General features: G+C 33.8%; 47 protein-coding genes (1 of these 47 running past the window's edge). 23 read left to right on the forward strand and 24 right to left on the reverse strand.

The window, feature by feature from the left end; translation table 11 throughout:
- Nucleotides 1-92: 92 nt before the first annotated feature.
- The 6 genes from PKK00_01445 to PKK00_01470 form a co-directional block, all read right to left on the reverse strand.
- Nucleotides 93-707 carry a hypothetical protein gene (locus PKK00_01445; GenBank protein HNW97058.1) on the reverse strand — a complete coding sequence of 205 codons (615 nt, stop codon included), beginning with the start codon at nucleotides 705-707 and terminating at the stop codon, nucleotides 93-95.
- An 11-nt stretch (nucleotides 708-718) separates the two neighbouring features.
- Nucleotides 719-1210, reverse strand: a complete 492-nt coding sequence (locus PKK00_01450) for a hypothetical protein (protein ID HNW97059.1) — start codon at nucleotides 1208-1210, stop codon at nucleotides 719-721.
- 128 nt (nucleotides 1211-1338) lie between these two features.
- Nucleotides 1339-2061 (reverse strand): head GIN domain-containing protein, encoded by a 723-nt coding sequence (locus tag PKK00_01455; GenBank protein HNW97060.1) that lies wholly within the window; start codon nucleotides 2059-2061, stop codon nucleotides 1339-1341.
- 204 nt (nucleotides 2062-2265) lie between these two features.
- Entirely contained in the window at nucleotides 2266-3363 is a 1098-nt protein-coding gene (locus PKK00_01460) for a hypothetical protein (protein HNW97061.1), read from the reverse strand.
- On the reverse strand, nucleotides 3353-4033 hold the full coding sequence (locus PKK00_01465) for a hypothetical protein (GenBank protein HNW97062.1): 681 nt from the start codon (nucleotides 4031-4033) through the stop codon (nucleotides 3353-3355). The genes PKK00_01460 and PKK00_01465 overlap by 11 nt, the downstream gene beginning before the upstream one ends.
- Entirely contained in the window at nucleotides 4020-4595 is a 576-nt protein-coding gene (locus tag PKK00_01470; protein ID HNW97063.1) for a sigma-70 family RNA polymerase sigma factor, read from the reverse strand. Before PKK00_01470 ends, PKK00_01465 begins: the two co-directional genes overlap by 14 nt.
- A gap of 523 nt (nucleotides 4596-5118) precedes the next feature.
- Between PKK00_01470 and PKK00_01475 the strand changes: the two genes are divergently transcribed.
- Nucleotides 5119-5700 carry a hypothetical protein gene (locus PKK00_01475; protein ID HNW97064.1) on the forward strand — a complete coding sequence of 194 codons (582 nt, stop codon included), beginning with the start codon at nucleotides 5119-5121 and terminating at the stop codon, nucleotides 5698-5700.
- A 259-nt stretch (nucleotides 5701-5959) separates the two neighbouring features.
- Here PKK00_01475 and groL read toward each other — a convergent pair whose 3' ends face one another.
- The 6 genes from groL to PKK00_01505 form a co-directional block, all read right to left on the reverse strand.
- Complete coding sequence (groL, locus tag PKK00_01480; GenBank protein ID HNW97065.1) at nucleotides 5960-7600, reverse strand: chaperonin GroEL; 1641 nt, start codon at nucleotides 7598-7600, stop codon at nucleotides 5960-5962.
- 35 nt (nucleotides 7601-7635) lie between these two features.
- Complete coding sequence (locus tag PKK00_01485; GenBank protein HNW97066.1) at nucleotides 7636-7914, reverse strand: co-chaperone GroES; 279 nt, start codon at nucleotides 7912-7914, stop codon at nucleotides 7636-7638.
- 193 nt (nucleotides 7915-8107) lie between these two features.
- Nucleotides 8108-8431, reverse strand: coding sequence for a preprotein translocase subunit SecG (secG, locus tag PKK00_01490; GenBank protein ID HNW97067.1), 324 nt, complete (start codon nucleotides 8429-8431; stop codon nucleotides 8108-8110).
- 14 nt (nucleotides 8432-8445) lie between these two features.
- Complete coding sequence (locus PKK00_01495; GenBank protein HNW97068.1) at nucleotides 8446-8973, reverse strand: hypothetical protein; 528 nt, start codon at nucleotides 8971-8973, stop codon at nucleotides 8446-8448.
- Between the two features lie 35 nt (nucleotides 8974-9008).
- Complete coding sequence (locus PKK00_01500) at nucleotides 9009-9518, reverse strand: LptE family protein (protein HNW97069.1); 510 nt, start codon at nucleotides 9516-9518, stop codon at nucleotides 9009-9011.
- A complete protein-coding gene (locus tag PKK00_01505) occupies nucleotides 9515-10747 on the reverse strand; it encodes a sigma-54 dependent transcriptional regulator (protein ID HNW97070.1) in 1233 nt (410 codons plus the stop codon). The genes PKK00_01500 and PKK00_01505 overlap by 4 nt, the downstream gene beginning before the upstream one ends.
- A 182-nt stretch (nucleotides 10748-10929) precedes the next feature.
- Between PKK00_01505 and PKK00_01510 the strand changes: the two genes are divergently transcribed.
- Nucleotides 10930-12744 carry a glycosyl hydrolase family 18 protein gene (locus tag PKK00_01510; GenBank protein ID HNW97071.1) on the forward strand — a complete coding sequence of 605 codons (1815 nt, stop codon included), beginning with the start codon at nucleotides 10930-10932 and terminating at the stop codon, nucleotides 12742-12744.
- 287 nt (nucleotides 12745-13031) lie between these two features.
- On the opposite strand, the gene PKK00_01515 is transcribed toward PKK00_01510, so the two are convergent.
- Nucleotides 13032-15467, reverse strand: coding sequence for a Smr/MutS family protein (locus tag PKK00_01515; protein HNW97072.1), 2436 nt, complete (start codon nucleotides 15465-15467; stop codon nucleotides 13032-13034).
- Nucleotides 15468-15775: 308 nt separating this feature from the next.
- Here PKK00_01515 and PKK00_01520 point away from each other — a divergent pair, with 308 nt between their 5' ends.
- Nucleotides 15776-16276, forward strand: a complete 501-nt coding sequence (locus PKK00_01520; protein ID HNW97073.1) for a cytidine/deoxycytidylate deaminase family protein — start codon at nucleotides 15776-15778, stop codon at nucleotides 16274-16276.
- A gap of 72 nt (nucleotides 16277-16348) precedes the next feature.
- Here the strand turns inward: PKK00_01520 and PKK00_01525 are convergent, their stop codons facing one another.
- A complete protein-coding gene (locus PKK00_01525; GenBank protein HNW97074.1) occupies nucleotides 16349-18037 on the reverse strand; it encodes a carboxylase in 1689 nt (562 codons plus the stop codon).
- Between the two features lie 321 nt (nucleotides 18038-18358).
- Here PKK00_01525 and PKK00_01530 point away from each other — a divergent pair, with 321 nt between their 5' ends.
- The 7 genes from PKK00_01530 (at nucleotide 18359) to PKK00_01560 (ending at nucleotide 29535) form a co-directional block, all read left to right on the forward strand.
- Nucleotides 18359-19624 (forward strand): T9SS type A sorting domain-containing protein, encoded by a 1266-nt coding sequence (locus PKK00_01530; protein ID HNW97075.1) that lies wholly within the window; start codon nucleotides 18359-18361, stop codon nucleotides 19622-19624.
- A gap of 173 nt (nucleotides 19625-19797) precedes the next feature.
- The gene (locus PKK00_01535; GenBank protein HNW97076.1) at nucleotides 19798-21459 is read left to right on the forward strand and encodes a Zn-dependent hydrolase; all 1662 of its coding nucleotides are present in this window, start codon (nucleotides 19798-19800) and stop codon (nucleotides 21457-21459) included.
- Nucleotides 21460-21741: 282 nt separating this feature from the next.
- A complete protein-coding gene (locus tag PKK00_01540) occupies nucleotides 21742-23154 on the forward strand; it encodes a M28 family peptidase (GenBank protein HNW97077.1) in 1413 nt (470 codons plus the stop codon).
- A 23-nt stretch (nucleotides 23155-23177) separates the two neighbouring features.
- Nucleotides 23178-24545 carry a M28 family peptidase gene (locus PKK00_01545; protein ID HNW97078.1) on the forward strand — a complete coding sequence of 456 codons (1368 nt, stop codon included), beginning with the start codon at nucleotides 23178-23180 and terminating at the stop codon, nucleotides 24543-24545.
- A 19-nt stretch (nucleotides 24546-24564) separates the two neighbouring features.
- Nucleotides 24565-26262 (forward strand): M20/M25/M40 family metallo-hydrolase, encoded by a 1698-nt coding sequence (locus PKK00_01550; GenBank protein HNW97079.1) that lies wholly within the window; start codon nucleotides 24565-24567, stop codon nucleotides 26260-26262.
- 10 nt (nucleotides 26263-26272) lie between these two features.
- The gene (locus PKK00_01555) at nucleotides 26273-27271 is read left to right on the forward strand and encodes an NAD(P)H-dependent glycerol-3-phosphate dehydrogenase (protein ID HNW97080.1); all 999 of its coding nucleotides are present in this window, start codon (nucleotides 26273-26275) and stop codon (nucleotides 27269-27271) included.
- A 98-nt stretch (nucleotides 27272-27369) separates the two neighbouring features.
- Nucleotides 27370-29535 carry a S46 family peptidase gene (locus tag PKK00_01560; GenBank protein ID HNW97081.1) on the forward strand — a complete coding sequence of 722 codons (2166 nt, stop codon included), beginning with the start codon at nucleotides 27370-27372 and terminating at the stop codon, nucleotides 29533-29535.
- A gap of 527 nt (nucleotides 29536-30062) precedes the next feature.
- Here the strand turns inward: PKK00_01560 and PKK00_01565 are convergent.
- From PKK00_01565 to PKK00_01580, 4 genes are read right to left on the reverse strand one after another with little or no spacing between them, the layout of a single operon-like run.
- A complete protein-coding gene (locus PKK00_01565) occupies nucleotides 30063-30641 on the reverse strand; it encodes a hypothetical protein (protein HNW97082.1) in 579 nt (192 codons plus the stop codon).
- Nucleotides 30622-30837 (reverse strand): hypothetical protein, encoded by a 216-nt coding sequence (locus PKK00_01570; GenBank protein ID HNW97083.1) that lies wholly within the window; start codon nucleotides 30835-30837, stop codon nucleotides 30622-30624. Before PKK00_01570 ends, PKK00_01565 begins: the two co-directional genes overlap by 20 nt.
- A gap of 8 nt (nucleotides 30838-30845) precedes the next feature.
- Complete coding sequence (locus PKK00_01575) at nucleotides 30846-31103, reverse strand: hypothetical protein (GenBank protein HNW97084.1); 258 nt, start codon at nucleotides 31101-31103, stop codon at nucleotides 30846-30848.
- A gap of 12 nt (nucleotides 31104-31115) precedes the next feature.
- On the reverse strand, nucleotides 31116-31412 hold the full coding sequence (locus PKK00_01580) for a transposase (protein HNW97085.1): 297 nt from the start codon (nucleotides 31410-31412) through the stop codon (nucleotides 31116-31118).
- A gap of 246 nt (nucleotides 31413-31658) precedes the next feature.
- Here PKK00_01580 and PKK00_01585 point away from each other — a divergent pair, with 246 nt between their 5' ends.
- From PKK00_01585 to PKK00_01595, 3 genes are all read left to right on the forward strand, one after another.
- Nucleotides 31659-32759 (forward strand): OmpA family protein, encoded by a 1101-nt coding sequence (locus tag PKK00_01585; protein ID HNW97086.1) that lies wholly within the window; start codon nucleotides 31659-31661, stop codon nucleotides 32757-32759.
- A 273-nt stretch (nucleotides 32760-33032) separates the two neighbouring features.
- Entirely contained in the window at nucleotides 33033-33707 is a 675-nt protein-coding gene (locus tag PKK00_01590; protein HNW97087.1) for a restriction endonuclease, read from the forward strand.
- Entirely contained in the window at nucleotides 33704-35500 is a 1797-nt protein-coding gene (locus PKK00_01595; protein ID HNW97088.1) for an SAM-dependent methyltransferase, read from the forward strand. The genes PKK00_01590 and PKK00_01595 overlap by 4 nt, the downstream gene beginning before the upstream one ends.
- 70 nt (nucleotides 35501-35570) lie before the next feature.
- On the opposite strand, the gene PKK00_01600 is transcribed toward PKK00_01595, so the two are convergent.
- Genes PKK00_01600 through PKK00_01610 form a run of 3 tightly spaced genes read right to left on the reverse strand, consistent with a single transcriptional unit; the run spans nucleotide 35571 to nucleotide 40649 of the window.
- Nucleotides 35571-38057, reverse strand: a complete 2487-nt coding sequence (locus PKK00_01600) for a bifunctional UDP-N-acetylmuramoyl-tripeptide:D-alanyl-D-alanine ligase/alanine racemase (GenBank protein HNW97089.1) — start codon at nucleotides 38055-38057, stop codon at nucleotides 35571-35573.
- A gap of 7 nt (nucleotides 38058-38064) precedes the next feature.
- On the reverse strand, nucleotides 38065-39159 hold the full coding sequence (pdxA, locus tag PKK00_01605; GenBank protein HNW97090.1) for a 4-hydroxythreonine-4-phosphate dehydrogenase PdxA: 1095 nt from the start codon (nucleotides 39157-39159) through the stop codon (nucleotides 38065-38067).
- 41 nt (nucleotides 39160-39200) lie between these two features.
- Nucleotides 39201-40649 carry a leucyl aminopeptidase gene (locus PKK00_01610; protein HNW97091.1) on the reverse strand — a complete coding sequence of 483 codons (1449 nt, stop codon included), beginning with the start codon at nucleotides 40647-40649 and terminating at the stop codon, nucleotides 39201-39203.
- A 90-nt stretch (nucleotides 40650-40739) separates the two neighbouring features.
- Here PKK00_01610 and mqnC point away from each other — a divergent pair, with 90 nt between their 5' ends.
- From mqnC to lepA, 4 genes are all read left to right on the forward strand, one after another.
- Nucleotides 40740-41843: a cyclic dehypoxanthinyl futalosine synthase gene (gene mqnC, locus PKK00_01615; protein HNW97092.1), complete on the forward strand. Its 1104-nt coding sequence runs from the start codon at nucleotides 40740-40742 to the stop codon at nucleotides 41841-41843.
- 181 nt (nucleotides 41844-42024) lie between these two features.
- On the forward strand, nucleotides 42025-44544 hold the full coding sequence (locus PKK00_01620; protein ID HNW97093.1) for a gliding motility-associated C-terminal domain-containing protein: 2520 nt from the start codon (nucleotides 42025-42027) through the stop codon (nucleotides 44542-44544).
- A 7-nt stretch (nucleotides 44545-44551) separates the two neighbouring features.
- A complete protein-coding gene (locus tag PKK00_01625) occupies nucleotides 44552-45166 on the forward strand; it encodes a riboflavin synthase (protein ID HNW97094.1) in 615 nt (204 codons plus the stop codon).
- 130 nt (nucleotides 45167-45296) lie between these two features.
- Nucleotides 45297-47087 (forward strand): translation elongation factor 4, encoded by a 1791-nt coding sequence (gene lepA, locus PKK00_01630; protein ID HNW97095.1) that lies wholly within the window; start codon nucleotides 45297-45299, stop codon nucleotides 47085-47087.
- A 7-nt stretch (nucleotides 47088-47094) separates the two neighbouring features.
- On the opposite strand, the gene PKK00_01635 is transcribed toward lepA, so the two are convergent.
- Nucleotides 47095-47835 (reverse strand): polyprenol monophosphomannose synthase, encoded by a 741-nt coding sequence (locus tag PKK00_01635; protein ID HNW97096.1) that lies wholly within the window; start codon nucleotides 47833-47835, stop codon nucleotides 47095-47097.
- Nucleotides 47836-48009: 174 nt separating this feature from the next.
- Entirely contained in the window at nucleotides 48010-49056 is a 1047-nt protein-coding gene (locus PKK00_01640; GenBank protein HNW97097.1) for a deoxyhypusine synthase, read from the reverse strand.
- A 338-nt stretch (nucleotides 49057-49394) separates the two neighbouring features.
- On the opposite strand from PKK00_01640, the gene PKK00_01645 reads away from it, so the two are divergent.
- The 5 genes from PKK00_01645 to PKK00_01665 all read left to right on the forward strand — a co-directional run bounded on the left by PKK00_01645 (nucleotide 49395) and on the right by PKK00_01665 (nucleotide 54425).
- On the forward strand, nucleotides 49395-50912 hold the full coding sequence (locus PKK00_01645; protein ID HNW97098.1) for a DUF5723 family protein: 1518 nt from the start codon (nucleotides 49395-49397) through the stop codon (nucleotides 50910-50912).
- A gap of 136 nt (nucleotides 50913-51048) precedes the next feature.
- The gene (locus tag PKK00_01650; GenBank protein HNW97099.1) at nucleotides 51049-52389 is read left to right on the forward strand and encodes a T9SS type A sorting domain-containing protein; all 1341 of its coding nucleotides are present in this window, start codon (nucleotides 51049-51051) and stop codon (nucleotides 52387-52389) included.
- 176 nt (nucleotides 52390-52565) lie between these two features.
- Nucleotides 52566-53219: an RHS repeat-associated core domain-containing protein gene (locus PKK00_01655; GenBank protein ID HNW97100.1), complete on the forward strand. Its 654-nt coding sequence runs from the start codon at nucleotides 52566-52568 to the stop codon at nucleotides 53217-53219.
- Nucleotides 53179-53598 carry a hypothetical protein gene (locus tag PKK00_01660; GenBank protein ID HNW97101.1) on the forward strand — a complete coding sequence of 140 codons (420 nt, stop codon included), beginning with the start codon at nucleotides 53179-53181 and terminating at the stop codon, nucleotides 53596-53598. Before PKK00_01655 ends, PKK00_01660 begins: the two co-directional genes overlap by 41 nt.
- A gap of 17 nt (nucleotides 53599-53615) precedes the next feature.
- Nucleotides 53616-54425, forward strand: a complete 810-nt coding sequence (locus PKK00_01665; GenBank protein ID HNW97102.1) for a hypothetical protein — start codon at nucleotides 53616-53618, stop codon at nucleotides 54423-54425.
- A gap of 304 nt (nucleotides 54426-54729) precedes the next feature.
- Here PKK00_01665 and PKK00_01670 read toward each other — a convergent pair whose 3' ends face one another.
- Complete coding sequence (locus PKK00_01670; protein HNW97103.1) at nucleotides 54730-55776, reverse strand: endonuclease/exonuclease/phosphatase family protein; 1047 nt, start codon at nucleotides 55774-55776, stop codon at nucleotides 54730-54732.
- Between the two features lie 141 nt (nucleotides 55777-55917).
- Here PKK00_01670 and PKK00_01675 point away from each other — a divergent pair, with 141 nt between their 5' ends.
- A protein-coding gene (locus PKK00_01675) for a TonB-dependent receptor (protein ID HNW97104.1) crosses the window boundary here: on the forward strand, nucleotides 55918-57671 show its 5' portion. 976 nt of this gene lie beyond the right edge of the window; the window shows 1754 of its 2730 coding nt (coding positions 1-1754); it begins with the start codon at nucleotides 55918-55920; its stop codon lies beyond the right edge, outside the window.

The following is a 57671-nucleotide window of genomic DNA, read 5'->3' on the forward strand; positions in this document are numbered from 1 at the left end:
CACTATTAAAGCGTTTTGATTTTTCCCTGCTTTTTTCCTGAGGAAACTCCAAAGTTAATAAAAAATAACATAATGGGATAAGATTATGTTTTTTAAAATTTCCCGAATTTCAGATTCACCATGGTATTAAAGCCATTCAGCACATCATGACTTTCATTATTAAGATAAATATCGGAAGTAAAACGATAGCTTGCTCCAACACTTATCCTTATAAATTTTATAAGATTCATTTCCAGCTCAACTCCTGGTTCAGCAATAACGAAAGCATCAGCATCATCCAAAAAATATTCTTCATCCCAGTTATCACTTATATTCATTTTCCCAACACCGCCCGCAGCAAGCAATACCGGAAACGAAAGATGTACAGGCGACTTAGGTAACAATATCGGTTCAAACATTAAACCACCATACCCCCCTTGCAAACTGAAACCTGAATTTTCATGAAAATTACTTGCAAACCCACTTCCTGCCAAACCCCATGCAAAGTTGTGATTTATAACCCACATCAAACGCCCGCCAGATGTGAATGCATCTTTATCATCAATTAAACTATAGCCAACTGAAAATCCAAAGTACGCGCCGTGTGAAATCTTTTTATTTCCGAAAATAGTTTTTATGTCATTACTATTTTTCGTTGAATCTTTCTGTGCATTTACTGAAAATGCAATAACAGAAAATAACAATGTAGCTAGAAAAATTTTTTTCATATAATTGAATTTTATTTGTTAAACATATAATGAATTGTTACTCCGAAATCCCACAGGTTTAGCCTGAAAACATTATGAAAGCTCAGCTCGGCAAAAGGTTTGTATTCCAATCCGAATTTCAGCGGACATTTAAATAAACGGTATTCAAGTCCTACTACACCTTCAATTCCGGCGAGTGGCGCAGAGCGCATGTGATAATCATAAGGCCATTCATCATCTTTCCAGTTATACCAACGCTCAAACCCAATATGACCGCCATAACCCTGGTATAAAAAAATATGATCCGAATAATTTAATAATACAGGCATATACTTTTCTTTCAAAACAGTAAACTGCATTCCGTTTTTTCGGAAACTTAACAAAGCCTGTGCTGCATTGCTTTCATCACTGAACAGCTGCAATGAAATTCCTGCACTCTCGCCTCCTCTTATTCCTATAGCTCCTTTGTAATCCTGGGCATTAATTACAAGTGGGAAAAAAAGTAAAATCAAAAGTTTTTTCATATTTAAAATATTTGTCATTTAATTGTCATTAATAGTTATTTGCTGCTTCGCAGCGTAATCTTATTTTAATTATTTTCTAATAATTTCAATTTAATTCTCAATTCATAATTCTGCTTTCTGAATTATTTTTATTCATGAAGAACCATTCCCGAACCTGTAATATCGGTATTCACCACAGGATTTCCATAATAATGAACCTTCCCGCTTCCCGAAATATGCACATCTAAAAATTTATTTACATTCACGTACATACTTCCCGAACCTGATATGTCGGCAAAGCAAGTATCCTGAACAAGACTTTGTGAATATATATCGCCCGAACCGCTGATATCAAAATCGGTTTCGTTTGCATTGCCCGCTAATTCTACTTTTCCCGAACCTGAAATTTTGGTTTTTATTTTATTACATGTTGCATTGCTCAATAAAATATCACCAGAACCATCAAGATGAATCGAAAAATAATTTGCGCTTATACTGTCGCAATCAATTTTTCCGCTTCCTTCCAAAGTAATAGAATTTACATAAGGAGCATGAATATATATTCTCATTGCACTGTGGTTTCTGAGGTTCCTGTGATCATGAGTTTTTATTACAAGTTCTTCACCTGAAATTTCTGTCATGATGTATGGAATCAGGTTTTCTTCAGCAACTACCTGTGCGTAAAAAACGGAATCGTGAACTAAATAAACATCATATGAACCCTCGGAGCGAAGTTCAGTGAATGAAGCAATGTTGCGGGTTTCGGTTACCACATTGTGGTTCCCGTCTATTGCATGAAAATTTGTACACGAAGTAAGATACATCAAACAAATAAATGCTGATGAAAATAAAAGTATGGCAGTGGTTTTCATAAAATATATTTTAGATTTACGATTTATTTTCTGTCTTCTGAATTAAAAGACAATTAAATTTTTGAAGGGTTGCAGAATTTGAAAAAATATTTTAAAAAAAATTTCTCGCAGATGTACGCAAATAATAAAACGCTGATCAACGCAGATATATTCAGCGTTCATTTGCGAATTTTTCGGCGAAAATCAGCGAGAAATAAAAAACATTTACTTCGTGATGATGGTAAAACTTCCGCCGCTTGTGTTCAGCAAAATATTTTTTGTAACAGCAGTGTCGCTCCCTATTGAACCTTTCAATTTATAAGTTCCCGAACTATCGTTTAGCGTATCTTTTTGTAATCCGGTTAATGTTTGCGGATAAGATAAATCTGTTTTTTTGTATGTAACATCAACTAAAGATGAAAGTGATGATGGAACGGTTAATGAAATATCAGTATAGCTTGAAACAATATTCATACTTTTGAAATCGGTTGAAAGCCCTTGCAAAAGAAGGTTTCCAAATGATGTATTCAGGTTTAGCTGCGACTTTAAAATGCCGGCATTGAAATATGTGAAATCTGTTTCACCACTTAAATATGATAAAGTATCAACATAAAATTTATCGCGCTTCGAATCCAATTCCAAACTTTCGGCACTAGCAAAATTAAACTTTGATGAACGACCAACAATATTCAATTTCCCGGCTTTCTTTATTTCAAATTCAGCGTATGACGCTTCAATCTTCCCTTTCGCTATTTCGTTAATTGCAGCATTACCAAACGACACATTGATTTTACTATCACCTGTTAAATTATTCGCTTTGAAATCGCCGTTGGAAAGTGTAAGCTGAAAAGCATTGCTGTGATTGGTTGTATAAACATTTCCATATTTGTTTTCAATAGACAAACTAATTGACGAAGGAATGGAAACAACATAAGTTATATTCACATAATTCCCTGAATTGATAAGCGAACTTGCCATGTCGCCTAAATCAGTCATAAGGCTGTTCTTACTGTCGAGAAAAACAGTTTTTGCAATTACATAATAAGGTGTTGATGTGAAATTGAAATCGATGTTATTGATTTTTTTGTTAGCATCATCTTCTTTTTTATTTGCTACTTTCACATTTATTTCAAACTTCACGGAATCCTTGTCCCATGCCACTACCTGCACATCGCCATATTTATTAGAAATCTGCACCGAACAATCTTTTGTAACAGGAAAAGTTTTCACCTGCGATTTTGTTCGCTCGTATGGTTGTGAATGCAATGTAAAATTCATTGCAAACAAAACGATCATGAATAATATTCCGGATTTATATTTCATATTGTTTCTTTTTTTCATCTTTATTAACGATTGATTTTAACTGTTCAAGGATATTCTCTAAAATTTCCAAACGCATGCGATAGTTGAGTATCATGGCCTCTACAACTTCACTGTTATTGATATTATCTTTCAAATCATTTCGCAACGATTTATATACAGTATCCAGTTTTGCAAATTCAACATTCACCTGCTTGTCGATATCAGGACTGTAGCTTGCATAATGAATCATCATGTTGCGTGTTTGATTTATCTGAATAGTGTAATATTGCGTAGCTTCGAGCAATTCAGCCGGAAGTACATCATCATGCTGTGGTTTTGCAACAACATTATTTTTTGTTTCAGCAATATAATTATTTGTAGTTTGAACTTGTTGAAGCGGAGTTTCAACCGGTTTCACAATTTTAATGACAGGATGTAATTTAATGTTGCTGCGCATAGCCGTAGCGTTAGCCGTAGAGCTGCTTTGCGTGAGATCTTTCAGGTACCATGCCGTGAAGAAAATAATTACCGCAGCGGCAACCTGCCATGCAATGCGAATCCAGAAAATATTTTTTCTTTTTTTAATTTCAATATCATTTGAAATCTTATCCCACAACGCATCGGACGGCTCGTCGGCATCGAACTGCGAACGATTATCACGAATAAATTTTTCCAGTTTATCTTCTTTCATAATTCATTTGCGTTAAAATTTCTTTTACTTTTTGTCGTGCACGCATGTATTGCGATTTTGATGTTGATTCGGTGATATGCAGTATTTGCGCTATTTCCACATGGTCGTAACCTTCAAGCAGGTAAAGCGAAAAAATTGTTTTGCTTCCATCGGGCAACTGGTTCATTGCTTTCTTCACATTTTCAACACTCATTGCCAATTCATATTCCGATGGACGGTCATCATTTTCTTCAGGAATGTCGAGCGTTTCCATATCATCCAAATAATCAAGTTCTGCTTTTTTACGTTTCATCTCGTTAATGCAATGGTTCACTACAATTTGTTTAAGCCATGCGCCGAAGGTCGATTCAAAGCGGAATGTTTTGAGTCGTTGAAAAGCTTCGGCAAAACATTCCTGTAACATATCCTCGGCTTCCTCGCGTGTATTCAACATGCGAAGACAAATATTGAACATACCTTTTGCATACATCTTGTAAAGCTGATGCTGTGCACTGCGCTCACCTCGCAAGCATTGTTCAATTAAAGCCCTGTTGATATCAACTACGTTTTCGGCCAAATGCATTTACCTTTCATGAATAAAAGACAGAATAAAATATTAAGGGTTGCAAAATCACCAATAATTATTTCAAAGATAAGAAGAAGAAGGGAAAAGTTAAAAGGCATAAGTTGACAAGGCATAAGGCATAAGGAAATATTTATTGCAAATTAATGATGCCCGCCTAACTGGCGAGGTTGAGAAAATGTAAAATGATAAATGTTTAATTTTAAATTTGTTTTACAATTTGATATATTTACAAAGAAATTTAAATATAGTTACTTACTAAAGAAGAAATAGTTTTAAAAGAGAAACAGAAACATTATAGCCAATGCCAAAATTTAATGACAGGCAAAATTATTATTACAAACTATGACAAATTATCTGACAGTTTTTCGCAAACTGTTTACGACTAACTCAGACAGACAAGAAAGAAAATATGATCTGCCCACGCTTCGCATTTTTAAAAATTTCGAGCAATGGCAAATTGAAGAAACTGCAAATTATTTAAAAGAGTATTGAAAATAAAAAGAAACTTAAATATAAAACCATGAAAAAATTAATTGCAATTTTGTCAATCATTCTAATATTAGGAGGGGCTGCCTGCAAACACAAAAATCCTGTTGATAAATTTAATGAAGATATTGCTAAAATAGGGGTAGAAGGATGCAGTGAATTCAATAAATCAATGAGTGAAGTTGATGCAAAAATGACAAAATTGACCGATAAGTATCGTGTATTAAAAAACAAAAATAATTATGATACTCTTTTCTCAATATCAACAACTGAACACTTTTTTATTCCAAATATTAGAAAATCTTTAAAAGATAAGAAAGAACAAATAAAAATTATTAATTTATATAAGGACTCTGCAACTATAATAAACAATTCAACAAAACCTATTAGTCTTGTAAAATTTCAACTCACATACTATAAACGCATTTCTTTAGATGGCAAATTAATGTATTCAGTAATTAAGGGTTATGAAACTTATGCAATTAATGATAATAGTGGAGATGGATTAAGTGGAGATGAAGTATTATTACCAGGTGCAAAAAAAACATTTAATTTATATATTCCACCATGTAGTAGCTATGACAAAGTAACAATTGACTTAATTCACTATTGGTAAAGCATGTAAAATCATAATAATTAATAAAATAATTAACTATGGAATGGATTACAAAAATAACCTATTTGATGCGCATATCTTGACACGTATAAAAGAACTAAAATAATTTAAAGAAACCTCAAAAGACTCTACCCTCAAGCCATCGCAGGCTTTTGAGGTTTTTCAAACACACAAAAAAAAGAAGCGGCTTTAAATTTAAAGCCGCTTCTTTTATTTATTTCATGATAAAAGATTTTCTCATTTATCATTTAAAATTATTTTAATAATCCATTCCACCCATACCGCCCATTCCACCTGGCATTGGAGGCATAGCAGGAGTTTTTTCTTTCACTTCAGAAATCACACATTCGGTAGTTAATAACATACCTGCAATTGATGCTGCATTTTCCAAAGCAATACGTGTAACCTTGGTTGGGTCGATAACGCCTGATTTGTATAGGTTTTCATATTTGTCAGTTCTTGCATTGTAACCAAAGTCTTCTTTTCCTTCTTTTACTTTCTGAACAACGATTGAACCTTCGATCCCAGCATTCTCAACAATCATGCGCAATGGTTCTTCCAATGCTCTGCGGATAATCTGGATACCTGTATTTTCATCTTCATTATCACCTTTTAATTTATCAAGAGCAGAAATAGCCCTGATAAAAGCAACACCACCACCGGGAACTATACCTTCTTCAATAGCTGCGCGGGTTGCATGTAATGCGTCATCAAAACGGTCTTTCTTTTCTTTCATTTCAACTTCACTTGCTGCACCAACATATAATACAGCTACGCCACCTGATAATTTTGCAAGACGTTCCTGTAATTTTTCTTTATCGTAATCAGAAGTTGTTTTTTCGATCTGGGCTTTAATCTGGTTAACGCGGGCAGTAATGTTTTCTTTCTTACCTTTCCCGTTAACAATAGTTGTGTTGTCTTTATCAACAACAATTTTTTCAGCCTGGCCTAAATAAGATAAATCAGCGTTTTCCAGTTTATATCCTTGTTCTTCACTGATGACAACACCACCGGTAAGCACTGCGATATCCTGTAACATTTCTTTTCTTCTGTCGCCAAAGCCCGGAGCTTTAACAGCACATATTTTCAGCGAACCGCGAATCTTATTTACAACTAAAGTAGCTAAAGCTTCGCCTTCAACTTCTTCAGAAATGATGATCAAAGGACGACCAGTCTGAACGGTCTTTTCAAGAATTGGAAGAAAATCTTTCATTCCTGAAATCTTCTTATCATAAATTAAGATATAAGGTTCTTCCATTACTGATTCCATTTTTTCAGGATCGGTAACAAAATAAGGAGAGATGTAACCGCGGTCGAATTGCATACCTTCAACAACTTTCACAGTTGTATCGGTTCCTTTTGCTTCTTCAATTGTGATAACACCTTCTTTTTTCACCTGGCGCATTGCATCGGCAATATGTTTTCCAATTACAGAATCATTATTTGCAGAAATAGTAGCAACCTGTTCAATTTTTTCGAAACTGTCGCCAACTTCTTTTGATTGTGATTTTAAATGTGCAACAATAGTTTCAACAGCTTTGTCGATACCGCGTTTCAAATCCATAGGATTTGCACCTGCTGTTACATTTTTTAAACCTGTGTTGATAATTGATTGAGCAAGAACTGTAGCAGTAGTAGTTCCATCACCGGCAATATCAGCAGTTTTAGAAGCAACTTCTTTTACAAGTTGTGCACCGATATTTTCGATTGCATCTTTCAGTTCAATTTCTTTAGCAACAGTAACGCCGTCTTTAGTCATTTGTGGCGCACCGAATTTTTTTTCAATAATTACATTTCTTCCTTTAGGTCCTAATGTAACTTTTACTGCATTTGACATTGCATCAACACCTTTTTTTAACTGGTCGCGTGCTTCTATGTTGTATTTAATTTCTTTTGCCATGATTTATGGATTTTAATTGTTTGTTATTTGTTAAATTATACTATTGCATAGATATCTGATTCTTTCATGATAAGGTAATCCTTACCATCAACAGTAATCTCAGTACCTGCGTACTTTCCGTACAGAACGCTATCGCCTACTTTTACAGTAACAGGCTCATCTTTTTTACCGGGACCAACTGCTACGATTGTACCTTTCTGTGGTTTTTCTTTTGCTGTATCAGGAATGATGATACCGCCAGCAGTTTTTGATTCAGCAGCAGCAGGTTCTACCAATACTCTGTCTGCTAATGGTTTGATGTTAACTTTTGCCATGATTTTTTTATTTTTTGTTAAACAATTATTTTTAATGTGAAAGGATATTTCGAGGGCACTATTGTCATTTTCTATGCCAAAGCAAATATTAATTTTTTTATAGACAATTTTTCATAGTTCCTGAATAAGTATAAAAAAAATGTCAGAATCTTAATGACATTCTGACATTTCATATATGAGTAATTTCAATATATTATTCAGTTTTTTCAGGTGTAGCCTGATAATCGTCAATAGGAGAAGTATTTTCGATTTTCTCCTGGAGTGTACTTCCTTTTGTTGCTGCTGTTTCCTTAGGAATAATTATTGCCGTAAGTAAACTAAGAACAAGCAGCGCTATAGCTAAAGTCCAGGTAGCTTTTTCAAGGAAATCGGCAGTTTTTCTAACACCCATTATCTGGTTTGATGAACTAAAATTTGATGCCAGTCCGCCACCCTTTGAATTCTGAACGACAACAACAAGTATAAGTAAAACGCAAACTATAAGAATAATTGCTAATACAAAATTAAATGTTCCCATAATCAACTAATTTTTTATGATTCTTTTAATATTTTTTCAATTCGGGCTGCAAAGTAACTGCTTTTTTCCGGAAATTTCAAACATAATTTTTCATAAGTACTTATTGCCATACTTGTTTTACCTTGTTTATGATATATCTCGGCTAGTGTTTCCGATACTATTTCCGGGTCACAGGCAGTTTCTTCCGGTTCAAAATCATTATTATTTTTTATTAAGAAAAAAGGTTTTTTATCTAAAAATTTATTTATAAGGTCGGTCTGAGGATTTGAAACTTCGGGAAATTCTTCTTCAATGGATTCCAATTTATATTCGGGAACATGTTGTTGTACCACAACCTCATCAGGAATATCATTGATATAACGGTATAATTTTTTCCTGTCATTGATATATACTGCCGCTGTTTCGATATACTTTTCAAATTCAGGGTTTGCCGAATCTTTAAGCAATTTAATATAAAGCATATGCAAGGATGCCACAAAAGGATACTTTTTCAGTAAATCTTTTATTGCTGGAACAACCGAAACATCAGTTGTATTGTGCATATTAAAACATTTTATAAACTGTGTTGCATCCATTTTTACCAGTTTATCACTGTTTTATTAAAAATATCATCAACAAATTGATCATTAATTTCTTTTATAAGAGATTCTTCAACGGCGGAAAGATTTAATGAACTTAGGTAATCGGCATAACGGGTAAAAGTTTGTTCGAAATTTTGCTTCTCGTCAATGTTGTTTGTAAACTTAACACTGATTACAATAGTAAGCCTGTTCATTGCAGCTGTTTCGTTTCCCTGGATGGCTATAGGTTGCGTGGAATAATTAACTATAGAGCCTTCGATATTCAAATCTCCGCCACGGCTAACCGTAGTAAGTTTTGTCTGCTGTGAAAATTTTTCGCGCAATGCTTCAGTTAATAACTGGCTTAATGCCGGCTGTACCAAAGGAGCATTATTAGGAAAATATTGTATTGATATGGTTTTAATTTTCGGGTCAATACTTCCGCCAACAAAAGAATAATTTACAAATCTACAGCCTGAAAGAAGTGTAACAATTATAACTACGAAAATTATTCCTGAATTTTTCATAATTCAATTCCGTATTCTTTGATTTTACGGTATAAAGTACGTTCCGAGATTCCCAAATCATTAGCAGCATTTTTTCTGCGTCCGCGATGCTTTTCCAATGCACGGCGAATCATATCCTCTTCTTTTTTCTGAAGTGAAAACGATTCTTCAATAATTTCTGAGTCTTCAATAGGTTCGTTAATATGCTCGTTTACCTTTGTATGAATGGTTATACCTGAATCATTACTAACAATAGGTTTGAAATCATCATAAATCTTTTTATTGTTCGATGTTTCACTTTTCTTTTCAGAAGCAGTATCTACAGGGTTTTCAATAACATTATAAACTACTTTTTTCAGTTCATTAATGTCTTTTTTCATATCGAAAAGAATCTTATATAGAATGTCTCTTTCTGACATATCGGAAGAAAAGCTCTCCGGTTTAAAAAGAACAGGTAAATCAGTTGAATTCTGTCGTGGTAAATATTTTTCTAAAGTTGGCGCATTTATATTGCGATTGTTTTCAATAATTGAAATTTGTTCGGTAACATTTTTAAGTTGACGGATATTCCCGGGCCAGCGATAGTTTTCAAGAGAGCGAAGCGCTTCATTATCGAGCTGCATAGCAGGCATACGATAGTTTTCAGCAAAGTCGGATGCAAATTTTCTAAACAATAAAGCGATATCTTCTTTTCTATCTCTTAAAGGCGGAATATGAATAGGAACTGTATTCAATCGATAATACAAGTCTTCCCTGAACTTCCCGCGACTGATTGCATCAGGGATGCTAACATTGGTTGCAGCAACAACACGAACATTTGTTTTCAAAACTTTTGATGAACCCACTTTCATGAATTCACCTGTTTCGAGTACACGCAACAGTCGAACCTGCGTAGATAAAGGCAATTCGGCTACTTCATCCAAAAAAATTGTTCCTTTATTTACTTCTTCAAAATATCCTTTACGTGCTTCATGTGCACCGGTAAATGAGCCTTTCTCATGACCGAAAAGTTCAGAATCTATTGTGCCTTCAGGAATAGCGCCACAGTTTACTGCGATGAAAGGCCCGTGTTTCCGGGAACTCAGATGATGAATAATTTTTGGGAACACTTCTTTTCCTGTTCCGCTTTCACCATAAATGAGAACAGTAAGCTCGGTAGGCGCCACCTGCTTAGCAATATCGATAGCCCTGTCGAGCAAAGGCGAGCTGCCAATAATTCCGAAACGTTGTTTAATGGATAGTATATCCATGATACTTTATACTTGTATGAATTGAACTGCAAAGATAAACTAAATTATATTTTAGAAATAGTTCTTATAAAAAACATGACATTTTTTCTAACATTTATAAAAAACTATTGTATTTAAATCAAACATGATACTTCTTTTTAAAAATAAATTTCACAACTTTAAAACTGTTGTAATTTTGTTGCATGAATTATAAAAAAACAATTCTAATTTTTTTCATCAGTATTATTTCAAATTTTGTAATCGCACAAAATGAACATAAATCTATTTTACAGGAACAATCGGAATTCTATTCAAAATATAAATTCACTTCCGATCATCAATGGGACAGCCTGAATGCAATGTTAAATCCGGGAAGTTCACAAAATATTTTATTAAAAGAAAAATCAAGCTGTTCATTAACCAAAATTGTATATGGCTGGCACCCTTACTGGATGGGAAGCACATATATGAATTATCAGTGGAATTTATTATCGCATCTTTGTTATTTTTCATACGAACTGGATTATAGTACAGGTAATGCAACAACCACGAACAGTTGGAGTACCGCTGATGCCGTTGATTCTGCACTTGCAAACGGAGTAAAAGTTGACTTATGCGTAACACTGATGAACCAGGCTAATCTTACTTCATTTTTATCAAACGCAACAGCAAGGCAAACACTTATAACAAATTTAAAAAGCCTTATTCAATCGCGTGGAGCAAATGGCGTTAATATTGATTTTGAAGGAATGGCAAGTTCCGATTCGGCAAACTTTAAAACATTCATGATCGACCTTTGCAATCAAATGCATACTTCAATCCCGGGTTCAGAAATAAGCATTTGTCTGCCGGCAGTTGAGTGGACTTCAAATAAATATTCTGTTGCAGCATTACGTTCATACGTTGATATGTTCATTATCATGGGATATGATTATTATTATGGAGGCAGCGATTTTGCAGGACCAACAGATCCTTTATATAATTTTCAGACAAGCTATAATTATACCTTAACAAAATCAATTACGTATTATTTAAAACAAGGAGTACCTCTTTCAAAATTAATATTAGGATTACCTTATTACGGAAAACAATGGGCAACTAAAAGTTCTTCCGTGCCTGATTCTACAACCACTACAGGAACATCGCCTTTATATAAAACAGTTCGTGCAAACACAAGTGGAAACTATTCCAATAAGCTTTGGAATGAGGTTTCTTATACTCCTTATTACACTTTTCAAACATCCGGACAATGGTATCAATGCTGGATTAATGATGCTTTCAGCATGGGTAAACGTTTCGAAATGGTTAACCAGAGAGGAATTGGAGGAATCGGCATATGGGCTTTAGGATATGATGATGGTTATGATGACTACTGGAATTTGATTTCAGATAAATTTTCGGATTGCGCTACTTTCGCATGTTCCGATACATTATTTGATATGGGTGGACCATTAAGAAATTATTATAATAGCGAAAATTATACATTTACTCTAGCTCCTACAGGAGCTTCAAATGTTTCTCTCACATTCTACTCTTTCAACACCGAAGCAAATTATGATACATTAAAAATTTACGACGGACCAAATACTTCATCAACACTGATAGGCGCATTTCACGGAACAAACAGTCCGGGAACTATTAATTCTACCGGGCCTTCGCTTACTCTGAAATTTAAATCGGATGGAGCAACAGTTAGTTCAGGATGGAAAGCCGTTTGGAATTGTAATACTTATGTGAATTTACCGGAACCATCAATAAATTTCAATGCTACAATTCAACCTAATCCTTTTTCGGAATATGCAACACTAATAATTACAACAGATAAAACAGAAAATTTAAAAATTAATTTATTTGATATCTCCGGGAAAATTATTGGAGAATTTTCAAATTGTATCTTAAACAAAGGTGAACATAAATTTATACTTGACCGGAATAAATATAATTTGAAAAATGGATTTTATTTCTTACAAATCAATAGCAGTAAGGGAAATCAATATTTAAAAATTATTGTTGAATAGTTTTTCATTTGAAATTCTTTTGCTTTAAGAAAAAGAATAATGAAAACTCTTTTATTTCTTCTTACTTTTTGCTTGACCAAAAAGTAACAAAAAGTCAAGACGAATCGTTCGCCGCGGCGAACTTCCACGCTCTCTTTATAATTTCAGAATTCTTAACAAAGTGAGTAAACTTCTTTGTAAGAATTCTAGGTAATTATAAATTCACAGCCCTCCCTGTCCTCGCCGCCCCGATTTATCGGGACGTCAGCCCCTCACACTTTAAAAATAAAAAATTATCAGATAATGTTTTATCTAAAATATACCACGGTTATTCCGTGTCCGCCTTTTTCCAGGATTTCATCTTCAAGATGTTTTACTTCTTTCACTTTTCGTAAATAGTCGCGTGTAATTTTCCTGAGTATGCCATCGCCTTTGCCATGCAGTATGCGGACTTCGGGAACTGAAAGTAAAACAGCATCATCAATATAATTTTGTAAAGCAGAAAGAGCCTCATCAACACGCATTCCACGAATATCAATAGAAATTTTAAAGTTTTTTATTTTCTCGTTAATATCAAATAAAACTTTTTTCCCGCTTGATTTGTATCGTCCTGATTGACTTTTGAAATCCTCGTGGCTTACTTTTTCAAGCTTATCGATTTTTGTTTTTATTTGCGTTGTTCCAAAAACAATAAGTGCTTCTTTGTTATCAATACCTATAACTTCACCTATCAGCTCCTGTCCCGAAATCCTTACGTAATCGCCTTTTTCAATAGGTGTTTGCAAAATCTTAACAGGCACTTTTTTATTTTTATCTTTTATTCTTCTTATTGATGAACCGTCCTCATCGGTATTTTTTTTTGCAATTAATTTTTCTTTAAAGTCATCGAGTTTTTTTCTTGCTATCGACGTTTTCTCTTTCTCCGCCTGCGTTTCCTTAATTTCTTTAATTGTATTTTCAATTATCTTATTGGTATCATCAAGCATGTTTGCAGCTTCTTCGCGCGCTTTTGAAATGATTTCCTTTTTTCTTTTTTCCAGCTCATCATAAAGGTTCTGGTATTTATCAATCATCTCCGCGAGAAAATCATCGGCAACTTTTAATTGTTCTTCTTTCTGGTCAAGATTTTTTTTCTGAACATCCAGGTTTTGTAATTGCCTGTCGAAACTGATTTGTTTTATCCCCGCTTTTTCTTTTGCTTTTTTCATCACATCTTTCTGAAGACCGATGGTTTCGGCAATCTCGAAAGCAAAGCTGCTGCCGGGTTTGCCAATGCTAAGTTCATACCTCGGTTTCATTTTATCGGTATCAAAAAGCATAGCTCCATTTATGATTCCCGGATTTTTTTCGGCAAGTAATTTTAAATTTGCGTAATGTGTTGTTACAACACCGAATGATTTTTTTTCATTTAGCTTCTCAAGTGTTGATTCGGCAATTGCCCCGCCAATATTGGGTTCGGTACCTGTCCCAAATTCATCAATCAAAAATAAGGTTTTTTCATCAGCATGATTCATGAAATGTTTCATGTTTAGCAAATGCGAAGAATATGTACTGAGGTCATTTTCGAGCGATTGCTCATCGCCAATGTCAATAAATATTTTTGAAAAAATTCCAGCTTCACTATATGATTCCATTGGCACCAGCATGCCGCATTGCAGCATGTATTGAAGTAACCCGACAGTTTTTAAACATACCGATTTTCCTCCAGCATTCGGTCCGGAGATAACCAAAATATGACTTTCTTTATCTAACTTTATATTTAAAGGAACGATTTCTTTTTTCTGTGATTTATGATTCAAAAAAAGTAGCGGATGTTTTGCCTTTACCCAATTGATAAGTGTTTCAGAAACAACATCCGGTTTCTGCGAATTGGTTTGAAGTGCATATAAAGCTTTAGCACGAATAAAATCAATGACCCCAAGAAAATGATAACATTTGATTAGATCATCAATTTCAGGGCGAATGAAATCGGCAAACTGAATCAAAATTTTTATAATCTCGCGTTTTTCGGCATTTTCAAGCTCACGAATTTCATTATTCATTTCGAAAGCTTCTTCAGGCTCAATAAAAACTGTTTGTCCGGTTGCCGATTCATCATGAATAAAACCGTGGATATTTCTTTTATAAGCAGCAGTCATGGGAATAACCGTTCTGCCATTTCTTACTGTAAGTTCAATATCATCGGGAGCCCATCCCTGCTTACGAACTTGATTAATTATCTGTTGAAGTTTTTTATTTACCGAAACTTGTTTCCGGGTTATTTCTTTTCTTATCTCAAATAATTCGGGCGAAGCATCATCTTTAATATTTCCTTTATAATCAAGTATTCTGTCGAGTTGTTTTAAAATGGAAGTATCAATTTCTATAGCAGCAGTCAGTTCATTTAATTTCGGAAATCTGTTTTCTTTATCTTTTCGGAAAAAGGTAATGCATTCATAAATGGTAGTCAACGAACGCTTCATATCAAAAAGCGTTTCTTTTTCAAGGTACGTTCCTTCTATTGATATTGTTGAAAGTTCAGGTGTAATATCAAAATAATTTTCTGTCGGAAATTTTTCGCTTAATAATAAAATCTGGCGGAATTCTTCGGTTTGTTCAAGTAATTTTACAATCTGATTTTTGTTATCAGAAAATTTCATTTTATCAACAAACGAAGCACCAATCCGGCACAGGCAAAGCTTTTTCAGCGATTGACGAATGGTATCGAAACCCGTTTTCTGTTCAAAGTTGTAAGGATAAATCACTTTAGTTATTTCAAAATTTTTGTAAAGATATAAAACAGATATACAAAAACATCTTTAATTTATTTATTTTGGCTAAAGCCAAACAATATTTAAAAAATTATCCACGACCTAAAGGTTGTGGCAATTTTATGAAGACAATAGAATTAATATTTTTAAATTAAACTCGAATTCTTATTTTAGCATGAACACAAATTGCCCAGACCTTAAGGTCAGGGACAAATAAAAAAATGATATTGGCTTTAGCCTAAATAATTTTACGATTATCAAACCAAAATTATATTTTTGCATTAATACCAAATCATAAAAAATTGAAAGAAGAAAAAAAAGAAAAGTATATCCGCCCTTCATGGGATGAATACTTTATGGAAATAGCCAATACTGTTGCAAAGCGCGCCACATGCGACCGCGGCCGCAGCGGATGTGTGATTGCACGTGACAAACAATTACTGGTAAGTGGATATGTTGGTTCGCCGGTGGGCATGCCTCATTGCGATGATGTAGGTCATCAATTTAAAAAAATGATCCATGAAGATGATTCGGTTACGCAACACTGTGTTCGCACTGTTCATGCCGAACAGAATGCCATTTGCCAGGCTGCAAAACTCGGGATTTCATTGCAAGGTGCAACACTTTATTGTCGCATGACACCATGCAGAACATGCGCTATGTTAATAATCAATTGTGGAATTGTTCGTGTGGTTTGCGAAAAAAAATATCATGCCGGAGCTGAATCGGAAGAAATGTTTAAGGCAGCAGGAATAAAGCTGGAGTATGTGAATGATGAAGTTTTAAAATATGATAAACAATAAAATTGCTTAACTGTTCAAATCATTACAACAATTACAATTTGATATTATCCTTTTAACATCATCCATTCAACATTAATAATTATATAGTCCTTCCTGTAATCTTTTTTGTTTTTCTTCAGCAGTGAGGGCCTCGTATAATTCTTTTTCTTTCTGAATCTTCTTTCTCTTCTCTTCTTCTACGCGGAAAATATCAGCCCAGAATTTTTCTTCAGCTTTTTGCAGTAAAAATGAAGAAGCAACAGCAGGGAAAAGTTCAAGCAATAATTCATCTTTTTCATTCTGTGCAAGCCTTACTCCGCCAAACTCATTCAACCTGGGATTGGGTTGTTTTTTATATTTCGATGTATCGTAAGGAACTTCATTTTTTACTCCGGCAATTTTTTTACGAAATTCAGGATCAACAGGTATAGGTGTCTTTCCGTAAGACCCTTTTACTAAATTTACATACTGAATTGATTTATTGGTATAGAAAGGAACTCCTTTATTTTCATCAATTACACAATTTACAGCCTGAACGCCTACAATCTGGCTTGTTGGCGTAACCAGCGGCGGACAACCCGATGCAACACGAACCACAGGAACCAATTCAAGAGTACGTGGCAGCAATGCTTCCAGTTTTAATTGTTTTAATTGGGCAAGCATATTGGAATACATACCGCCGGGTATTTCTGCTTTTTTAACGTTTTCATCGGGTTCGGGATAATTGAAATATTTTTCAATTTCCTGTACTGTTTCAAGAAGTTCATTTTCCTTGTCTTCCTTAGCTTCTATTATTGCCAGGTCAAACAGCTTGTCAATTTCTTTTGGAAGTTTATATGATGAAATATCAAATTCTATTGGAAATTTATAATTATCAAATTTGGAAAGTTCTGTACGAATGCTTCTGAGTTCAGCATTAATTTTTGCAACAGCTTTAAGATTGACACCTGTATCAATACCCAGTTTATCGCAGAAAATCTGTATGATCTCAAAAGCGGGAGCAGCAGTACCACCGGCAAATGAACCAATAGCTGTATCAACAATATCAACCCCGTTTAAAATTGCTGTTAGTGTTGCAGCAGTTCCAAAACCAGGTGTACAATGTGTATGAAAATCTATAGGAACTTTAATTTCTTTCTTAAGCATACTTACCAGTCGGCCTGCTTTTCCCGGAGGTATTAATCCTGCCATATCTTTGATAGATATCATATCTGCACCATAGGCTTCCAGTTGTTTTGCTTTTTCAAGAAAATATTCTTTTGTAAAAATACGGCTGGGTAATTTTTTCCCTTTCAATAAAGCTTTCACTCTTTCGCGGGTTGAAAATTTCGGGTCAACAGTATAACATACCGTACCATCAGCAATACCGCCATTTTGTTTTACATATTTTATTGTTGACTTGATATTATCCATATCATTCAATGCATCGAAAATCCTCATGATATCAATTCCCGATTTAACAGCATTCCTGTTAAAGCCTTCAATCACATCTTCGGGATAAGGATTATAACCAAAAAGATTACGTCCACGGGAAAGGGCTGTAAGCTTAGATACATCACCAATAGCAGCTTTGATTTTTTCCAAACGCTCCCATGGGTTTTCATTAAGGTAACGCATGATGGAATCGGGAACTGCACCTCCCCATACTTCCAATGCATAAAAACCGGCTTCTTTATAAAATGGCAACACCCTGTCGACCTGTGCCTGGTTCATACGAGTAGCAAATAAACTCTGGTGGCCGTCTCTTAATGTTAAATCGCGTATTAAAAGTTTTCTTTTCATCACTCAATATTTTTCTTCATTCAACACATCTGTCGAAATTGAAAACACACTGTAAAAGCTGCATTTTCAATTCTTTTTGTTTTCGTGTTACAAAATTAACCATAAATAAAATACGAAATGAAAATATTTGTGAAAAATTTAACAAATGAAAAATTATTTAATCTTTTACCTTAGTTTATATTATACCAGCTTCATTGCTCCATCATTCAAGAGTCAGAATCCATCGCACAATAGAAAAAATCAGGCATACAATAAAAAGTTAGTTTTATCTATTGTTATTTTTACTTTTAATATTTTAAATTTGTTTTCTAAACCATGCTTATGAAAAATTTTACTTTTTTTCTGATATCAATTATCATAACATTTACTTCAAATGCACAATGCACTATTAATACAGGTTCTTTTAAAAGCCCTCACACTGATGGCACTATGCAATACCTGCAATGGATGATGCAACAGAGCCCAACTCTACAAAAGAAGATGCAGATCGAAGAAGAAAAATTCAATGATTACATCCGTTTACATCATAATGAATTTAATACCAATAAAAATTCATACGTGATTCCGGTTGTTGTGCATATTGTTTATAAAAATTCATCAGAGAACATCACAGATGAGCGTGTAGCAGAACAAATAGCTCAAACCAATATTGATTTTGCCGGATTGAATTCACATTCAATGGAACAATTCTCAAATTCATTAAAAGCAAATACAGGTATCACTTTTTGTCTTGCAACAGCAGACCCCGATGGAAATCCAACAACAGGAATAACAAGAACACAAACAACTGTAACATCGTTTGGCACCGATAATAAAGTAAAGAATGATAATACAGGCGGGAAAAGTCCATGGGAAGTTTCAAAATATTTAAATATCTGGGTTTGTAATCTTGGAAATGGATTATCCGGTTACGGACAATTCCCTACTTCTGGCATAAATAATAAATTTGGACTTGTTGTAAATTATCAGTTTTTTGGAATCACCGGCACAACGTTTCCATACAACTTAGGAGCAACTACTACACATGAACTGGGGCATTGTTTTAATCTTTTTCATGTTGTCAGTGCCGATTCAAGTTGTACTGACAATGATTTGTGCCCTGATACACCTAATCAGCTAAGCTATCCTGTTGGTGATTTATCAGGATGCATTACCGATTACTGTACCGATACATGCCCCGGAATTATGTATATGAATTTTATGGGATATAGTGATGATGCGGAAATGACAAATTTTACACCCAACCAGTCTGAAAGAATGCAGGCTGCAATTGATATTTATTTATCATCAATTGCAAGCAGCGCCGTTACATCTTGTTCGGGAGCTGGAATAAATGAAATTTTAAATGATAATGATTTTTTTCTATACCCTAACCCTGCAAGTAACTCAATAATTATTGAAAATAAATCTTCAAAAAACAAAATGAATATTTTATTAATATACAATACACAGGGAAAGCCGGTTTTGCAAAAAATTTCATTTCAGCCAGCAACTACAATTGATATCTCGGAGCTTTCGGAAGGTATGTATTTTTTGAAAATTAAAAATGAAAGTCAAATCATTATGAAAAAATTCATTAAAGAATAATATTCACACTGATTTATAAAATATTGGTCTTTAATAAATATTCATCTGTCATTATCCTAATTTCTATTCATCCACTTTTATACTGAACATTATTCCATTAGAAATAATTTCCTTACTTTCGTGAGGCAAATTAATAATTGTAACAACTCAAACATCTATTAAATTTCAATTTTATGATAAAAAATATTTTCTCTGCCATTATCATTGTGGCAGTATGTGCTTCATTAAGCAGCTGCGGTGGCAGCGGAAAAAAAGGAAATGATTCCGATTCAACAAAAAAAGATACTTCAGCTATGCAAAAAAAACTCGACCAGTTTGCCGAAGTTGAACTTACTACCGACCTCAGCAAACTTACAGAAAAAGAAAAGAAAATGATCCCGATACTTATTGATATTGCAAAACTGATGGATGACATTTTCTGGATGCAAACATATGGTAACAAAGATTCATTGCTTGCTTCAATAAAAGATGAGAAAACAAAAAAGTTTGTTGAAATAAATTATGGCCCATGGGAGCGATTGAACAACAACGCTGAAATAATTGCAGGAGTTGGCGAAAAACCTAAAGGTGCTAATTTCTATCCAAAGGATATGACCAAAGAAGAATTTGAAAAATTTAATGATAAAAATAAAACCAGCCTCTATACCATTATTCGTCGAGATGAAAAAGGTGCATTGAAAACAATTTGGTATAATGAAGCTTTCAAAGAAAAAATTGAACAAGCTGCAAAGCTTTTGAAACAAGCTGCTGAACTTGCAGAAGATGCCGGATTAAAAAAATATTTTGAATTACGCGCGAAGGCATTGCTCAATGACGATTACTATGAAAGCGATATGGCATGGATGGATATGAAAACAAATACGATCGACTTTGTTGTTGGTCCCATTGAAAATTATGAAGACGGAATTTATGAATATAAAACTGCACAGGAAGCTGCCATTCTTGTTAAAGATAAAGAATGGAGCAAAAAGCTTGATAAATTTATTGCAACATTGCCCGAGCTGCAACAAGCGCTTCCTGTTGATAAAAAATACAAAACCGAAGTTCCCGGTTCAAGCTCCGACCTTGGTGTATATGATATTATTTATTATGCGGGTGATGCGAATTCAGGTGGAAAGACCATCGCAATCAATCTTCCTAACGACGAAAAAGTTCAGCTAAAAAAAGGTTCGAGAAGATTGCAATTGAAAAATACGATGAAAGCTAAATTCGATAACATACTTATGCCTATTGCCAAACAACTTATTGATTCTTCTCAACTCGCATATATAAAATTTGATGCATTCTTTAACAATACCATGTTCCATGAAGTTGGACACGGACTGGGAATAAAAAATACAATCAATGGCAAAGGTCCGGTAAGAACGGCAATGAAAGATGTTTCTTCTGCTTTTGAAGAAGCTAAAGCTGATGTTCTTGGATTGTTTTTAGTTACAAAACTCATCGAAAAAAAGATGATTACCAATATCACTCCTGAAGATAATTATGCAACATTCATGGCAGGACTCATTCGTTCCGTTCGCTTTGGAGCAGCCGAAGCACACGGCAAAGCAAATATGATGTGTTTTAATTATTTCGAAGAACTTGGCGCTTTTAAATTTGAAAACGGGAAATACAAAGTTGATTTTGCAAAAATGAAATCAGCTGTTGATAAATGGGCTGAGAAAATATTGGTATTCCAGGGAAATGGCGATTACGATAATGCTTTGACATTTTTAAATAAATACGGAATTGTAAAACCCGAACTTCAGAAATGTTTAGATAACCTTAAAACAGCCAATATTCCTGTTGATGTGGTATTCAAACAAGGAGTAGATGTTTTAGGACTGAAATAAATATACGGGTTTTGCTATTACATTATAAAATATACTCGTTCTTATCAGGTTTGCAAAGGCAAAACTGTTTAGAACGAGTTATACCGTACAGAAAACAAAAAATATTTTTGCAAAACTCTTTTCTGTCGGTATACATACTGTCGGGCTGAGTTTATCGAAGCTATATTTCGACAAGCTCAATATGACATCGACAAGCTCAATATGACATCGAAATTCATGTACAATAAAATAAAAAACTCAATTGCACAACGCGTTAAATAATTTTAAAAATAATATTCATTAATGTTCAAAAAATATTATTTTCTTCCTTTCCTGCTTTTCGCTTTTGTTAACGGCATTCATGCGCAGCAGGTATCGTTCTATAACCAGAGCGACAGCGCTGTTGCTGCCCGTTTAAAATACGATGACTCGGCACTGGCCCATGATTCTATGCTTGGGCGGGAAGCAGGAACAGAAGGAGAAATCAAAGCACGCGATTTTATTGTAAATAATTTTAAAAAAATCGGGCTTACTCCTTTATTTGAAAATTCATACCTGCAAGAGTTTGATGTGAATGGCGGAGCAAACATTGGTTTTAATATGCTTGAAATTAATAACAATATGTTTGTTTTCAACCAGGATTTCTACCCGATGGAGTTCTCATCAAGCGGAACAACAAAAGGTGAAATTATAAAAGTAAAATACGGTATCAATGCTCCTGAATTGAGTTATGATGATTATTCCAACTTAAAAAATATGGAAGGAAAAATTTTTGCTTTGCTTTATGATATTCCTGACAGTATGAAAAAAGCAGGATTTGATAAATACCAGAACGCATTCAACCGTGCAAATTATGCTTTTTCCAAAGGCGCTACAGCAGTAATATTTTACAATAACAAAGATGGACTGGCTGTGCCGTCAAAAGTAATTTCTAATAATATCAATGCACTTCCTCTTCCCGTTTTGTTTGCAGATAAAAAAGCTGCAAAACTTATTAATGTAGGCAAATTCATGAATGCAAACATTGAAACCAATATTACGCGAACCAAATGCAATTCGTCGTACAATATAGGCGGTTACATTGATAATAAAGCAAAATTCACTATTGTCATCGGGGCTCATTACGACCATATTGGTTATACAACTACCTCAACCGGCAAAAGAACTATTAATAACGGCGCCGATGATAATGCAAGCGGAACCTCAGCAATGATAGAATTAGCAAGGTTTTACAGCGACACCACCAAAGAAAAATATAATTTCATTTTCATGGCTTTCTCAGCCGAAGAAAAAGGATTATACGGTTCTGCCTTTTTCACAGAAAGCAATATCATAGATTTGAATAAAGTAGCATTCATGATCAATTGCGACATGGTTGGTAGGCTCGACAGCATAAAAAAATCGTTGACCATTTATTCTGTTGGAAGTTCGCCTGCATGGAAAAAAATAATCGAAAATACAAAACCCGAAGGCTTGGTTATTAATGCTAAAGAAGCTGCTGAAAGCGGTTCCGACCATTATAGTTTTTATAAAAAAAATATTCCCGATGTTTTCTTTTTTACTGAACTTCATTCCGATTATCATAAACCGGGTGATGATGTAAATAAAGTAAATTTTACAGGACTTACTCAAATCGTAAAATATATCGAACGATTTATAAACAATATTAACAGCGGGAAAAAATTACCCTTCTCGCGAACAACCACATACTGGTAATTCAAACCGAATTTCTGAAACATATGAAAAAATTCCTATTCATATATCTCTTATTGCCTTTTGCATTGACGGCTCAGCAAAAATTTAATTTTGCCGATTCAGCTATCGAAAACAGGTTGAAAAAAGATTTATATTTTCTTTCATCCGATTCAGCAAAAGGCAGAGAAGCAGGAACCATATACGAAATGAAAGCCGGTAACTATATCGCCAATGAATTTAAAAAAGCAGGGCTTACTCCTTTCAACATCAATGACAGCAGCTATTTTCAGGAATTCAGTAATTATAATAATTTCTGGGATGAAGAAAATAATACTCTTAAAATAAATGAAACCGCACTTGAACTCTGGAAAGATTTTTATCCTCTTGCACACGCCGGCGAAGGCACAGTAAACGGTTTAGCATTTAATAAAGCTTCATCTAAAAATCCGGAAAGCGATTTAAAAGGAAAAATTCTTTTTATCAATGAAGAAAATACGGTTATTGAAGAAGAGGCTAAAAATGCCGAAAGTAAAGGAGCTTCAGCAATCATTATCATACCAAAATCGGAATTTTATTCTTACTACAACTCGCAGATAAATTGCTTGTGCCCAGTTTTCATCATCAATAAATCGACTTATGAAAAAATAAATTTTTCAGAAAACACAATCGTTTCCTTACAACTAAAAAAGCAAAGCGGTCAGAAAATGCACAATGTTATCGGCTGTATTAATAACCGGGCAACTTCAACTATCATTATTGGCGGGCATTACGACCATCTTGGTTTTAAAAAAGATAATGAAAGCGGTGAATTAAAAATATTTAACGGCGCCGATGATAATGCAAGCGGAACTATTGCAGTAATTGAATTAGCACGTTATTTAAAACAGGAAGGTTCTAAAAATTATAATTATATTTTTTGTGCATTTTCGGGTGAAGAAGAAGGCCTGCTGGGTTCCTATCATTTCGTGAACAGTGAATATTTCAAATCCATTCCCTTTTCCCAGGTAAAATACATGCTCGATTACGATATGGTTGGAAGATTAGGTGCCTTCGGAAATGTATTATTCTTAAATGGTACCGGCTCATCAAAACAATGGAAAAAGATTATTAAAAATAACCGACCTGAAAATTTTTATATCAATAAAATCCCTGATGGAATGAATGGTTCGGATGACTATCCTTTCTATCAAAAAGGAATTCCTGTTTTATTTTTTATCACAGGGCTTCACCACGAATACCATACACCTGCCGATGATCCCGAAAAAGTAAACATTAAAGGAGAAGTACATATCATTAATTATTCAAAAAATTTAATAAATAATATCAGCAGCGAAACAAAGATCAATTACCATAAAGTCAACTTTTGGCAAACGTTCAGAAGTTATTACATTTATGCAAAAATGTTATTATAATTTTTTATCTAATATATTTATGAAGCATACTTTTAAAATATTTTTTATTCTATTCTTTATTCTTTCGAATACTTGTTGGACGCAGGTTTTAAAATACGAACAAACAGAATCAGCTATCATAACCCGATTGAAAAAAGATCTATCTGTTCTTTCATCCGATTCATTTATGGGCAGGGAAACAGGAACACAAGGTGAAATTATGGCTCGCGATTATATTATTTCACAATACAAAAATGCAGGAATACAGCCATTCTTCAGCGATAACTCATACACGCAAACCTTTACTTATAAAGAAAATCCAATTCTCGGGAAAAATAATATTTTAAAAATCAGTAAACATAATTTTATTTTAAATGATGACTATTATCCTCTTTCCTATTCCAGTTCATCCGGTGTTAAAGGAGAAATCGTTTATGCCGGTTTCGGGATATCAATTCCTTCTTCAGGCTATAATGATTACAAAAACCTTGGCGATATAAAAGGGAAAATATTTGTCATCGAAACAATGTTACCCAAACAATTCAAACAGGATTCTAATTTTATAAAATTCCTTCCGATTCAAAGAAAAATAGATACCGCTATAGCTCATGGAGCAGCAGGAATCATATTTATCAATTCTGAAAAAAACGGGAACAAACCTTCGTCAAAGATTGTAAAATATATAGACCCTTCGAAAATTCCAATAATTTTTGCACAAAATAAAGCTTCAAGATTGCTTCGTAAAAGCAAAAAGGATATGGTAGAAATGAATGTGGATATTGACAGAAAAATAACTACTGGTTATAATATTGCCGCATATATCGATAATCATGCACCTGCAACTATTATTATTGGCGGGCATTACGACCATATAGGAATGGGAAAGGAAAATTCGCGTAACAACGGGTTACCTTTACAGGTTCATAACGGAGCTGACGATAATGCAAGCGGAACTGTTGCTGTTATGGAGCTGGCAAAATATTTTAAAAATTCGGATAAGAAAAATCATAATTATCTTTTCTTGAATTTTTCAGGTGAAGAAAAAGGATTATTAGGTTCAGCATTCTTTACAAAAAGTACGTTCTTCGATACTACAACAACTTCATACATGCTTAATATGGATATGGTAGGGCGCTACGATACATCAAAAGTCGGGTTCAATATCATTGGTACCGGAACTTCACCATTATGGGACACATTGATAGCACTGGCATCAAAAAACGATTTAAAAATAAAGAAAAATGAATCCGGCTTCGATGGATCTGATCAAATGTCGTTCTACCTGAAAAATATTCCCGTACTTTTTTTCTTTACAGGAATACATCCCGACTATCATATGCCAACAGATGATATAGAAAAAATAAATTTTGAAGCAGAAGCAAGAATAATAAAATTTGCAGAAAGAATTATCGAGATAACAGATACGATTAAGAAAATGCCTTTTTCATTTACAAAAAACAAAAAGGATTTTACTCGTCCATCCATGAGCGTTACCCTGGGTGTGGTTCCCGACCATTCCTATGATGGAAAAGGATTACGCATATTAGGAACAACCCCAGGAAAAACCGCTGAAAAAGCAGGACTTAAAGCAAACGATATTATTTTAAAAATAGGGGAATATGAAACAACTGATATCATGTCGTATATGAAAGCATTAGGTTATTTTAAAAAAGGCGACAAAACAAAATTACTTATAAAACGCGGCGAAGAATCATTAATAATAAATGTTGAATTCTGAAATTAATATTATGCAAAAAAATTTGAAAATTGCTGTTTTTGGTAGTGGTAGTTGGGGGACAGCTATAGTAAAAATTTTATTGAACAACACCACTCCTGTTAACTGGTGGATAAGGGAAAATGAAATTATCGACAACATTCGCAACTTCCGTCATAATAATTTATACCTGAGTTCTGTGGAGTTTAATCCCGAATCCCTTGTATTATCAAGTGATATAAAGGAAATAGTTTCTTCTTCCGATATATTGATATTTGTCGTCCCTTCTGCATTTCTTAATGCATCGCTTTCCGGGCTTAATCCTGATGATTTTAGAAATAAATTTGTTGTATCGGCAATTAAAGGAATAGTCCCCGAATACAATGTTATCATTGCTGATTACTTCATGAGCAGGTTCAATGTTCCATACAGTAATTTTGCTGTTGTAAGCGGGCCATCTCATGCTGAAGAAATAGCGCTTGAAAAATTGACCTATCTTACAGTAGCATCACAGAACCATGAACTGGGTGAAAAATTATCACAGCTTTTTAAATGTCGATATGTAATGACCTCTGTTTCCGATGATATTTTCGGAACTGAATATTCCAATGTAATTAAAAATATTATTGCCATTGCAAACGGCATTTGCATTGGCCTGGGTTATGGCGATAATTTCCAGGCAGTGCTTATCAGCAACGCCATACAGGAGATAAAACGTTTTGTTGATGCAGTACATCCTATCGACCGCGATATAAAAAGTTCGGTATACCTAGGAGACCTAATGGTAACAGCATATTCACAATTCAGCCGCAACCGTACATTTGGAAATATGATCGGAAAAGGTTATTCCATAAAGTTTGCAATGCTCGAAATGAAAATGGTTGCTGAAGGATATTATGCAGCGAAATGTATTTGGGAGATCAATAACAAATATAATGTCGATATGCCTATAACAGAAGCTGTGTATAACATCCTTTATTTAGGACATTCTCCTGCAAAAGAAATTCATATACTTACTCAGAAACTTTCATAGAGGAATTACGCCTGTTGGTTTAATTTATAATTAAAAATAAATTTTATCATTTATATTTGCTTTCAGAGAACGATTGTTTAATCAATAAATTTAATAGTATGAAACGTTTACTTTTTGTTTTTATGTTAGCCTTAACTTTAGAGGTTAAAGGCTTTGCAACAGCGCCGGATGAAGGGATGTGGCTTCCAATGTTTATTGACCGGTTGAATTATGTGGACATGCAGAAAATGGGACTGCATCTTACTGCTGACGAATTATACAGCATAAATCATTCAAGTTTGAAAGATGCTATTGTATCGCTTGGATTTTTCTGTACTGCCGAAGTAGTATCTAATGAAGGTCTTCTTTTTACAAACCACCATTGTGGATATGAATCCATACAGGCACACAGTTCTATTGACCATGATTATTTAACTGATGGTTTTTGGGCTATGAGTAAAAAAGAAGAATTACAGAATGAAGGACTTACCGCATCATTCCTGGTTCGTATGGAAGATGTAACAGCAAAAGTTCTGGCTAATGTTACTGATGATATGTCGGAATCAGACAGGTCGGCAAAAGTTGAAGAAGTTATTTCTAAAATTGAAAAAGAAGCTTCAGAAAAAGGCAAGTATGATGCTAACGTTGGAACTTTCTTTGAAGGAAATGAATTTTATCTTTTTGTTTATCAAACATACAAAGATGTAAGATTGGTTGGCGCTCCTCCTTCAGCAGTAGGGAAATTCGGTGGCGATACCGACAACTGGATGTGGCCACGCCATACCGGCGATTTCAGCATCTTCCGCGTTTATACAGCTCCCGATGGTTCGCCTGCAGAATACAGTGAAAAAAATATTCCTATGGTTCCAAAACATTATTTACCCATTTCATTGAAAGGTGTAAAAGAAAATGATTTCACCATGATTTGGGGATATCCCGGTCGTACCGACCGCTATCTAACTTCTTATGGAGTTAAACTTGCAACAGATCAATCAAATCCTACTACAGTGAAAATTCGTGATAAAAAACTCGAAATCATTAAATCGTATATGGACGTAAATCCTGTTATTAAAATTCAATATGCTGCAAAATATTCCGAATCGAGTAATTATTGGAAATATTTTATAGGTCAGACAAAAGGATTGAAACACCTTAAAGTATATGAGAAAAAACAAGAGCAGGAAGAAGCATTTATGAAATGGGTTAATGCCGATGCAAGCAGAAAAGCCAAATATGGAACTGCATTAACAGATATTGCTGACGGTTACAGCAAACTTACTAATTATAATCTTGCTTTGAAATATTTAGAAGAAGCAGCTTTCCAGGGGCCTGAAATCGTTTACTTCGGCTATGGAATGCTTAACTTATACAGCGTATTAAAAAATAAAAATAGCAAACCGGAAGCTATAAAAGCTGCTGCCGAAGAATTTAAAGAAAAGTGTGCTGATTTTTATAAAGATTATTACAAGCCATGCGACAAGGATTTATATGAAGCTTTATTAAAAATGTTTTATGATAATGTTCCCAAAGAACAGCATCCTTCAATATTTACAGATGTGCTTGATAAAAAATTCAAAAGCGATTTTAAAAAATTCACCGATGCGGTTTATAGCAAATCGATATTCCCCGATTCAGCAAAGATGTATGCATTCCTTGCCAAACCTACATTTAAAGTGCTTGATGCTGACCTCGGATTTAAAACCATGATTTCAATGATTAAGTCATACTCAACTATGGCACAAGGTTTAAATGATATAAAAGAAAAGATTGACAAAGGCGACAGGCTTTATGTTGCCGGCACACGCGAAATGTATTCCGATAAAAAATTCTATCCCAATGCCAATTCAACCATGCGTATGACTTACGGAAAAGTGGGTGATTATTTCCCTGCCGATGCCGTTCATTACAATTACATCACTACGCTCGACGGTGTAATGGAAAAAGAAGATACTACAAATGATGAATTTATTGTACCTAAAAAACTTAAAGAACTGTGGCAAAAGAAAGATTACGGACGCTATGCCGACAGCACCGGTAACTTAGTAACCTGCTTTATTGCCAATACAGATATTACAGGTGGTAATTCAGGAAGCCCGGTAATAAATGGCGATGGACAATTAATTGGGTTAGCATTCGACGGCAACTGGGAAGCTATGAGTGGCGATATTGCTTACGAACCCAAACTGCAACGCACTATTGCCGTTGATATCCGTTATGTTTTATTTATGATTGATAAATATGCCGGAGCAAAAAATTTAATTGACGAGCTTACAATAGTGAAGTAAAAAAATATTTTTTCAAAAACATAAAAATCCCAATTCAATATAAGAGTTGGGATTTTTTTATTTTACTTTTTGGACTAAAGTCATTTTTATTCTTTTCTTTTTCCTTACTGTGATTTTGACGACTTTAAAGAAAAACTATCTGATGCCATAAAGGTTTATTCCGAAGAAATGCCTTTGGCTGCATTGAATGGCAAAACTCCCGATGAAGCATTTAATGGTGTTAAACCGTTTTCTGTTGATGTTGAATCTCTCATAAAAGAGGCTGCTGTTTACCGCCGAAATACCAATAGGCTTAGCGACTGCTTCTAAAGAACAGCCACAAATAATTTCATGATATTCCATAAGCATTTGTTTTGTTCACTTTCTGAAACTAAAAACACCGTACAAGTTTTTCTTATACGGTGTTTTCATTTGTGCTTTTTTTATAAAACCTATAACTATTTTTTTACCAAGCACAGTTCGAATATTCGTTCCTTTTGTATAGACATGCTTGTAGAAATTGCAATGCAACGAAGAACTGCTGTAACTTATTGTAGTTTTTTTGAATGTTTTGAGGGTTTTCTATTGAATGATATGTTTTTCCCTTTTTTTATTTCAAAAGATAAAATAGTTTTACACTCTTTATTATTATCATAAAATAAAGAACTATATTTTGCAAAATATTTTATATTAGATTTTTGAAAAATATTTTCTTCTCTATTTATAGCTTTTTTAATATTTTCAGAAGGACCTATTATATTATTTTTTATTAAATTAATATAAAATGAATCGTTTTTTCTTATAATAATTTTCTGCGCATTAAGCGCATTAAACCTTATTGTATCCTTATTGTATAAATAAAAAAAATTAGATATTAACAAATTCATATTAGGATAAATTACATAGCATGAATCAGTATTATTAGTAATTTGTAAAAGACATTCTAAATATGGTTGAATATCATTTTTCTCATCCTCAATAGATGGAATATATACATTCGTTTCAATCCATTTGATTTCTAAATGAGATTCTTCTTTCTTTAGATTACATGATATTAAGCATCCATATAAAATAAAAATAAACCCAATTATACTTTTGATTTTAATTTTATTTCTTTTTAACATCATTAGTTTTATGATATTGTATCTGATATTCTCCTTTTTCATAATCATAGTCTAATTTATCATATTTTATTCCAAGTTTTTTTTCAAACTTCAAAATCTCTGATTGATAATTATCTTTATCTCTAATACCAACTAGGTTTACTCCCTCGCTCGGCGAAGTCTTGTGTGATAGCTTGTGTGTTTGATGACTTCGTCGCATAAATATATCTAATATGTTCTCATTACTCTATCAATTAATATTACTTCCAATACACTATCCATTTCAGCATAATTCCTTGCACTTGAATATAAATAATCTTCAGGATGCTGAACAATCGCCGCTTTTACAGGATTGTTATGAATATAGTCTAATTTTTCTTGAATGAAATTTGGTGAATATAAATAAATTGCATGATTCTCATGTGTCCAAAATTGATATTTTTCATTTCTTCTGTGTTGATTAGCATTAAATGAAAACCTGTTCAACATCCATTCTTTTCAACTTTCCTGTGGGTTATCAATAATCTCTTTTATTATTTTGCTTGATGTAAATTTCTTGAAATCTCTTACTGTATCACTTAATTTTCCGCTTGTACTATTAACTATTAAATGAACGTGATTCGACATTATTACATATCCGAATATTTGCAAATCCTTGTTCTGTTTACAATACGAAAGACTATCTATTACAATATCTCTATAAACCTGCCTTGTAAATATATCTATCCAATCAACAACCTGAAAAGTTAAATAATGTAAACCTGCTTGTTCTTTTATTTGATAGCCTGTTGTCATTTTTATTTTTAATAAAAATAAAATAATTTTTGTAGTCAGAGACTACGATTTATATTCGACATAGTCTCCCGCACATTTGCCTACCCTCAAGACTATGCCGAGCACTTGAAAAACACTACGCTTAGAGGGGGGATTTTTTATTTTATTATTTTGGCTAAAGCCATTTTTATTCTTTTCTTTTTTCCCCGACCTAAAGGTCGGGGCTATTTTTATATTTGTATTTTTGAAACATAATATTGCACATTCATGAAATACCATATCATTCTATTTTTATTATTAATAAAAAGTACAATCATATCATCGCAAAATCTTATCCCAAACCCCGGGTTCGAAGATTATAAAAAAGATTGTTTTACAAGTCAACTTGATTCACACGATAATATTGAATGTTTGAATAACTGGTTTAATCCTTCATTCGGACTTCCTGGCTATGAAAATATAAAAGACAAATATTCATTTCACCCTTTCAAACCGCATAAAGGTAATGGAATGATTACACTTGATATAACAATTAATTATGATACACTATCAGAATATATTAGTGTTGAATTGAAAAAAGCTTTAGAAAAAAATACAAAATACAAGTTATCTTTTTATTTAAAAGTTTGGGAAAATACGGGAGTTGTATATAATAATCTTGGAATAATTTTTTCAGAAAACAAAATACATAAAATTAGCCGATACGAACTATATAAATATACACCTCAAATTATATGGGAAAACCCGGTTGGTAGTTATGAATGGTTAAAATATGAAAATTATTATATTGCAAAAGGCGGAGAAAAATATATAACCATCGGTGCTTTTAATAAAAATAATAGCGTTCTTAAAAAAATACTTAATATTTATAAAATGAATAATTCATCAGCAAGATATTACCTTGACGATATTACTCTTGAGTCAATTGAAAAACTAAATTTACAAGAAAATACTGATGCTATCGTAAATACTGAAATAACAACTATCATAAAGGATCAACCCAAAACTGAAATATTAAATATTGAAAAAGGAAAATCAATTGTATTAAAAAATATCTTTTTTGAATTCAACTCGGCAGTACTTAAAGACAGCTCATTTACTGAATTAAATTTATTGGTAAAATATTTAACCGAAAATAATAACTCCTCAATTCAAATAAATGGATATACTGATAATATTGGCTCTGCTGAATACAATAAAAAACTTTCCGAGGACAGGGCTAAAGCTGTTGCCGATTATTTAATATCAAAAAATATAAATAAAGAAAGAATAAATTATAGCGGATTTGGAAAAGAAAATCCTATTTCTTCAAATGAAAATGATGAAGGAAGAAGTAAAAACAGAAGAGTGGAATTTATTATTCAATAAACTATTGTTATGTTAAGAATAAAAAGACACATTTCAATAACCAATTCGCCGCGGCGAATGAACATCGAATTTCCAATAATCAAGTATAACTTCGCCATTTGATATTGATGGTCGTATATTCTAAATTAATTTGTAGCCAATTTACATTTAACTTAACACTACAATAACTCTTCGTAATAAAAATATGCAATTTAATTTTGTTTAAAACTTTACCTTCTAAACAACTGATTTAAAGGATTAAGTTTTTAACTTTGTAATATATCTTTATCAAATATGAAGCAAAAACTAACAATAAAGAAGTTGCTTGAAGAAGCTAAAGAATTTTGTATTACAGAATCAAAAAACAAGTACAAAGAACTTTTCGGAGTTACTGATGGAAAAGCCGTTGGAACATACATTGAACATAAATTCAAAAAACATCTACAGGATAAATACATTTTAACCATTGGTTCTTCTGCAAGTGGTATCGACTTACCTTCTGATGATATACAAACAGATATAAAAGTAACCTCAGTAAAACAGCCACAATCATCTTGTCCTTTTAAAGATGCAAAACAGAAAATTTTCGGACTAGGTTACAACCTTTTAGTTTTTGTTTATGATAAGAAAGATGAATCTAAAACAAAAACTGCAATATTGAATTTTGTTAGTTGCTCGTTCGTTTCAAAAGAAAGAACGGCTGACTATACAACAACCTTTCGCTTAAGAGAAATGGTTAACGATAAAGCAAATGAAGCCGATATTATTTCATACCTGACTGATAAAAATATTCCCGCTGATGAAATTACTCTTACTCAATTAGCAAAACAAATTTTGGATAATCCACCTGAACAGGGATTTTTAACCATATCAAACGCTTTGCAATGGAGATTACAATATCAAAGAATAGTTGATCTGAATGAACAAGTTAAGGGAATTACTAAAATCATTCATAAAGCTAAAAAATGATGAAAATATTTGAAGCAAATATTTCTTATCAGGTTTCGGATTTATTAAAAACGAATTTGAATAAAATAAAGCTTTTTGAAACTGCCAACCATAAAATATTTGAGATTTGCGGAATTAGGAATTTTTTTAACAACAATAAAGAATTATTATACCTTAAAGAACATATTTCCATTACCCAAAATATAATTGAAGAACCTGACCGTGCCGAATATGGCGACTTTCAAACGAATATACATTTAGCAAAATCAGTTGCCGTTTTTTTGAAAGAGAAAAAGATTAACCCAAAAATTATTATAGAACCAACTTTTGGAAAAGGAAATTTTATAATTGCATCTCTAGAGGCATTCCCAAATGCTGAAAAAATAATAGGAGTTGAAATTTATAAACCTTATGTATGGGAAACGAAATTCAATATCATTCAATTTTATATTGACAATCCCAGAGATAAAAAACCAGTTATTGAAATCAATCATTTCAATGTTTTTGATTTCGATTTTAAAAGCATAGCAATTGAACATTCCAAAGACGAAACTCTAATTGTTGGTAATCCGCCATGGATAACAAATTCCAAATTAAGCAGCCTTGAATCTGATAATCTTCCGGTAAAATCAAACTTTAAAAAGCATAGTGGCTACGATGCAATGACAGGTAAAGGAAATTTTGATATTGGAGAATACATTACGCTAATGATGTTTGATGCTTTTCAAAATTCAAAAGGACATTTCGCTTTTCTTGTAAAAAATTCTGTTATCAAAAATGTTATATTTGACCAAAAGCAACGCAGATATAATATCTCTGATTTACAAAAACTCACCATCGACAGTAAAAAAGAATTTAATGTTTCCGTTGAAGCCGCTTTATTTTTTTGTAAATTAAACTCCCCATCAGAATTTACCTGCACGGAATTTAATTTTTATAATCAAACTAAACTAATAAATCAACGGAACTTGCCTATTGGAAAATTCGGCTGGGTAAAAGAGAAATTTGTTTCAAATATTGACTTCTATGTTCGCTATAGTGACATTGATGGACTTTGCCCATTTGAGTGGAGACAAGGCATAAAACATGACCTGTCTTCAATAATGGAAATAGAAAGAATTAACGGGCACTTTATAAACGGGCTACATCAGGAATTTAATCTCGAAGAAGATTTGGTTTATGGCCTACTAAAAAGTTCTGACCTCAAACAACTAGTAATTGATAAAACAAGAAAATATACAATTATTACACAAAAGAAAATAGGACAAGACACTTCATTTATTAAAAAAGAATTTCCAAAAATATTTAATTATTTACACAAAAACAAAACTCAATTCGATTCTCGAAAATCCAGTATTTATAATAATAAGCCTGCCTTTTCTATTTTTGGAATTGGCGACTATTCATTTGCACCTTACAAAATTTCAATTTCAGGATTATACAAAACTTTTACTTTCAGTTTAATTCTGCAACAAGACAACAAGCCGATAATGCTTGACGATACATGCTATTTGCTCGGATTTGATGATATTGATTATGCAGCCTATACTCTCATTATTTTAAACTCGGAAAAAACAAAAGCACTTTTGCAATCAATAACATTTTCCGATGCTAAAAGAACTTTCACAAAAGAAATTTTAATGCGTATCGATTTATATAATCTTGCTTTACATTCCTCAAAAATCAACATGCAGCAAGAGCTTGAAAAGTTTAATAAAACTTTCAAATTAAAAATTAGTTTCAAAAAGTGGAACGACTATTTAAGTTTAATGAAACCTGTTGCAAAACACAAACAAATGAAACTTTTTGTATAAAGTAAAAATGCAAAACTTCAAAAACATTAAAGGCTTTTGAAGTTTGTTTTGGGATTTGAATTTTAATTTTTTATTCCTGGTAGTAAACTCTCTTCACCCTTCTTGAAACGCTTGTCAGCACTTCGTATGGAATGGTTTCCATATCAGCAGCAAATTCAGATATTGGATATTCAGCGCCAAACACAATTACATCATCACCTTCTGCAGCATGAATATCGGTAATATCGATCATGCACATGTCCATGCATACATTGCCAACAATATTCGCAAAACGCCCGTTAACATATAATTTACCATGACCATTACCCAGCTTGCGGTTCAATCCGTCGGCATAACCAATAGGAACAGTAGCAATTTTCATATCATTTGCAGCTATCCACTTGTGTCCATAACCTATTGATTCACCTTTGGGAATTGATTTTATTTGCGAAATCACCGTTTTCAGCGTACTTACATTTTGTAAAAATGTTTGTTCCTGTTCGTTTACAGCAACGCCATACAAACCTATTCCCAATCGCACCATTTCAAATTGCGCATCGCGAAAACGGCTGATACCGGCAGAATTCAGTATATGACTTAATATCTGGTAATCAAAATTCTGTTGAATAAATTCGCTCATTTCGCGGAATAATGAAATTTGGGAGCGTGTAAAATCATCCTGTGCAGGGTCATCGCTAGCAGCAAGATGTGAGAATACTGATTTGACTACAATATTTTTATTGTCTTTAATATGGTCTACAAGCCTTGCTATATCGCTCTTTTCAAAACCCAGCCGGTGCATTCCTGTATCTAATTTGATATGAATATTTGCTTTTTTATCGCTGTCTTTATAATTGCGTGCAACGGCTTCTTCAAAAAGTTCAAGAATACGGAAGCTATAAATTTCTGCTTCAAGATCGTACTTCAGCATGGCATCAAAACTCTGTTCTTCAGGATTCATAACCATTACAGGTGTGGTAATTCCTGATTTGCGTAATTCAACTCCTTCATCAGTATATGCTACTGTTAAATAATCCACCTGGTGATATTGTAAGATATTTGCAATTTCATAACTTCCGCTTCCGTATGAAAAAGCTTTAACCATAGCCATCATACGGGTTTCCGGTTTCAACAGGCTGCGATAATAATTTAAATTATGCACCAGTGCATTCAGGTTTATTTCAAGAACGGTTTCATGCGCTTTTTGTTGCAGCGCTTTTCCTATCCTCTCAAACTTAAATATTCGCGCACCTTTCAGCAATATGGTTTCATTATGAAATTCCGAAAAAGGAAAGTCTTTCATGAAATCGGCAGTCGTTTCATAAAAAAGTTTATCAATATGAAATTTATCTTTCTGCCTGCTTATGGCTTTTCCTATTCCTATTATCCTGTTTATTTTTTTATTTAAAAGAAGTTCGGCAACGTCTGAATACAGCTCATCTTCATTACGTCCGCTTTGTAAAATATCGGAAAGGATTATTGTTTTTTCCCTGTGTTGTTTTTGTTGATTAAGAAAATCGATCGCAATACTCAGCGAGTTAATATCCGAATTGTAACTGTCGTTTATCACAGAACAGTTATTGATGCCTTCTTTTAATTCCAGTCGCATTGCAACAGACGAAAGGTTGAGCATTCGTTTTGCAATTACATCATTTTCGTAATCCAGTACCAGCATTGTAGCCCAGCACTGAATGGCATTTTCAGTTGATGCATCATCTGAAAAAGGAATGGTTATCTGAAGTTTTTCATTTTTGTAAAGACCTTCTATCGTGGTTTTGTTATTCCTCCGGTTAATGTTTTTAATAAGCAGGCTGGCATTACTCTTATGGCTCCAGGTAAATGTTTTAATGTTCTTTAAATTTTCTGCACGAACAATTCTTTCTTTAATTTCAAGATAATCGGAACAATAAATAAGTATATTTACTTTTGTAAAAAGTTGTAATTTCTCATTCGTTTTCTGTGTAATATTAATGAAGTTCTCATCATGCGCCTGACCAATATTCGTGAATATACCAATTGTCGGCTGAATGATGGCTTGTAATTTATCCATCTCATCAACTTCAGAAATCCCTGCTTCAAAAATTGCCAGTTCATGCTCAGCATCCATTTGCCAAACACTTAAGGGAACTCCTATTTGTGAGTTAAAACTTTTTGGACTGCGAACAATTTTTTTATCATCACTCATCAATTGGAACAGCCATTCTTTTACAATTGTTTTTCCATTACTGCCGGTAATTCCAATAACCGGAATACTGAATTTCTTCCGATGAAAAATTCCAAGAGTTTGTAATGCCGATAAAGAATTTTTTACTTTAATAAAATTGGCTTCCTGACAATTTTGCACAAAACTATCATCCTGTGAAATCACAAAATTCCTGACCCCTTTTTCGTAAAGTTCTTCAATATATTTGTGACCGTTATTGCGTTTGGTGATGATTGAAAAAAATAAAGAATTATCCGGTGATATTAATTTACGGCTGTCGATCACCAATTGTTTTACAACAGAATCGGGTGATGGCAACTGCACCATTTCACCTTTAATGATTTTACAAATTTCGTTGATACTATATGAAGCCATATTAATTTTATAACACAAGTTTTGGTTCGCTGCCCGGTTTTTCTTCGTCATGAACAGTAAACTTAAGCGGATTTACGGTAAGTTCATTATACAACCTTCTGTTCCTGCAAATATCAATAGCAAGATAAAGCGCTTCGCGGAATGAATCGGCAGAGGCTATATTTTTTCCGGCAAGTTCATATGCAGTGCCATGTGCAGGCGATGTGCGTACAATGGGCAATCCGGCAGTATAATTCACTCCGCTGTCGAATGTCAGAGTTTTAAATGGGATCAGGCCCTGGTCGTGATACATTGCTATTACTGCATCGAATTTTGTAAATGATGATGAACCAAAAAATCCATCGGCAGGATAAGGACCAAATGCAAGAATACCTGCTTCTTTTGCTTTCTTTATTGCAGGGATAATTATTTTATTTTCTTCATCACCAATAACTCCGTTGTCGCCGGAATGAGGATTAACGCCCAATACAGCTATTCTTCCTTTTCTTATTCCAAAATCTTTCAGAAGCGATTCATTCAATATTTTAATTTTATTTAAAATTAATTCTTCCGTTAAAGCATTAGAAACATCCTTTAAAGGAATATGCCCGGTAACAACGCCTATGCGAATATTATTGCTAACCATCAGCATTAAAAAATCTTTGGTATTAAATTTTTCTGCAAGATATTCTGTATGCCCCGGAAATTTAAACCCCTGCGATTGAATATTTTTTTTGTTGATTGGCGCGGTAACCAGCGCATCAATATGATCATGTTTTAAATCTTCAACAGCTGCCTCGAGCGACATGAGCGACAATTGACCGCCAACTTCAGTTGACATTCCTAAATCAATTTTTACTTCTTTATCATAAATATTAATAATGTTCGCTCTTCGCGAAATTGCAGCATCAGCATTCTTCACAAGATTAAGATTGAATTCGCCAACGTCGAGTGTCTTCCTGTGATATGAAGCAACTTTAGAAGAACCATAAACAATGGGTGTGCAGATTTCCATAACACGTGGATTGGCAAGTGTTTTAATTATTATTTCATAACCAATACCATTGATGTCGCCTTGCGATATTCCTATTTTAAAACGTTCTTCGTTATCGGATTTTGTCATATCAATAATTTTAAAATATTAAATGCGATTTTTTTCTTTTATTATTTTTTAGAAATATTCTTCATGAAATCGAAAAGCAATCTTACGCAATAACCTGTTCCGCCCTGTCCAAGATAAGTGTAGCGGTTATCCATGAATGCAGGTCCTGCTATGTCAAGATGTATCCATGGGTAATCCGTAAAATGTTCAAGAAATTTTGCAGCGGTAATAGCTCCTGCATAAGCGCCACCAATATTTTTCATATCGGCAATTTCCGACTTTAATAATTCTTTATAATCATCCCACATTGGAAACTCTACAATGCGCTCGCATACGGCATTTCCGGAGTCCATTAATTTTTTCATAAACATTCCGTGATCTTTTCCCATTCCCACCATTGCATATTTTCCAACGGCGGCATGCGCTGAACCTGTAAGCGTAGCCATATCAATAACCAACCCGGGATTTAATTTTTTCGCGTAACTTAATGCATCGGCAAGAATCAATCTTCCTTCTGCATCGGTATTTAAAACTTCAACCGTAGTACCGTCATGCATGGTAATTATATCGCCGGGTACGAAACAGTTACCACCGGGACGATTATCTGTTGATGGAATTAATCCATAAACATGAACAGGTAATTTTGCTGATGCAATTGCATGAATTGCTCCTATTACAGCTGCTGCTCCCGACATATCGCACTTCATGGTTTCCATGCTTTGCCAGGGTTTCAGACATATACCACCGGTATCAATAACCAACCCCTTACCCACAAAAACATAAGGTTTTTTGTTTACCGGTTTTGCAGGTTTCCATTCAATAATAGTGAAAGTAGGCGGGTCAATACTGCCTTTATTTACGGCAAGCAATCCACCCATCTTCAATGTTTCAATTTGCTTTTTATTTAAAACTTCAACTTTAGCGCCTGCACTTTTGCACACTTTCAACGCTTCATCAGCAAGTTTTGCAGCATTCAAATATGAAACAGGTTCATTAACCAAATCACGACTGATATAAACCGACTTAAGAATTATGTTGATTTCACTGATGTTTGCAGCATTCACTTTTTTTGAAAACACCGAAATATTCTCGAGTGTGTGAATGGTTTTTTTTGAACAAACACCTTTTTTATATTTTGTAAATTGATAATTTCCTAATACCAACCCTTCAATAAACGCTATGGTATTCTCGGTTTTTTCTGAAATATCTACAATCTGAATCTTGGAAATTTTCTGACTGTTGATCTTAGGTAACAGGCTGTCGGCGGTTTTGCGGTAATATTCCTTTACATCATACCCTTGTTTTTTATTGTCGGGAAAAACAACAAAATCCCATTTTTTAAGCCTGTTAAAAGAAAAAGTTTTTGTTTCGTTTTTCGATAACAGCGAAGACATATATGTTATTTCATCTTTGGTGAAAGAATATTTTGCAAGGCTTTCCGGTTTCTCGGCAAGAAATATGGCGTTTACTGCAACAGAATATTTTTCGGTTTTTTCAATATTTTTAAACATATATGATTATTTTTGAAAAATTATAAAAGGATTACAAAATTACAAATCCTGCCCAGATTTAAGTTATATTTTTTAATTATTTATTAAAGTATGAATTTCGACGAGAACATACTTTTTGAAAAAGCATTGAATTCAGAATTTCTTTCTGTTGATGAAGGTTTATTTCTTTATAAAAATGCCTCCACTGCATCGTTGATGTATATTGGACATGAATTACGGAAGAAAAAAATTCCGGGAAACAAGGTAACATGGATGATCGACCGTAATGTAAATATCACTAATGTATGTGTGTCGGGTTGCCTTTTTTGTAATTTTCATTGTTCACCCAAAAGTAAAAAAGCTTACACCACTTCGATTTACCAATATATTGATAAAATTGAAGAGATGAAAAAACTAGGAGGCAACCAGTTATTATTGCAGGGCGGAATGAATCCCGACCTGGATCTGGAATATTATAAAAATTTATTTAAGGATTTAAAAAAGAGATTTTCTAATTTAAAACTTCATGCATTGGGACCTCCTGAAATTGTTTTTTTAAGCGAAACAAGCGGAAAAACATATCAGCAGGTACTTGAAGAATTATGTGAAGCAGGACTTGCATCATTACCCGGAGCAGGCGCAGAAATTTTATCCGACAGGGTAAGAAAAATTATTTCCCCGAAAAAATGTGGCGCCCATCAATGGCTTGAAGTAATGAAAGAAGCTCACAACCTTCGTTTACTCACCTCTGCTACCATGATGTTCGGACATTTGGAAACTTTAAAAGAACGAGTTGAGCATCTGGTTTTAATTCGCGATACGCAAAATAAAAAACCGGAAGATGCAATAGGTTTTATTGCATTTATTCCATGGCCTTTTCAACATAAAGGAACGGCATTAAATAAAAAATTCGGAATACAAAATGCGGTTACTTCAGAAGAATATATCCGTACCATAGCCATAAGCCGGATTATGCTTCCCAATATCAATAATATCCAGGCATCGTGGTTAACCGTTGGTAAAGAAACTGCACAGGTTTGCCTGCATTCGGGAGCTAATGATTTTGGCTCGATAATGATTGAAGAAAATGTTGTTTCAGGTGCAGGCGCTTCAAATTCTTTCAACGCCGATGAAATTCAAAAAGCTATTACTGATGCGGGTTTTACACCACAACTTCGGAATCAGAAATATGAAAATATTAGCATGCCTTTTTAATTAATCCGATTTTAATTTTTACATAGTTAAAATGTCATAAATTAGCATTTAACAAGTTTTAAGTTCATTTATATAAAATAAAATATTTAATTTAGTGTTCATTATTCTTTAAAAGTTTATGCGAAGGTTCATCATAATATTAATTATTGTTTTTTCTTGCTACTCCTCATTTGCTACACATATGAGAGCAGGGGAAATTACATATAAATGGCTTCATGACCTCACATATGAATTTACTATTGTTACTTATACCTATACATATAGCCAGGCTGACCGGCCAAACTATGAAATATTCTGGGGTGATAATTCTTCTTCCATTATTGATCGGGTTCAGGAAATACTGCTTCCCGATAGCATCAAATACAATAAATATGTTGGAGAACATACTTTCCCCGGTCCTTATACTTATGTTATTACTCTTGAAGATCCTAACAGGAATGATGGTGTTGTAAATATCCCTTACAGTGTAAATGTTCCGTTCTTTATACAAACCACACTTGTTATTAATCCTTTTTTAGGACCAAATAATTCTCCCACGTTACTTAATCCACCTATTGATAATGCCTGTGTCGGGAAAATATTCATTCATAACCCTAACGCTTATGATATTGATGGCGACAGCATTTCATATCGTTTGGTAAATTGCAAAGGAGAAGATGGACTGGATATACCGGGATATATGTATCCTGTTGCCAGTACTTATTTTGGCATCGACCCGATTACCGGTGATCTTACGTGGAATTGCCCAGTATCCCAGGGTGAATATAATGTTGCTTTTCTTATTGAAGAATGGCGACACGGAATACTTATAGGGAGCGTAACCCGCGATATGCAAATTAGTGTTGTCAGTTGCAATAATAATCCACCCGTTATTCAAAACATCATGGATACCTGCGTACTCGCAGGGACTTTACTGGAATTTGATGTTATTGCTACAGATGTGGATAATGACCTTATAACACTTACCGCTAATGGCGGTCCTTTAATGCTATCCGATAATCCTGCCTCATTTCCACAACCCACATCAGCATATTCAGCTGACACCTCGCATTTCTCATGGCAAACTACCTGTTCTCATGTCCAGAAAGCACCATATATCATGACCTTCAAAGCTGTTGATAATGATCCTCAGGTTCACCTGGTAGATATTGAAACAGTTTTTATAACGGTTGTAGCGCCTGCACCACCTAATCTTATTGCTTCACCTGTTGGAAATAATATTCAGCTTACATGGGAAAAAAGCCCTTGTCCAAATGCTGTAGGATATAAGGTATACCGACGTAACGGGTTTTACGGATATGTGCATGGACATTGCGAAACAGGTGTTCCTGCCTACACAGAATATATTGAGATAGCTACGGTTGCCGGTATTAATGACACCACATATCTTGACTCAAACAACGGAGCAGGTTTAACACATGGCATCGATTATTGTTATATGGTAATTGCTTATTTCGACGATGATGCTGAAAGCTATGCCTCTAACGAAGCATGTGCAGTGCTGATAAAAGACGTACCTATAATCACAAACGTAAGTATTAACACTACTGATGCGGTTAACGGTTCAGCCTTTATTGCATGGTCAAAACCTACCGCGTTGGACACAACAATTGCCACAGGTCCATACAAATACCTGATCAGTCATTCAAATGATTTAACAGGTACTAACCTTGTCCTTATTGATTCATTAAATAATTTAAATGATACAACATATATCGACACGATTATAAATACGATTTCCACACCATGGTCGTATCGTATCGACCTATGGAATGATACCCCGGGTAATCGTTACCTTGTGGGAAGTACACATATTGCATCGTCTGTATTTATCAGCCTTACACCTAATGATAACGAAATTTTAATTTCTTATAATCCAAATGTACCATGGATTAATAATACTTTTGTAATTTACAGAAAAGCTCCCGGTTCATTAACATATGATTCAATAGGAATATCTACTCAGCTGCAATATACTGATACCGGCTTAGCCAACGGAGCAACTTATTGTTACAAAGTAAAAAGTATAGGCGATTATTTTGCTCCGGGTTTTATACATCCAATCATTAACTGGTCGCAGGAAACATGCTCCAGCCCGATAGATAAAACACCTCCATGCGCACCTGTTCTTTCGGTCAATCCTAATTGCACTAATATTGAAAATTTTCTCACATGGACAAACCCAAATCATTCATGCGCCAATGATGTTATAATGTATTATATTTATTATTCACCAAGCAATAACAGCGATTATACTTTTCTTGACACCATATCAAATCCAAACGATACAACTTATCTTCACCAGGATCTTGTTTCTATAGCCGGCTGTTATTATGTTACAGCCATTGATTCATTCATGAATGAAAGCATGAGCAGCAATTTAGTTTGCCTTGATATTGACAGTTGTGATTTATATCATTTACCAAATGTATTCACGCCTGATGGTGATGGCTACAATGATTACTTCATTCCATTTCCTTACGACTTTGTTGAAAAAATAAATTTACAAATTTTCAACCGCTGGGGAAAACTTGTGTTTACCACTGAAGACCCTAATATAAACTGGGATGGAAAAGATAAATATACAAAACAATATTGCAGCGATGGCGTTTATTATTACATTTGCGATGTTTATGAAATAAAGCTTGAAGGGCTTACCAAGCGCACCATTCAAGGATTTGTTCACTTATTAAGAAATTAAAATTATTATGTTTACAGGAATTGTTGAGAAAACCGGGAAGGTTGTAAAAGTTGAAAAAGAAAAAGGAAATATTCATTTCACCATTGAAGTTGATTTTGGAAAAGAATTGAAAATTGACCAGAGCATGTGCCATGATGGAGTTTGCCTTACTGTGGTAAAAGTTTTTCCAAAAAGAAATCAATATGTTGTAACTGCTGTTGATGAAACATTAAATAAAACAAACCTCCGCATGTGGAAGCCGGGTTATGAAGTGAACCTCGAACGCAGTATGAAAATGGAAGGCCGAATTGACGGGCATATTGTACAGGGACATGTTGACCAAACTGCTGTTTGCACTAAAGTAAAAGAAACAGATGGAAGCTGGTTTTACGAATTTGAATACGACCCTAAAAGAGGAAATATAACTGTTGAGAAAGGCTCTATTTCTGTTAATGGAGTTAGTCTTACTGTTGTTGATTCAAAAAAGAATTTATTTTCAGTAGCAATAATTCCATTTACCCAGGAAATAACAAATTTCCATAATTTTAAAAAAGGTACTATCGTAAATATTGAATTTGATGTATTGGGAAAATATGTTACCAAGCTCCTGGAAAGTTACGGAATAATTAAAAAGAAGAAATAAAAATTTATTTGATTTTAAAGGGACACATGATTATCTGCGGTCCCTTTTTTTTATTATAATGCCAGATAACTCCTGTTTGATAAAGAATTAATATTTAAAAAATAAAATATTAATCGTATTTTTGCGCCCGATGGAAAATATTAGGAATTTTTGTATCATCGCACATATTGATCACGGGAAAAGCACTCTGGCCGACCGATTGCTTGAGTATACCGAAACTGTTGCTGTTCGCGACCTGCAAAATCAATTGCTCGATGACATGGAACTGGAAAGGGAAAGAGGCATTACAATTAAAAGCCATGCTATCCAAATGAACTATGAATTGGATGGAAAAAAATATAAATTAAATCTTATTGACACTCCCGGTCATGTTGATTTTTCTTATGAAGTATCGCGTTCCATAGCCGCATGTGAAGGAGCTTTGCTTGTTGTTGATGCAGCCCAGGGAATTGAAGCACAAACCATTTCCAACTTATATCTCGCTCTTGATCATAACCTCACTATTATTCCTGTGCTTAATAAAGTAGATCTTCCAAGCGCAATGCCTGAAGAAGTAAAGGATCAGATTATCGATCTGACTGGTTGCGACAGAGAGGACATCTTATTGGCAAGTGGGAAAACAGGCTATGGGGTTTATGATATTCTTGAAGCGATAGTTAAAAGAATTCCTCCCCCTAAAGGTAATAAAGATGAAGCTTTGCAGGCATTGATATTTGATTCTGTGTTTAATTCATACAGGGGAATCATAGCTTACTTCAGAATTTTCAACGGACAAATAAGTAAAAATGATAAAGTAAAATTTGTTAATACCAACAGGGAATATCTTGCTGATGAAGTAGGAATCCTGAAAATGGAGAAAGAGCCCTGTAATACAATATATGCCGGTGATGTGGGATATATTATTTCAGGAATAAAAGATGCAAGTGAAGTTAAAGTTGGAGATACCATTACTCATGTTGAAAATCCATGCACTGAAATCATCAAAGGATTTGAAGATGTAAAACCTATGGTTTTTGCCGGTATTTATCCTGTGGAAACAGAAGAATACGAAGAGCTTCGTACAGCAATGGAAAAATTAAAACTGAATGATGCTTCTCTTACATTCGAACCTGAATCATCGGCAGCACTTGGGTTTGGTTTCCGCTGCGGATTCTTAGGAATGCTGCACATGGAAATTATCCAGGAGCGTTTAGAACGGGAATTTTCAATGACAGTTATCAATACCGTTCCCAACGTTTCGTACCATGCTTTTACTACCAGGGGCGAGAAGATTGTTGTAAACAACCCTTCCGATATGCCCGAAGAAACACATGTTGATAAAATTGAAGAACCTTATATAAGTGCACAAATCATTACAAAATCAGAATACATTGGTTCTGTCATTGGTTTGTGTATTGACAAAAGAGGAATACTGAAAAACCAGGTATATATTACGACTGACCGTGTTGAAATTACTTTTGAAATGCCTCTTGCCGAAATTGTTTTCGATTTTTACGACAGGCTGAAAACCATTTCACGCGGTTATGCATCGTTCGATTACCACCCTATTGAATATCGCGAAGCAAACCTGGTAAAGCTTGACATCCTTCTGAACGGCGATCCTGTTGATGCTTTATCTGCATTGATCCACCGCGAAAACTCACAACAGTTCGGAAGAAAAATTTGCGAGAAATTACGACAGCTGATTCCTCGCCAGCAATTTGATATTGCCATACAAGCCAGTATTGGCGCTAAAATAATAGCACGCGAAACAGTAAAAGCATATCGCAAAGATGTAACATCAAAATGTTATGGTGGCGATATTACCCGTAAAAGAAAATTACTTGAAAAACAGAAAAAAGGTAAAAAACGAATGCGTCAAGTAGGAAATGTTGAAATCCCGCAATCAGCGTTTTTGGCAGTACTTAAGCTGGATGAATAAAAAATATTTATACTTCTACCCTTTTATATTTTTTAAAAAAGCTTTTACATCTCAGCGATATTACACCAAATATTGCTTCTTTAAAAATTCCTCCATTCATTTTTGACTGCCCTTCGGTACGGTCAGTGAAAATTATCGGTACTTCAATTATATTAAATCCTAATTTCCATGCAGTGAATTTCATTTCAATCTGGAAGGCATAACCTGTAAACCTTATCTTATCAAGGTTTATAGACTTAAGTACATTTTTACTATAACAAACAAATCCGGCAGTAGTATCGCGAATCTTCATACGGGTAATCATTCTTACATATGCCGAAGCATAATATGACATCAGCACACGCCCCATCGGCCAGTTTACAACATTCACTCCATTAATATACCTTGAACCTATTGCTAAATCTGCATTATTCTCATTACAAGCTTTATAAAGGCGAAACAAGTCTTCAGGATTGTGAGAAAAATCGGCATCCATTTCGAAAATGTAATCGTATCCTTTTTTTAATGCCCATTTAAACCCATGAATATATGCTGTGCCCAATCCTAATTTACCGGAACGTTCTTCCATAAATAAACGCTCTTTAAATTCAGGCATCAGTTTACGCACAATATCAGCAGTGCCATCGGGTGAGTTATCTTCAACAATCAAAATATCAAATTCCTTTTGTAAAGAAAAAACTTTCCTGATTATCTTTTCGATATTCTCGCGCTCTTTGTATGTTGGTATTATAACTAAGCTATCGGACACAATTGTATTTTAAAGATGTAAATATAAATATTTTTAAAAACAGGCAAACTAATTGAAAAAATAATTATTTCCGGGAATACCAGAAAAATAAATTCGTGTATTAAAATTATTTTGCCTGCAAATTATTTTCAAATTTATGAAAAAAACGATAATATGATAAAAAAATTGTATGGATTACTTTTTTTTATCAATTATTGAAAGCATATCATTTAAACGGCGTTCTTTTCTTGCTTTAAATGTTCCTTTATGGTATGAATATCCAACAATTAAAGGCATTGCAATAGTAGCTTCTGAATATACCATCTGCTCATAAGTAGTATCTACCTTACCCCATGAACTGGCTTCTTTAAGTGTAGAGCCTGACAATGCGCCATCACGTTCATCAGCAACAGTGATCTGAATAGCATATTTATGCATGGGCACATCGTAATCCAGTACTTCTGCAGCAACAACAATATCCTGAACAAAATTCTTTGGAACACCTCCGCCAATCATAAAAATTCCAGAAGAAGGATTTTTTATTTTAATTTTTGTGATCTCAAGAAAATCTCTTGCAGAATCAATACTCACCTGCTTTCCGGGATTATTCCATTGATGATGTACTAAACCAAAACCTGCTGAGCAATCGGAAAATGCAGGAACAAAAATTGGAATTCCTTTTTTATAACACTGGTAAACGATAGAGTCTTCGCGGGATTTGGAATATTTATTATTTTCATCTAAATATTTCCCCATTTCAATAATGAATTCTCTTGAAGAATATGGCTTAGTAGGAAGACTGTTTGCTATATGCCCTATGGTTTCGTCGCAAATTCTTAATTCATCTTCATCAATGTATGTATCATAAATACGGTCGATCATTAATTCGCGAAGTTCAGCATCATTAACAAACGGGGTACCTTTATAATGCCTGAATCCCAATCCTTCGAAAAAATCCTGGTCAACGATATTGGCACCGGTGGAAACAATTGCATCGACCATATTATTTTTAACCATATCAAGGATAACTTTTTTTAGTCCTGCTGAAATAAGTGAACCGGCAAGAGTAAGAAATACTGTGCATTCTTTATCGGCCTGCATCATATCAAAAATCTTAGCTCCGCGGGCAAGGTTACGTGCCTGGAATGCCATTTCATTCATTGCATCAACCATAGGAACAACATTGTATTTTGTAATATCTATATGTTCAATGGTTTCTTTTAAAAAATCTTTCTTCTTCATAATAATTAAAAATATGTTTTTCTGAACGGCAAAGATATTAAATATTGGAGCAAAATAAAATGATATTTTTTTAACAGTTATTATATAACAATAGTTCGTTAAGTTTTGAGGTTTTTCATTCTTCGAAATGACAAAGTGCAGTATTATACCGACAGAAAAGAGGTTTGCAAAAATATTTTTTGTTTTCTGTACGGTATAACTCGTTCTAAACAGTTTTGCCTTTGCAAACCTGATAAGAACGAGTATAAATATCTTTCAACTTATGACGACTTCGATAAAAAAATTGATTATTCTTTATAATTATTTTAAATTCGCAAATAGTATTTATCCCGAACATATTGAACAATAAATTAATTATACTATTTTTTATTTTCATTATCTCATTCCCATTGTTTTCGCAGGAACGCTTTGGTATAAGCAATAGCCTGTATTCGGGAATATCAAATAATAAGTTTAACCCCGCATTGCTCGCCGGATCGCCATATAAATGGGATTTTAATTTGGTTTCCGCTCATGTATATCTTGATAATAATTATGTTTATATTTTTCAAACCAATATTCCTGATATTATTGCCGACAATGGCGAAACAGAAGTCATTATTGATAACGACTGGAATGCAGATAAAGGAAATTTTTCAAAATACATGTTTGAAAATAAAATTCATAATAACTGGAGAAAAAATATTTACTCCTCAGTTATTGTTGAAGGTCCTTCATTTATGTTCAATGTGAAAAAGTGGACTTTCGCTGCTGAAGAGGCATTAAGGGTAGGTGTGTCGGCTAACCGTATTCACGAAATTCCTGCAAGTTTTATTTTTGAAGGAATTTCATACGAAGAATTACAAGACAGGGAAATCACCATTCCTAAATTCAGAGCAAATGCAATGGTCTGGAGTGAAATTGGAATTTCAGTTTCAAGAAGAATAATGGAAAAAAAGGGGCGCCAGTTAAAAGCAGGTATTACATTAAAACATTTGATAGGTTATGGTGGCGCTTATGCTTTAAATAAAAATATCAATGTAAATATTCCCAACGATACCAGTATTATCTTCAATAGTGTAAATGCTGAATATGGCTATGCCATCAATATGGATGATTTTTACGATCCCGATAACAGTGAAAAACCTTTTGATGTTGGTGGTATTATAAGAAATCCTAAAGGTCATGGAAAATCTTTTGATATTGGAATTACCTATGAAAAAAAAGCACTGGAAAACAAATATCAATGTCCAAATTTCTGTAATAAAAAACTGGAAATACAATATTCATGGAAAATAGGATTTTCATTTTTAGATATAGGATATATACGATTTAATAAATCGGCAAAAACATTCAACTTTGAAAATACATCAGGCGACTGGTATAATGAAAGTACAAAGTGTGAAGATTTTAATGGCATCGATTCGTTATTAAGTGATTATTTTAATGATAGTCCGAATCCAAAGGTTCAGTCAACAGAGTTTACCATGTTTCTACCATGGGCTGCTTGTTTAAGTTATGATTATAATATTGGATATAATTTTTATATAAACGGTTCATGGATACAGCGCATCCCGCATTTTGGCCTGCCGGGAATCGACAGGGCGAACAGCATAGCCATAACACCCCGTTTCGACCATAAAAATATAGGAGTTGCGATGCCTATAGTTTTTCATGAATATTTGTGGCCGCGAATAGGGATTGCTTTACGTATAGATAATTTTCTTCTTATAGGTACAGATAAACTTGGAGCGATAATTGGGAACCGATTATCAGGCGCTGATATTTATGTTGCATTAAAATTTAATGAACTTAAGAAGTGCAAAAAGAAAAAAACAATGCCATCATTCCTGCCAAGTAATATTTCAGTAAAATAAATGTAAATAAAAATCAAAAATTAACATATACCTACTAGTTTTTTTATTACATTTGCTTCCCTTTTGACTTTTTTGGAAAATCTTAAAAAATTTAAAGATATAACAAGAACTTATTTATTAACAAATTAAAGACATTATGAAAAAATTTACTTTGATTATTACAACATTTTTAGTGTTTGCAGCATTGCTATCGAATGCTCAAATAACTAACGGCGGTTTTGAATTATGGACAGCAGGCAAACCTGATGGCTGGTATGGTTCAAAAACTCAATCAACTAGCTTAACTGTTGCAAAAGACTCTGTGAATGTTCATGGCGGAGTATATGCTTGTGCACTAACAAATACCTATTCTGCTCACAGGCGATTTACAACTACTTCTACTAGCGTTACTAATGGGACAGCTTATGTAATTTCCTTTTGGGTAAAAGGAACAGGAACTGTAAGAACAGGTATGTATACAGGAAAATCTGGCACTTCTTATGGTTATTTAACCTACAATGCTTATGCTACTGTAACTTCTTCATGGACCCAGGTTTCCCAAACTTTAGTTCCCGATACTACAACTAACCTTGCCGAATTTATTATCGATGCAGGAGCATCATCTACTTTTACTGTTGATGATGTAACTGTAACATCAGGTACAGTACCTACAGTTACAATTCATGACATTCAATATTCAACAACATCTCCTTACGCTTCTCCTTACAGTGGACAAGCAGTAAATACCGGTGGAATAGTAACAGGTAAATTTAATAAAGGCATATTTATACAGGATGCTTCTGGTCCGTGGAACGGGCTTTATGTTTATGACTCGGCACATGTAGCGGCTGCCGGAATTGTTGTTGGTGATTCGATTACCATATCAGGTACTGTTAGTGAATATCATAATTATACCGAATTAGGCAGTATAAATAATATTACAAAAGTTTCATCCGGCAACACAGCACATGCTGCATATGCTGTTTCTAAAGCAAATTCAACAACAGAAGAACTCGAAGGAGTTCTTGTAACATTAACAAATATTCCATGTATCGAGGTTACAGATGCCTCATATGGTGAATTTGTTTTATACAATGGTGATACTACAAGAACAGGAGGAAAGCTTTATAAATATACCAACGCCATAGTAGGAACTAACTACGATGTAACAGGAATTGTTTATTTGGATTATAATGATACTATACGTGTAGAACCTCGCGATGTCAATGATGTTTCAGTAAGTTCGGGCATTGTTGAAAACAACAAAAATTCTTTAAGCATTTATCCTAATCCTGTAACAAGTAATCTTTTCATTGAAAATATGAATGGTATTGAAAAAATTAGAATATCAAATATTCTCGGTGCAACAATAGAAGATATAAATGTTACATCAAACAATACTTCAGTAAATACTGATAAGCTTTCAAAAGGAATTTATTTCATCACATTATTTAATAATAAAGGAATTTCAGAAACAAGAAAATTTTCTAAAGAATAATTTTCAGAAAAACATTTAAAAAAAAACTTCCGCAAAAAACGGAAGTTTTTTTTTGATACATTTGTTTTAGGACAACAAATAGTAAACATTGACCCGTAAACAGAACAGAAACTTTGTATTATTTTTGCAAATACCATTTAGGCTCGATAACAGCAATTTTAAATACTAGCGGAACGGTGGAAGAAGAATACAGCTACGATACATGGGGGCGCCGCCGTAATGCACAGGATTGGACGTATACATTAGATGGACGTACACCTATTACCGACCGCGGTTATTGCATGCATGAACACCTGGATAATTTTGCTTTAATAAATATGAATGGGCGTATGTACGACCCTATGCTTGGCCGTATGCTTAGCCCCGATAATTATGTGCAAGCACCATTTTTCACGCAAAGTTATAATCGTTATACCTATTGCTTTAATAATCCTTTAAAATATACTGATCCCAGTGGGGAAGCTGGTGATCCATGGTGGAAAAAATGGATTAGAGCATTTTGTAGTTTATTTAATGGACATTTATATTGGCCACAAGGCCGTGTTCCTCATGATGGCGATAATGCTTCTACAAGCAATAATGCTGATATCTCTGCGCAACTATCTACAGCAGAAGCCATGGGCAGTGGTGATGGCGGTGGCGGTGGTACACCAAGTGGTGGTCATGGCGGCGGTTATGGCATGATGTATCATGAAAACCCGTTAGAATCTTTACAAAATGATGTAAAGGATAATAAAGATGGGCTACATATAGATGTAGCAAAAGATGGTGTAATAGTGAAAGGTAACGGTGAACCTATTATTAAGTATAAAACGGATATATATAATTAAAGATGGTGAAAGAGAAGATATTAAAGGGTTAACAGATATATATGTTTGGGCGAATTATAATAAAAACGAAAAAGGAGAGTATGACCATTATTATGATAAAAATACATTACCTAGTGAAATTTATGAATTAACTGCACAAGATTTTGGATGGTGTACAGGATTAGTAATTGATAAATCAACCAAAAGATGGATAACATTTCATTCTGGTTCTAATTCTGCTGATTGGGGTGGTTGTTGGGGTATAGGTACCAACCCAACAGGAGGAGGTAATGATTCTTCACCGATTATTTTTAGTTTTGATGGTATTCAAAATACAATTAATGGAATAATAAATGCGGCTGGTTCTATGCCTATGTATTTAAGCCCAAGGAAATTTTAATGATTAAAATTAATTATATGAAAACGGCAATAATTTTAATTAATATGTTTTTTGTTTTTTATTCTTTTTGCACTGCACAGGAAAATAATAATAAATCTGATTTAGATAGCGTAGTTAAAAACTGTAAAAACAAAAATTTCACACAAGCTTTAATGGATGTAAATTATTTAATAAAAAAAGATTCAACTTTCGCAGAAGCATATTACTATAGGGGTTGTATCAATAAAAATATTAAAAATCATAGAGAAGCTATTAATGATTTTAATATGGCTATTAAATTAGGCTTTAATAAAGCAGATGTATATCTTGAAAGGCAAAAGCAAACTAATTTTTTTGCTAAAAATATTTCTAATAAAGATAGTATTTATAAAATTGAATTAGCAGATATTAATAAAGCAATAGAATTAGATAGTTTATTGGTAGAAGCATATATAGATAGAGCATTTCTTTTCCGTGATTTAAATATTAAATATAATTCTAATAGAGCTACTAGAGATAGTGTAAATCAAATTGCATTAAATGATATTAATAAAGCATTAACAATAGATAGTTCATATGCACAGGCTTATTGGGCAAAAGGTGTTTTAATACCTATATTATATATTAATAAACTACCTGATGATTCAATTTATTCAATGGCGATAAATAATTTGACCAAGGCTATATTTTATGATTCTGAAAATGCGATGTATTATAGAGATAGATCAAATTTTAAAAGTCAAAATGGTGATAAATTAGGAGCTTGTGAAGATTTGAAAAAAGCTGTTGAACTAGGTGGAGAAAGTATTGCTATTTCGAAGTATGATTATGATAATTTATGTAAATAATTTGATAGCTAACATTAAGGCAAATTGTTAGTGCATATTAAAAACGTTAAAACCTTATCCAAAGCCTTGAAAAATCGGTTTTTTATGAAATTAAATTAATTCTGAAGTCAGAAATTTGGAAAGCGGAATTTGAAAATAAATTATTGAAATTGAAATTTGAGAAATACTATCAACAGTTCTCAATCAGCATTTTGTAATTTTTAGGAATGACCACAAATGACAATGAATTACTATGTCTGACAATGAATAACAGCGTAGCGATAGAATAATTATATAATCGAATTAAAAAAAAATCAACTAATATTTATTTTTCTTTTATTAAAAATATATATGAAGGGAAATGGTCGCTGTAACCACCCTGGTATACACCGCCAGCGTAGGTACGCAAAGGATAACCGGCATAGGCTCCATCTTTCTGTGTAAGAAAATTCCTGTTAAATATTTTGGCTTTATAAAATTTATATGTTGATTTATTATCGCCAAGTAATGTTCCTGAAACAATTATCTGGTCGAACAAATTCCAGTTGTCGCGATATGCAAGACTTCCAATTCCTTCTTTCTTAAAAATATTATACATCGGGTTGTACAAATCTTTTGTACCTGTTTGGCTTATTTCGCTTTTTGCTAAAAGGTGTTTTGTAAGACTTGCATCTGTGGGGTCATCATTCAAATCGCCCATGATCACTATCTTTGCGGTGCTGTCAATTTTCTGGATGGAATCAACAATTGATTTGCATAGGTCAGCGGCCGCATTGCGCATAGGTGCGCTTCTTTTCTGTCCACCACTTCGCGAAGGCCAATGGTTAACTATAACATATAAAGGCTCACCATCAAAAGTACCATGAACTACCAACTCATCGCGTGTAGCAAAATCGGGTTTCCCTGCAACATTAAGTTTTACATTCCGGCTATCTATAACTTTAAAATAATCTTTCCTGAATATCAGGGCAACGTCGATACCACGTTTATCAGGTGAATCATAATGAACAATTCCGTAATTTGATGATTTTAATTTGGGTGTATTTACCAAATCCTGGACAACATTATAATTCTCAACTTCAGCAAGTCCAACAATTACAGGGCCTCCTTTCACATACTCATCGCCAATTTGCGAAATTGCTTCCGACATGTGATTCAATTTTTCTTCATACCTTTTTGCATTCCATTTATTTTTTCCATCAGGTAAAAATTCTTCATCATTAATATTAGGATCGTTTATCGTATCAAATAAATTTTCCTGGTTATAAAATGCAATGCATGCTACTTTATATTGTTTTTCCTGTGCACTAGCTGTATTTGCAAGTATCAGAATAATTACCGCAATTACACTTTTCGATAAAAAATTTTTCATATAAAAAAATTTTGGGGCTCAAAGATAGTATTTAAACTATAAATAAATTGTTAATTTTAAAAATTTTTTGTTGTCATCTGGTTTAGTTTTCTTACTTTAGCGAACTTTTCTCTAAAAAAAATGTAACTAAATACATATATAATGAAAAATCTTTTACTAACTATTTTATTGTTGCTAACTGTTGCTTTCGTACAAGCACAGAATGCAAAAGTATCGGGAACCGTGTTCGATACAGAAACAAGCAAACCTGTTTCCGGAGCAAGTGTTCAGATCAACGATACACAGACAAAAACCGATAACAACGGTTATTTTGAATTCAATGGAATTCCTACCGGGAAAGCTAAACTCACCATTACTATTGATGGTTACGAGCTTAGTTCTTCAGAAGTAGAAATCGCTACCACGGATGTTAAACTTGGAACATTCAGTATTAAACCGTCATCTTTAAATAATGATGCAGCAGGTATTTCAGAAGTAAGTACATCAGCTTTGGATTTTGAAGATGATAACAAAGGTCAGAATGTATCGGGTTTGTTACATTCAACAAATGATGTGTTTGTGAATACTGCAGGATTTAATTTAGGCGCTGCATATTTTCGTATTCGTGGTTACGACTCCGAAAATTCTAATGTGTATATTAACGGGGTTCTTGCTAACGATCCTGAGAATGGTCGTCCTTCCTGGTCAGAATGGGGAGGATTAAATGATGCCATGCGGAATAAAGAAGTCGTAAACGGACTTGCCGCTTCCCGTTTTGCTTTTGGTGCAGTTGGTGGCTCAACAAATATTATTACCAGGGCAGCAATGCAGCGCAAACAAAATAAATTATCGTATGCTTTATCTAACAAATCCTATACAAACCGGGTAATGTATACCTATTCAACCGGGTTGATGAATAACGACTGGGCTTTTACTTTAAGCGGCTCACGCCGGTGGGGTAACGAAAGTTATGTTGAAGGTGTATATTATGATGCATGGGCATATTTAGCTGCCGCAGAAAAAAAACTTAACAACAAACACAGTGTTGCTTTCACTGTTTTTGGCTCTCCCACGGAACGCGGTATGCAGGCAGCCGCAACACAGGAATGTTACAACCTTACCGGAACAAATTATTATAACCCAAACTGGGGATACCAGGATGGTGAAGTTCGTAATGCCAAAGTAAAAAATTTCCATGAACCCAAAATGATTCTTAATCATATTTGGGATGTAAATGAAAAAATGAAAATTACCAACTCATTAGGATATTCATTTGGTAAGAATGGAACATCATCTTTAAACTGGTACAACGCACCAGACCCACGCCCTGATTATTACCGTTACTTACCGAGTTGGGTAGTAAATCAGGACCTTACTGTTACGCCCGATGCAGAACTTTATAATGCAATCTCTGACAATTGGAAAAACGATATAAATACCCAACAAATCAATTGGGATAATTTGTATCAAACCAACTATCGCGCAAATGCTGTAGGCGCCCAGGCAAATTATGTTGTAGAAAATCGTCGGGCTGACTGTTCTCAATTATCATTGAGTTCACTGATAAACTATCAGAAAAGCGACAAACTGATGTATAGTGGCGGCTTTGAAATCGATCATTCAAAAGTTCATCATTTCAAAACCATATTAGATATGTTGGGCGGAGAGTATTGGGTAGACATTGATCAATTTGCAGTTCAGGATTACCCGGGCAGCAATGATTCAATCCAAAATGATTTGAATAACCCTAACAGAGTTGTTAAAAAAGGCGATGTTTACGGATATAATTATAATATTTATGACAACACCGGATCAGCATGGGGACAAGTAGAATACAGCTCAAATAAGTTTGATATGTTCGGCGCTCTAAGTATTTCTTATACTCAATTCTGGCGTGAAGGACTGATGAAAAACGG

This window comes from Bacteroidales bacterium, from assembly GCA_035353855.1.
Classification (GTDB): domain Bacteria; phylum Bacteroidota; class Bacteroidia; order Bacteroidales; family CG2-30-32-10; genus DAOQAK01.

Excerpts from the sequence above, each read along its gene's own strand:
- PKK00_01495 (HNW97068.1), bottom strand. The coding sequence starts at position 8,973 with ATGCACAATACAACTGATGTTTCGGTTGTTCCAGCAATAAAAGATTTA.
- pdxA (HNW97090.1), bottom strand. The coding sequence starts at position 39,159 with ATGACAAAATCCGATAACGAAGAACGTTTTAAAATAGGAATATCGCAA.
- PKK00_01560 (HNW97081.1), top strand. The coding sequence starts at position 27,370 with ATGAAACGTTTACTTTTTGTTTTTATGTTAGCCTTAACTTTAGAGGTT.
- PKK00_01505 (HNW97070.1), bottom strand. The coding sequence starts at position 10,747 with ATGGATATACTATCCATTAAACAACGTTTCGGAATTATTGGCAGCTCG.
- PKK00_01610 (HNW97091.1), bottom strand. The coding sequence starts at position 40,649 with ATGTTTAAAAATATTGAAAAAACCGAAAAATATTCTGTTGCAGTAAAC.
- PKK00_01625 (HNW97094.1), top strand. The coding sequence starts at position 44,552 with ATGTTTACAGGAATTGTTGAGAAAACCGGGAAGGTTGTAAAAGTTGAA.
- PKK00_01485 (HNW97066.1), bottom strand. The coding sequence starts at position 7,914 with ATGGCAAAAGTTAACATCAAACCATTAGCAGACAGAGTATTGGTAGAA.
- PKK00_01565 (HNW97082.1), bottom strand. The coding sequence starts at position 30,641 with ATGATGTTAAAAAGAAATAAAATTAAAATCAAAAGTATAATTGGGTTT.
- PKK00_01445 (HNW97058.1), bottom strand. The coding sequence starts at position 707 with ATGAAAAAAATTTTTCTAGCTACATTGTTATTTTCTGTTATTGCATTT.
- PKK00_01650 (HNW97099.1), top strand. The coding sequence starts at position 51,049 with ATGAAAAAATTTACTTTGATTATTACAACATTTTTAGTGTTTGCAGCA.
- PKK00_01460 (HNW97061.1), bottom strand. The coding sequence starts at position 3,363 with ATGAAATATAAATCCGGAATATTATTCATGATCGTTTTGTTTGCAATG.
- PKK00_01465 (HNW97062.1), bottom strand. The coding sequence starts at position 4,033 with ATGAAAGAAGATAAACTGGAAAAATTTATTCGTGATAATCGTTCGCAG.
- PKK00_01470 (HNW97063.1), bottom strand. The coding sequence starts at position 4,595 with ATGCATTTGGCCGAAAACGTAGTTGATATCAACAGGGCTTTAATTGAA.
- PKK00_01580 (HNW97085.1), bottom strand. The coding sequence starts at position 31,412 with ATGACAACAGGCTATCAAATAAAAGAACAAGCAGGTTTACATTATTTA.
- PKK00_01585 (HNW97086.1), top strand. The coding sequence starts at position 31,659 with ATGAAATACCATATCATTCTATTTTTATTATTAATAAAAAGTACAATC.
- mqnC (HNW97092.1), top strand. The coding sequence starts at position 40,740 with ATGAATTTCGACGAGAACATACTTTTTGAAAAAGCATTGAATTCAGAA.
- PKK00_01570 (HNW97083.1), bottom strand. The coding sequence starts at position 30,837 with ATGCGACGAAGTCATCAAACACACAAGCTATCACACAAGACTTCGCCG.
- PKK00_01500 (HNW97069.1), bottom strand. The coding sequence starts at position 9,518 with ATGAAAAATTCAGGAATAATTTTCGTAGTTATAATTGTTACACTTCTT.
- secG (HNW97067.1), bottom strand. The coding sequence starts at position 8,431 with ATGGGAACATTTAATTTTGTATTAGCAATTATTCTTATAGTTTGCGTT.
- PKK00_01555 (HNW97080.1), top strand. The coding sequence starts at position 26,273 with ATGCAAAAAAATTTGAAAATTGCTGTTTTTGGTAGTGGTAGTTGGGGG.
- PKK00_01620 (HNW97093.1), top strand. The coding sequence starts at position 42,025 with ATGAGAGCAGGGGAAATTACATATAAATGGCTTCATGACCTCACATAT.
- PKK00_01450 (HNW97059.1), bottom strand. The coding sequence starts at position 1,210 with ATGAAAAAACTTTTGATTTTACTTTTTTTCCCACTTGTAATTAATGCC.
- PKK00_01525 (HNW97074.1), bottom strand. The coding sequence starts at position 18,037 with ATGAAAAGAAAACTTTTAATACGCGATTTAACATTAAGAGACGGCCAC.
- PKK00_01665 (HNW97102.1), top strand. The coding sequence starts at position 53,616 with ATGAAAACGGCAATAATTTTAATTAATATGTTTTTTGTTTTTTATTCT.
- PKK00_01530 (HNW97075.1), top strand. The coding sequence starts at position 18,359 with ATGAAAAATTTTACTTTTTTTCTGATATCAATTATCATAACATTTACT.
- PKK00_01510 (HNW97071.1), top strand. The coding sequence starts at position 10,930 with ATGAATTATAAAAAAACAATTCTAATTTTTTTCATCAGTATTATTTCA.
- PKK00_01475 (HNW97064.1), top strand. The coding sequence starts at position 5,119 with ATGAAAAAATTAATTGCAATTTTGTCAATCATTCTAATATTAGGAGGG.
- PKK00_01595 (HNW97088.1), top strand. The coding sequence starts at position 33,704 with ATGATGAAAATATTTGAAGCAAATATTTCTTATCAGGTTTCGGATTTA.
- PKK00_01535 (HNW97076.1), top strand. The coding sequence starts at position 19,798 with ATGATAAAAAATATTTTCTCTGCCATTATCATTGTGGCAGTATGTGCT.
- PKK00_01545 (HNW97078.1), top strand. The coding sequence starts at position 23,178 with ATGAAAAAATTCCTATTCATATATCTCTTATTGCCTTTTGCATTGACG.
- PKK00_01550 (HNW97079.1), top strand. The coding sequence starts at position 24,565 with ATGAAGCATACTTTTAAAATATTTTTTATTCTATTCTTTATTCTTTCG.
- PKK00_01670 (HNW97103.1), bottom strand. The coding sequence starts at position 55,776 with ATGAAAAATTTTTTATCGAAAAGTGTAATTGCGGTAATTATTCTGATA.
- PKK00_01455 (HNW97060.1), bottom strand. The coding sequence starts at position 2,061 with ATGAAAACCACTGCCATACTTTTATTTTCATCAGCATTTATTTGTTTG.
- groL (HNW97065.1), bottom strand. The coding sequence starts at position 7,600 with ATGGCAAAAGAAATTAAATACAACATAGAAGCACGCGACCAGTTAAAA.
- PKK00_01590 (HNW97087.1), top strand. The coding sequence starts at position 33,033 with ATGAAGCAAAAACTAACAATAAAGAAGTTGCTTGAAGAAGCTAAAGAA.
- PKK00_01600 (HNW97089.1), bottom strand. The coding sequence starts at position 38,057 with ATGGCTTCATATAGTATCAACGAAATTTGTAAAATCATTAAAGGTGAA.
- PKK00_01540 (HNW97077.1), top strand. The coding sequence starts at position 21,742 with ATGTTCAAAAAATATTATTTTCTTCCTTTCCTGCTTTTCGCTTTTGTT.
- PKK00_01640 (HNW97097.1), bottom strand. The coding sequence starts at position 49,056 with ATGAAGAAGAAAGATTTTTTAAAAGAAACCATTGAACATATAGATATT.
- lepA (HNW97095.1), top strand. The coding sequence starts at position 45,297 with ATGGAAAATATTAGGAATTTTTGTATCATCGCACATATTGATCACGGG.